The sequence below is a fragment of the Acidisoma sp. S159 genome, assembly GCF_009766125.1.
Lineage (GTDB): Bacteria > Pseudomonadota > Alphaproteobacteria > Acetobacterales > Acetobacteraceae > Acidisoma.
Map to the genome: position 1 here is coordinate 306574 of NZ_LMUG01000045.1, position 55261 is coordinate 361834.

General features: G+C 65.6%; 56 protein-coding genes and 1 tRNA gene (2 of these 57 running past the window's edge). 22 read left to right on the top strand and 35 right to left on the bottom strand.

All coding sequences use genetic code 11. The annotated features are described in order from the left end of the window. The 5 genes from GSQ92_RS14650 to GSQ92_RS14670 form a co-directional block, all read right to left on the bottom strand. Positions 1-124 carry the 5' end (the start) of an ABC transporter ATP-binding protein gene (locus GSQ92_RS14650; protein WP_158806249.1) on the bottom strand. It extends 689 nt beyond the left edge of the window, so only the first 124 of its 813 coding nucleotides appear in the window; the start codon lies at positions 122-124; its stop codon lies beyond the left edge, outside the window. Next, on the bottom strand, positions 121-984 hold the full coding sequence (locus tag GSQ92_RS14655; protein ID WP_158806251.1) for an ABC transporter permease: 864 nt from the start codon (positions 982-984) through the stop codon (positions 121-123). Before GSQ92_RS14655 ends, GSQ92_RS14650 begins: the two co-directional genes overlap by 4 nt. A 143-nt stretch (positions 985-1127) precedes the next feature. After that, positions 1128-1409: a hypothetical protein gene (locus GSQ92_RS14660; protein WP_158806252.1), complete on the bottom strand. Its 282-nt coding sequence runs from the start codon at positions 1407-1409 to the stop codon at positions 1128-1130. Between the two features lie 233 nt (positions 1410-1642). Continuing rightward, positions 1643-2863 carry an NADP-dependent isocitrate dehydrogenase gene (locus GSQ92_RS14665; protein ID WP_158806255.1) on the bottom strand — a complete coding sequence of 407 codons (1221 nt, stop codon included), beginning with the start codon at positions 2861-2863 and terminating at the stop codon, positions 1643-1645. A 103-nt stretch (positions 2864-2966) separates the two neighbouring features. Further along, positions 2967-3959 (bottom strand): SDR family oxidoreductase, encoded by a 993-nt coding sequence (locus GSQ92_RS14670; protein WP_158806256.1) that lies wholly within the window; start codon positions 3957-3959, stop codon positions 2967-2969. Between the two features lie 174 nt (positions 3960-4133). On the opposite strand from GSQ92_RS14670, the gene fdhA reads away from it, so the two are divergent. After that, positions 4134-5324: a formaldehyde dehydrogenase, glutathione-independent gene (fdhA, locus tag GSQ92_RS14675; protein ID WP_158806258.1), complete on the top strand. Its 1191-nt coding sequence runs from the start codon at positions 4134-4136 to the stop codon at positions 5322-5324. A 292-nt stretch (positions 5325-5616) separates the two neighbouring features. Here fdhA and GSQ92_RS14680 read toward each other — a convergent pair whose 3' ends face one another. Genes GSQ92_RS14680 through miaB form a run of 5 tightly spaced genes read right to left on the bottom strand, consistent with a single transcriptional unit; the run spans position 5617 to position 10352 of the window. Beyond that, positions 5617-6522 (bottom strand): DMT family transporter, encoded by a 906-nt coding sequence (locus tag GSQ92_RS14680; RefSeq protein WP_158806260.1) that lies wholly within the window; start codon positions 6520-6522, stop codon positions 5617-5619. A gap of 8 nt (positions 6523-6530) precedes the next feature. Further along, a complete protein-coding gene (locus GSQ92_RS14685; RefSeq protein WP_158806267.1) occupies positions 6531-7430 on the bottom strand; it encodes a hemolysin family protein in 900 nt (299 codons plus the stop codon). Continuing rightward, complete coding sequence (ybeY, locus tag GSQ92_RS14690; protein WP_158806270.1) at positions 7427-7891, bottom strand: rRNA maturation RNase YbeY; 465 nt, start codon at positions 7889-7891, stop codon at positions 7427-7429. The genes GSQ92_RS14685 and ybeY overlap by 4 nt, the downstream gene beginning before the upstream one ends. Then, positions 7891-8949, bottom strand: a complete 1059-nt coding sequence (locus GSQ92_RS14695; protein WP_371418091.1) for a PhoH family protein — start codon at positions 8947-8949, stop codon at positions 7891-7893. Before GSQ92_RS14695 ends, ybeY begins: the two co-directional genes overlap by 1 nt. Further along, complete coding sequence (miaB, locus tag GSQ92_RS14700; protein ID WP_158806271.1) at positions 8946-10352, bottom strand: tRNA (N6-isopentenyl adenosine(37)-C2)-methylthiotransferase MiaB; 1407 nt, start codon at positions 10350-10352, stop codon at positions 8946-8948. Before miaB ends, GSQ92_RS14695 begins: the two co-directional genes overlap by 4 nt. Positions 10353-10577: 225 nt before the next feature. On the opposite strand from miaB, the gene GSQ92_RS14705 reads away from it, so the two are divergent. The 5 genes from GSQ92_RS14705 to GSQ92_RS14725 all read left to right on the top strand — a co-directional run bounded on the left by GSQ92_RS14705 (position 10578) and on the right by GSQ92_RS14725 (position 13299). Next, positions 10578-10994, top strand: a complete 417-nt coding sequence (locus tag GSQ92_RS14705) for a DUF1489 family protein (RefSeq protein WP_158806272.1) — start codon at positions 10578-10580, stop codon at positions 10992-10994. A 185-nt stretch (positions 10995-11179) separates the two neighbouring features. Next, a complete protein-coding gene (locus GSQ92_RS14710; RefSeq protein ID WP_159013637.1) occupies positions 11180-11509 on the top strand; it encodes a hypothetical protein in 330 nt (109 codons plus the stop codon). A gap of 359 nt (positions 11510-11868) precedes the next feature. Then, positions 11869-12561 carry a GntR family transcriptional regulator gene (locus GSQ92_RS14715; RefSeq protein ID WP_158806276.1) on the top strand — a complete coding sequence of 231 codons (693 nt, stop codon included), beginning with the start codon at positions 11869-11871 and terminating at the stop codon, positions 12559-12561. Positions 12562-12678: 117 nt separating this feature from the next. Beyond that, entirely contained in the window at positions 12679-12879 is a 201-nt protein-coding gene (locus GSQ92_RS14720) for a hypothetical protein (protein WP_158806278.1), read from the top strand. Between the two features lie 186 nt (positions 12880-13065). After that, positions 13066-13299 (top strand): hypothetical protein, encoded by a 234-nt coding sequence (locus GSQ92_RS14725; RefSeq protein ID WP_158806280.1) that lies wholly within the window; start codon positions 13066-13068, stop codon positions 13297-13299. Positions 13300-13341: 42 nt separating this feature from the next. Here GSQ92_RS14725 and GSQ92_RS14730 read toward each other — a convergent pair whose 3' ends face one another. From GSQ92_RS14730 to fabI, 9 genes are all read right to left on the bottom strand, one after another. Beyond that, positions 13342-17406, bottom strand: coding sequence for a translocation/assembly module TamB domain-containing protein (locus GSQ92_RS14730; RefSeq protein ID WP_158806282.1), 4065 nt, complete (start codon positions 17404-17406; stop codon positions 13342-13344). Beyond that, on the bottom strand, positions 17406-19217 hold the full coding sequence (locus tag GSQ92_RS14735) for an autotransporter assembly complex family protein (protein WP_158806284.1): 1812 nt from the start codon (positions 19215-19217) through the stop codon (positions 17406-17408). The genes GSQ92_RS14730 and GSQ92_RS14735 overlap by 1 nt, the downstream gene beginning before the upstream one ends. Before the next feature lie 377 nt (positions 19218-19594). Then, a complete protein-coding gene (locus GSQ92_RS14740) occupies positions 19595-20068 on the bottom strand; it encodes an Hsp20 family protein (RefSeq protein ID WP_158806286.1) in 474 nt (157 codons plus the stop codon). Positions 20069-20244: 176 nt separating this feature from the next. After that, a complete protein-coding gene (rpmE, locus tag GSQ92_RS14745; RefSeq protein WP_158806288.1) occupies positions 20245-20472 on the bottom strand; it encodes a 50S ribosomal protein L31 in 228 nt (75 codons plus the stop codon). Between the two features lie 98 nt (positions 20473-20570). Then, a complete protein-coding gene (locus GSQ92_RS14750) occupies positions 20571-21146 on the bottom strand; it encodes a Spy/CpxP family protein refolding chaperone (protein ID WP_158806290.1) in 576 nt (191 codons plus the stop codon). Between the two features lie 106 nt (positions 21147-21252). Further along, positions 21253-22077 (bottom strand): tetratricopeptide repeat protein, encoded by an 825-nt coding sequence (locus tag GSQ92_RS14755; protein WP_159013638.1) that lies wholly within the window; start codon positions 22075-22077, stop codon positions 21253-21255. Between the two features lie 105 nt (positions 22078-22182). Then, positions 22183-23439, bottom strand: a complete 1257-nt coding sequence (locus tag GSQ92_RS14760; protein ID WP_159013639.1) for a hypothetical protein — start codon at positions 23437-23439, stop codon at positions 22183-22185. A gap of 68 nt (positions 23440-23507) precedes the next feature. After that, the gene (gene aroC / locus GSQ92_RS14765; RefSeq protein WP_158806295.1) at positions 23508-24596 is read right to left on the bottom strand and encodes a chorismate synthase; all 1089 of its coding nucleotides are present in this window, start codon (positions 24594-24596) and stop codon (positions 23508-23510) included. A 10-nt stretch (positions 24597-24606) separates the two neighbouring features. Continuing rightward, entirely contained in the window at positions 24607-25449 is an 843-nt protein-coding gene (fabI, locus tag GSQ92_RS14770; RefSeq protein WP_158806297.1) for an enoyl-ACP reductase FabI, read from the bottom strand. A 54-nt stretch (positions 25450-25503) separates the two neighbouring features. Between fabI and pdxH the strand changes: the two genes are divergently transcribed. Both pdxH and GSQ92_RS14780 read left to right on the top strand, forming a co-directional pair. After that, positions 25504-26226 (top strand): pyridoxamine 5'-phosphate oxidase, encoded by a 723-nt coding sequence (gene pdxH / locus GSQ92_RS14775; protein WP_256367106.1) that lies wholly within the window; start codon positions 25504-25506, stop codon positions 26224-26226. 49 nt (positions 26227-26275) lie between these two features. Further along, positions 26276-27142: a universal stress protein gene (locus GSQ92_RS14780; RefSeq protein ID WP_158806300.1), complete on the top strand. Its 867-nt coding sequence runs from the start codon at positions 26276-26278 to the stop codon at positions 27140-27142. Positions 27143-27348: 206 nt separating this feature from the next. Here the strand turns inward: GSQ92_RS14780 and GSQ92_RS14785 are convergent, their stop codons facing one another. Next, entirely contained in the window at positions 27349-28008 is a 660-nt protein-coding gene (locus GSQ92_RS14785; protein ID WP_371418092.1) for a methyltransferase, read from the bottom strand. Continuing rightward, positions 28005-28904 carry a 4-hydroxybenzoate octaprenyltransferase gene (ubiA, locus tag GSQ92_RS14790; RefSeq protein ID WP_159013641.1) on the bottom strand — a complete coding sequence of 300 codons (900 nt, stop codon included), beginning with the start codon at positions 28902-28904 and terminating at the stop codon, positions 28005-28007. Before ubiA ends, GSQ92_RS14785 begins: the two co-directional genes overlap by 4 nt. Here ubiA and GSQ92_RS14795 point away from each other — a divergent pair. The 3 genes from GSQ92_RS14795 to GSQ92_RS14805 all read left to right on the top strand — a co-directional run bounded on the left by GSQ92_RS14795 (position 28903) and on the right by GSQ92_RS14805 (position 31705). Then, positions 28903-29637, top strand: a complete 735-nt coding sequence (locus GSQ92_RS14795; protein ID WP_159013642.1) for a 16S rRNA (uracil(1498)-N(3))-methyltransferase — start codon at positions 28903-28905, stop codon at positions 29635-29637. The two genes, ubiA and GSQ92_RS14795, sit on opposite strands and share 2 nt — an antisense overlap. A 44-nt stretch (positions 29638-29681) precedes the next feature. Next, positions 29682-31043, top strand: coding sequence for a glutamate--cysteine ligase (locus GSQ92_RS14800; RefSeq protein ID WP_158806305.1), 1362 nt, complete (start codon positions 29682-29684; stop codon positions 31041-31043). Positions 31044-31195: 152 nt separating this feature from the next. Beyond that, positions 31196-31705, top strand: a complete 510-nt coding sequence (locus GSQ92_RS14805; protein ID WP_159013643.1) for a hypothetical protein — start codon at positions 31196-31198, stop codon at positions 31703-31705. 34 nt (positions 31706-31739) lie between these two features. On the opposite strand, the gene GSQ92_RS14810 is transcribed toward GSQ92_RS14805, so the two are convergent. Further along, positions 31740-32663 carry an AEC family transporter gene (locus GSQ92_RS14810; RefSeq protein WP_158806310.1) on the bottom strand — a complete coding sequence of 308 codons (924 nt, stop codon included), beginning with the start codon at positions 32661-32663 and terminating at the stop codon, positions 31740-31742. Positions 32664-32962: 299 nt separating this feature from the next. Then, the gene (gene ahcY / locus GSQ92_RS14815; protein WP_159013644.1) at positions 32963-34282 is read right to left on the bottom strand and encodes an adenosylhomocysteinase; all 1320 of its coding nucleotides are present in this window, start codon (positions 34280-34282) and stop codon (positions 32963-32965) included. Positions 34283-34464: 182 nt separating this feature from the next. On the opposite strand from ahcY, the gene GSQ92_RS14820 reads away from it, so the two are divergent. Both GSQ92_RS14820 and GSQ92_RS14825 read left to right on the top strand, forming a co-directional pair. Further along, a complete protein-coding gene (locus GSQ92_RS14820; RefSeq protein ID WP_158806341.1) occupies positions 34465-37938 on the top strand; it encodes an acyl-[ACP]--phospholipid O-acyltransferase in 3474 nt (1157 codons plus the stop codon). Between the two features lie 75 nt (positions 37939-38013). Further along, a complete protein-coding gene (locus tag GSQ92_RS14825) occupies positions 38014-38985 on the top strand; it encodes a UDP-glucuronic acid decarboxylase family protein (RefSeq protein WP_158806343.1) in 972 nt (323 codons plus the stop codon). Positions 38986-39114: 129 nt separating this feature from the next. Here the strand turns inward: GSQ92_RS14825 and GSQ92_RS14830 are convergent, their stop codons facing one another. The 9 genes from GSQ92_RS14830 to ppa form a co-directional block, all read right to left on the bottom strand. Further along, positions 39115-39654: a hypothetical protein gene (locus GSQ92_RS14830; RefSeq protein ID WP_158806345.1), complete on the bottom strand. Its 540-nt coding sequence runs from the start codon at positions 39652-39654 to the stop codon at positions 39115-39117. 129 nt (positions 39655-39783) lie between these two features. Beyond that, entirely contained in the window at positions 39784-40377 is a 594-nt protein-coding gene (locus tag GSQ92_RS14835) for a nucleoside triphosphate pyrophosphatase (RefSeq protein WP_158806347.1), read from the bottom strand. A gap of 6 nt (positions 40378-40383) precedes the next feature. Continuing rightward, on the bottom strand, positions 40384-40602 hold the full coding sequence (infA, locus tag GSQ92_RS14840; protein ID WP_158806349.1) for a translation initiation factor IF-1: 219 nt from the start codon (positions 40600-40602) through the stop codon (positions 40384-40386). A gap of 96 nt (positions 40603-40698) precedes the next feature. Further along, on the bottom strand, positions 40699-41214 hold the full coding sequence (gene infC, locus GSQ92_RS14845) for a translation initiation factor IF-3 (RefSeq protein ID WP_216850633.1): 516 nt from the start codon (positions 41212-41214) through the stop codon (positions 40699-40701). Positions 41215-41477: 263 nt separating this feature from the next. After that, the gene (thrS, locus tag GSQ92_RS14850) at positions 41478-43403 is read right to left on the bottom strand and encodes a threonine--tRNA ligase (RefSeq protein ID WP_158806350.1); all 1926 of its coding nucleotides are present in this window, start codon (positions 43401-43403) and stop codon (positions 41478-41480) included. Between the two features lie 520 nt (positions 43404-43923). Next, complete coding sequence (locus tag GSQ92_RS14855) at positions 43924-45696, bottom strand: ABC transporter ATP-binding protein/permease (RefSeq protein ID WP_254065968.1); 1773 nt, start codon at positions 45694-45696, stop codon at positions 43924-43926. 40 nt (positions 45697-45736) lie between these two features. Next, positions 45737-45985, bottom strand: coding sequence for a DUF3253 domain-containing protein (locus GSQ92_RS14860; protein WP_158806352.1), 249 nt, complete (start codon positions 45983-45985; stop codon positions 45737-45739). Between the two features lie 138 nt (positions 45986-46123). Then, positions 46124-47002, bottom strand: coding sequence for an EAL domain-containing protein (locus GSQ92_RS14865; RefSeq protein ID WP_158806354.1), 879 nt, complete (start codon positions 47000-47002; stop codon positions 46124-46126). A gap of 117 nt (positions 47003-47119) precedes the next feature. After that, entirely contained in the window at positions 47120-47653 is a 534-nt protein-coding gene (ppa, locus tag GSQ92_RS14870) for an inorganic diphosphatase (protein ID WP_158806356.1), read from the bottom strand. A gap of 118 nt (positions 47654-47771) precedes the next feature. Here ppa and GSQ92_RS14875 point away from each other — a divergent pair. The 3 genes from GSQ92_RS14875 (at position 47772) to GSQ92_RS14885 (ending at position 50310) form a co-directional block, all read left to right on the top strand. Continuing rightward, positions 47772-47844: transfer RNA gene (locus GSQ92_RS14875), tRNA-Ile, on the top strand. An 80-nt stretch (positions 47845-47924) separates the two neighbouring features. Beyond that, positions 47925-49604: an energy-dependent translational throttle protein EttA gene (gene ettA, locus GSQ92_RS14880; protein WP_158806357.1), complete on the top strand. Its 1680-nt coding sequence runs from the start codon at positions 47925-47927 to the stop codon at positions 49602-49604. Next, positions 49525-50310: a GNAT family N-acetyltransferase gene (locus GSQ92_RS14885; RefSeq protein ID WP_371418095.1), complete on the top strand. Its 786-nt coding sequence runs from the start codon at positions 49525-49527 to the stop codon at positions 50308-50310. Before ettA ends, GSQ92_RS14885 begins: the two co-directional genes overlap by 80 nt. Here the strand turns inward: GSQ92_RS14885 and GSQ92_RS14890 are convergent. After that, positions 50294-50485 carry a DUF1192 family protein gene (locus GSQ92_RS14890; RefSeq protein WP_158806359.1) on the bottom strand — a complete coding sequence of 64 codons (192 nt, stop codon included), beginning with the start codon at positions 50483-50485 and terminating at the stop codon, positions 50294-50296. The two genes, GSQ92_RS14885 and GSQ92_RS14890, sit on opposite strands and share 17 nt — an antisense overlap. Positions 50486-50619: 134 nt before the next feature. Between GSQ92_RS14890 and GSQ92_RS14895 the strand changes: the two genes are divergently transcribed. Beyond that, entirely contained in the window at positions 50620-51195 is a 576-nt protein-coding gene (locus GSQ92_RS14895; protein WP_158806361.1) for a DUF1013 domain-containing protein, read from the top strand. Between the two features lie 27 nt (positions 51196-51222). Here GSQ92_RS14895 and GSQ92_RS14900 read toward each other — a convergent pair whose 3' ends face one another. After that, a complete protein-coding gene (locus GSQ92_RS14900) occupies positions 51223-51417 on the bottom strand; it encodes a YdcH family protein (protein ID WP_158806363.1) in 195 nt (64 codons plus the stop codon). Between the two features lie 165 nt (positions 51418-51582). On the opposite strand from GSQ92_RS14900, the gene GSQ92_RS14905 reads away from it, so the two are divergent. From GSQ92_RS14905 to GSQ92_RS14920, 4 genes are all read left to right on the top strand, one after another. Beyond that, positions 51583-51786 carry a YdcH family protein gene (locus GSQ92_RS14905; RefSeq protein ID WP_158806365.1) on the top strand — a complete coding sequence of 68 codons (204 nt, stop codon included), beginning with the start codon at positions 51583-51585 and terminating at the stop codon, positions 51784-51786. A 3-nt stretch (positions 51787-51789) separates the two neighbouring features. Then, the gene (purE, locus tag GSQ92_RS14910; RefSeq protein ID WP_158806367.1) at positions 51790-52326 is read left to right on the top strand and encodes a 5-(carboxyamino)imidazole ribonucleotide mutase; all 537 of its coding nucleotides are present in this window, start codon (positions 51790-51792) and stop codon (positions 52324-52326) included. Further along, positions 52323-53477, top strand: a complete 1155-nt coding sequence (locus tag GSQ92_RS14915) for a 5-(carboxyamino)imidazole ribonucleotide synthase (protein WP_158806369.1) — start codon at positions 52323-52325, stop codon at positions 53475-53477. The genes purE and GSQ92_RS14915 overlap by 4 nt, the downstream gene beginning before the upstream one ends. Positions 53478-53589: 112 nt before the next feature. Next, positions 53590-54084, top strand: coding sequence for a hypothetical protein (locus tag GSQ92_RS14920; protein ID WP_158806371.1), 495 nt, complete (start codon positions 53590-53592; stop codon positions 54082-54084). Here the strand turns inward: GSQ92_RS14920 and rsmI are convergent. After that, entirely contained in the window at positions 54054-54902 is an 849-nt protein-coding gene (gene rsmI, locus GSQ92_RS14925) for a 16S rRNA (cytidine(1402)-2'-O)-methyltransferase (protein ID WP_254065986.1), read from the bottom strand. The two genes, GSQ92_RS14920 and rsmI, sit on opposite strands and share 31 nt — an antisense overlap. Before the next feature lie 44 nt (positions 54903-54946). Between rsmI and GSQ92_RS14930 the strand changes: the two genes are divergently transcribed. Then, positions 54947-55261, top strand: the beginning of a protein-coding gene (locus tag GSQ92_RS14930; protein ID WP_158806374.1) for a penicillin-binding protein activator. The gene runs 939 nt beyond the window's last position; the window shows 315 of its 1254 coding nt (coding positions 1-315); it begins with the start codon at positions 54947-54949; its stop codon lies beyond the right edge, outside the window.

Sequence of the window (55261 nt, forward strand, 5' to 3'; positions counted from 1 at the left end):
AGGAAACCCCGTCGAGTGCGAGCGTCGTCTGCTTGCCGGTGACGTAGCTGAGCTCGACATGCCGCGCCTGCAACCGACCGGTACCTGCGGTCTGGCGAGGTTCTGACGTCAGAACAGCGCTCATTGCGCCCAGCCCGCGAAGCGCAGGCGCAACAGGCGGAAGAAGGAATCCGTGATGAGGCCGAGCAAACCGATGATGCCGATCGCCATGAAGATCACATCGACCTCGAAGCCGCGCATCGCCTGCATGCTCATATAGCCGAGACCGCTGCTGGCGGCGACGAGTTCCGCGACGACGAGGTAGGTCCAGGCCCAGCCCATGGTGATGCGCAGCGTGTCGATGATGCCCGGCCGCGCCGCCGGCAGCAGCACATGCAGCAGCACGTCCTTGCGGGAAGCGCCGAGGGTATAGGAGGCGTTGAGCATATCCTCGGGCACCGTGCGGACCACGTCCATGATCATGACGATCTGCTGGAAGAAGGTGCCGAAGATGATGATCGCCACGCGCTGGCTTAGGCCCAAGCCGATCCACAGGATGAACAGCGGCACGAAAGCCGTGACTGGCAGATAGCGGATGAAATTGACGATCGGCTCCAGCGCCGACTGCACAAGGCGGAAGGTGCCCATCAGCATGCCGAGCGGGACGGCGACGATCGACGAGATGAAGAAACCGAGCAGGATGACCTGCACGCTCGCCCAGATATTCGGCCAGATGCTGCCGTCCTGAATGACCGAGATGGTGCGCATGACCACAGCGCTCGGGGTCGGCAGGAAGATATCCGGCATCACCCCGCCATAAGTGAGGATCGACCAGACCAGCAGTACGACGAGCCAGACGGAGACGCCGGCGATCAGGGCGACGGTGCGGGAGACGGGCGCGCGGGGCGTCAGGGCACGGCTGGCGAAGGATCGGCGCCGTCGCGTTGCCACGGGCGCATCACGAAGGGGCGGGGGCGCGGCGGCTTCGGTCACAACGCTGCTCATGCAACAGTCACAGCAAGAACCGTGCCATTTGTCCATGAGGCTGGGAAGGTATGGCCTGTCATGGCAAAGGCCGGAACGGGGTCCGGCCTTTGCGTGATCTTGTTCTGTTCAGTCCGCAGTTGGCGAATAATGCGGCGGGAGACTCAGCTTTTCTTGAGACGCCGCTTATTGGCGGCGACGCGGGTCCGGTAGAGGCGGGTCACGGCGGCCGCGCCCTTATCGGGTTTGCCGGTGACGGCGGCTTGCCAGAGCAGGATCTGCGCCTCGGCCGCTGCCTGGACTTTCTCGGTCACCATGCGCCGCGATTCCGTGTGGCTGGCAGCACCGCCCCGTCCGATTTTGGCGAGGCGCATTGCCATCACCTGGGGCACATCCAGGGCGAGGCGGAAGGCGTCCGACATTCCGTAGCCCTTGCGTCGCGTCATCGATGGTCTCCCGTGGACTTACTCAGACCTCAGATGGGCTATGTGGGCAGCCTGCCAATGCGGCCAATCCAAAGATCCGTCATGGCACGCGAAGGCGTGCCATCCACGCCATGCCTTCGTGGAGTAAGCAAGGCGTGGATGCTCGGCCTTCGCCGAGCATGACGCGAGGGAATGACCAAGGTTCAAGCCAAAGACATCCGGCTCCAGACCGCGCCCATCCTAAGCTTGGCCTCTCAGGATTTCGCCATCGCGGCGCGGAGGTTGTCGTCGAGCTTGGCGAGGAAGTCCTGCGTTGTCAGGAAGGGCTGCTCGCGGGAGATCAGGCTGGAGAGATCCTTCGTCATGAACCCGGCCTCGACCGTTTCGACGCAAACGCGCTCCAGCGTTTCGGCGAAGGCGGTGACATCGGGCGTATTGTCGAAGCGGCCGCGATAGATCAGGCCGCGCGTCCAGGCGAAGATGCTGGCGATCGGGTTGGTGCTGGTTGGCCGGCCCTTCTGGTGCTCGCGATAGTGGCGCGTGACGGTGCCATGGGCCGCCTCGCTCTCGATCACCGTGCCATCCGGATTGAGCAGCACGCTGGTCATGAGGCCGAGCGAACCGAAGCCCTGCGCCACGATGTCGCTTTCCACGTCACCGTCGTAATTCTTACAGGCCCAGACATAGCCGCCGTTCCACTTCAGCGCGCTGGCGACCATGTCATCGATCAGGCGGTGCTCATAGGTGATGCCGAGCGCGTCGAACTGCGTCTTGAACTCGGCGTTGAAGATTTCCTCGAAGGTGTCCTTGAACATGCCGTCATAGGCTTTGAGGATGGTGTTCTTCGTCGAGAGATACACGGGATACTTGCGCGACAACCCGTAGTTGAAGCTTGCGCGGGCAAAGCCCTGGATCGAGGCGAGGGTGTTGTGGATGCCAAGTGCGACGCCGGGGCCTTTGAAGTCATGGACTTCGAGTTCCAGCGGAGCGCTGCCATCCGCCGGCACATAGTTCAGAGTGACGCGGCCTGGGCCGGGGATTTTGGTTTCGGCGGCACGGTAGATGTCGCCATAGGCGTGGCGGCCGATGACGATCGGCTCATTCCAATGCGGCACTAGGCGCGGCACGTTGCTGCAGATGATGGGCTCGCGGAAAATCGTGCCGTCGAGGATGTTGCGGATCGTGCCGTTGGGGCTGCGCCACATCTTCTTGAGGCCGAACTCGGTAACACGCGCCTCATCCGGCGTGATGGTCGCGCATTTTACGCCGACGCCATATTGCTTGATGGCGTTGGCGGCATCGACCGTCACCTGGTCGTCCGTCTGGTCCCGATACTCGATGCCGAGGTCGTAATATTTGAGGTCGATGTCCAGATAGGGGACGATGAGCTTGTCCTTGATGAAGCCCCAGATAATCCGGGTCATCTCGTCGCCGTCGAGCTCGACGACGGGGGTCTTCACCTTGATTTTGGCCATAGGGCAGCATTCCTTGCGTGTCTCGGAGGGCATCGGACTGTAGCGCTACGGCAAAATCGCACCTCACCCGAGCCTGAGCAACCCCAGGCGGCGCGCCGCAGCCTCAGCCTGAGCGGCGGCGCAACAGGCGGGCGAGGCTGAGAAGGCCGAGGCCGATCACCCCCGCAGCAATGGCGTTGCGGTGCCGGCTGGTCGCCATCTCCAGGCTTTGCGGCCGGGCTTGACTGTCGAAGCGGCCATGCGAGGTCGCGTGGCCCGGCACGCTCTCGAACAGGTTCGACGGCGGGTTCATCGGCAGCCGTTCCTCGGCCATTTGGGAGCTGTAGCCGAAATGGGCGAGGTAGTGGTCGAGCAGGCCGGGCGCGATCATGTTGCCGACGATCGCCTTGATCGAGGAAAAGCCGACCCAGACCTCTCGCCGGCGGCAGGTGGCGGCGAAAGCGATGGCGCGGGCGGCGACCTCCGGCTGGAAGATCGGCGGCACCGGCTGGGCGCGGTGGCCGGTCTTGTTCATTGCCCAGTCGAATTGCGGCGTGTTGACCGCCGGCAAGTGCACCATCGTGAGGTGGATCCTGGAGCGGTCGTGCAGCAACTCCGACCGTAGGGAGTCCGTGAAGCCGCGCACCGCGAATTTCGCGCCGCAATAGGCGGATTGCAGCGGCACCGAGCGATAGGCCAGCGCTGAGCCGACATTGATGATCGTGCCGCGGTCACGCGTTTTCATGCGTTCCAGTGCGACGACGGTGCCGTAAACCTGGCCGAGATAGGTGACCTCCGTCGCGCGGCGGAACTCGGCGGCGCTGATGGTGCCGACGGCGCCGAAGATCGTTGCCATGGCGGCGTTGATCCAGACATCGATGGGGCCGAGTTCGTTCTCCACCCGGTCGGCGGCCTGCTTGACCGCTTCGGAATCCGCGACATCGGTTGGAATGGCGAGAGCGCGCACGCCCATGGCACGCAGCTTGGCGGCGAGATCCTCCAACCGCTCCGCATTGCGGGCGAGGAGGGCCACGTCATCGCCGCGCCGGGCGAATTCGAAAGCGGTGGCGCGGCCGACGCCGGCGCTCGATCCGGTGATCACGACAATCCGCCCCATGCTCGTCTTCCCGTTGCCTTTTCCGGAAGCTTGGGCCGAGGCGGCAGGCTTCAACCGGTGCGTCGGGTCGGGGCATTGAAGTGATTGGCGGAAAGTCCCAGGCTAGGGGCGAAGGCCCGCGGCCGGAGGGTGCTCCGGCGGGTGAGATGGGCCGAGAGCACAGGGAGCATTCGCATGAGCGGCAATCGCGGCGTCGTCTATCTCGGACCCAAGCACGTCGAAGTGCAGGATATCCCCGACCCCAAGCTGCAGGCGCCCGACGGCCGCAAGATCGAACACGCGGCCATCCTTAAGATCGTCGCGACGAATATCTGCGGATCCGATCAACATATGGTGCGCGGACGGACGACGGCCGAGGCCGGGCTGGTGCTGGGCCATGAGATCACCGGCGAGATCATCGAGGTGGGGCGTGACGTCGAGATGGTCGCGAAAGGCGATCTGGTCTCCGTGCCGTTCAATGTCGCCTGCGGGCGCTGCCGCACCTGTCGCGCGCAGGATTCGGGCGTGTGCCTGACGGTGAACCCGGGGCGGCCGGGCGGCGCCTATGGGTATGTCGATATGGGCGGCTGGATCGGCGGGCAGGCGCGCTACGTCATGGTGCCCTATGCCGACTTCAACCTCATGAAATTCCCGGACAAGGCTCAGGCGATGGCCAAGATCCGCGATCTCACGATGCTGACCGATATCTTCCCGACCGGCTTTCATGGCGCGGTGAACGCCAAGGTCGGCGTCGGTTCCACGGTTTATGTGGCGGGCGCGGGACCAGTGGGGATGGCGGCTGCCGCCTCGGCTCGGCTCTTGGGCGCGGCGGTGACGATGGTGGGCGATTTCAACAAGGACCGGCTGGCCCACGCCAAGAAGATGGGTTTCGAACCGATCGACCTCGGGAAGCATGACCGCCTCGGCGAGATGATCGCCCAGGTGGTCGGCGTGCCGGAGGTCGATTCCGCGATCGACGCGGTGGGCTTCGAGGCGCGCGGCCATTCCGGTGGGGAGCAGCCGGCGGTGGTGTTGAACCAGATGATGGAGATCACCCGCGCGGCCGGCGCCATCGGCATTCCGGGCCTGTACGTGACGGCCGACCCGGGCGCCGTGGACGATGCCGCCAAGAAGGGCAGCCTGTCGCTGCGTTTCGGCGAGGGCTGGTCGAAGGCGCATAGCTTCCACACGGGCCAGACGCCGGTGCTGCGCTACAACCGCAACCTGATGCAGGCGATCCTCCATGGGCGCGTTAACATCGCCGAAATCGTTAATGCCCAGGTGATCTCGCTGGAGGAAGCACCGAAGGGCTACGAGACCTTCGATGCCGGCGCGGCGGTGAAGTATGTGATCGATCCGCATGGGCTGATCGCGAAGGCGGCATAGGCAGAGCGACGGCGCTTCGCCATCGTCAAGTCCGCGCCTTCGCGCTCACGCTACGAGCTCGGAAGGCGTGGACACTTGGCCCCTGCCGGGGTGGCCGTAGCGGCGCATGACGGAAGGGTGTTTGTTCGCAGACATCGAGACGGCCGCTGAGCTTTTGTGATCCTGGGGTGCGATGATCTATTGATTGAACCGCGCCGGGAGATCCGTCATGGCATGCGAAGGCGTGGATGCTCGGCCTGCGCCGCGCATGACGTGGTGGAGTGAGGACGGTTCAAACCAAAGACGCCCCGCTCTAGCTGGCGGCTTTGCCCGATCGTGCCATCAAGCCGCCAGCGATGATCAGGGCGATGCCGGCGAGTGCGAGGCCGTGCGGTAGATGACCGAAGAGAGTCGCGTCTAGCAGCACGGACCATAGGATGCCGCTGTACTGCCAAGGCGCGAGCTGAGAGACCTGGCCTTGCCGGATGGCCGCCGCGATGGTGGCGAGGCCCGCCGTTTGGCCGAGGGTGGCGGCCAGGATCAGCAAGGCGGCGAGCGGGCCGATTGGCCGCCACAGCAGCAGCATCGGCACGCCGAGAAGCACGATGCCGACCAGCGCCGCTTGCGCTACGGCATCGGCGGTGGTCGCCGCGTCCTTCAGCCGGCGGATCAGGATCTGGTAGATCGCATAGGTCAGCGCCGCGCCGAGTGATGCGGCGATGCCGAGCCAATGCAGATGCGCGCCGCCCCTGGGCCGCACGATCAGCAGCATGCCGAGGAAGCCGATCGCGACCGCGACCCAGCGCAGGGCGGGCACGCGCTCGCGCAGGACCAGCCCGCCGAGACCCGTCACCAGCAGCGGCGCCGTGAAGCCGAAAGCGCTGGCGATGGTCATCGGCAGCAGGCCATAGGCGAGAAACGCCAGGACACTGGACAGCACCAAAGCCGCCGCCGCAAATCGCTGCGCCCAGGCTTGCGGTGGGCGGAGAAGACGGCTCGGCGAGACGCGTAGGTTTCGGCGGGCCATGCCGATCCCCATCACCAGCGCCAGGCTGATGACCGAGCGCAGCACGAAAAGCTGCACGGCACCGTAGTGCCATGTGTCGATCAGCGTCTTGGTGATGGCGTAGCCGACGGCATAGAGCAGCGTCGAGGCCAGGACGAGGAGGATGGCGCGCGCGGCGCCCGGCCGAGCGAGACGGTCAAACAGGGCGCGCATGTTTCAGGTCAGGCGGCGGCCGCGGCCCCTTCGGTCTCGCCCTTGGGCGGGGGCGGCCAGACGCGCACCTTCAGGATGTGACGCGGATCGGCGTCCAATACCTGGAACTCCATGCCCGAATGCGGGTGGGTGATGATCTCGTTGCGTGCCGGCACGCGGCCCGCCAGCGTGAAGACAAGTCCGCCGACCGTATCGATTGACGAAGCGCGCTCCTCCGGCGTCAGCACCGGACCCAGCCGCTCCTCGAAATCCTCGATCGAACAGCGTGCCGCGACGTCCAGCGTGCCGTCCTGACGCTCGGTCACGAGCGGTCCCTCGACCTCGTCATGCTCGTCGGCGATGTCACCGACGATGGTCTCCACCAGATCCTCAATGGTGACGAGACCGTCGATGCCGCCATATTCATCGACCACCAAGGCGAGATGCACCCGCGCCTGGCGCATCTGGACCAGAAGGTCGAGGACCGGGGCCTGGGGCGCCACCATGAGCGGGCGGCGCAGCAGTTTCTCGAGCGAGAATTCCTCCGGCCGGCCGATATAGGCGAAGACGTCCTTGATGTGGACCATGCCGATAATGTCGTCGAGCTGGTCGCGGTAGATCGGCAGCCTTGAGTGCTGCTCCTCCCGCAGCCGGTGCAGCGTCTCGTCCAAAGTGAGATCCGCGCGCAACGCGACGATATCGGCGCGGGGGATCATCACGTCATTCGCCATTGTACCGCGCAGCCGCAGGATATTGGCGATCAGCAGGCGTTCCTGGCGGTCGAGTTCAGGCGCCTCGTCCGAGCCTTCCGGCGATACGGCCGCCTCTTCCACCAGTTCGGCGATCGATTGGCGCAGGGTCTGTTCGGTTCCGCGGCGTCCCAGCACATGCAGGAGGCGCGCGAAAAGAGATTGGTCAGGGGTACTCATCGTCCTTTCCAGGGGTTCGGAACGCCAATGCGGCGCAGGATGCGGGCCTCGCTCATCTCCATGTGCATCGCTTCGCCCGGGTGGTGGTGGTCCTCGCCATCGAGGTGAAGCACGCCATGGACCAGGAGGTGAGCCAGATGATGAGCCAGGGGGCGGCCCTCGGCGGCGGCTTCCCGCCGGATGACGCCGAGAGCCAGAATGATATTGCCGCCGGCGCCGGGATTGGCTGGCTCATAGGTTAGCACATTGGTCGGCTTATTGCGTCCCCTGTCGCGCGTATTCAGGATCTGCACGATGCGATCGCTGGTTAGCACAACACTGCTCACGGCGGCTCCGGGCGCCGCGGCACGCGCCGCGGCGACGGCGCGCAGAACTAAACGCTCAAGGTTCGGGACCAGGCGCCGCCACCCGCGCTCCTCGATGAAGATGCGCGGGGCGGCGGGGGGACTTGGAGGTTCCACTATCCGCGCTCGCGGGGGACCGGGGTAGGCCGCGAGTCCCGCTTCGCATCCCGTGCCGCCGTCGCGCGCTGGTCATAGGCCTCGACAATGCGGCCGACGAGCGGATGGCGCACCACGTCCTGCCGTCCGAAACGGGCGACGCCGATGCCCTGCACGCCCTCGACGGTCGCCAAAGCGTCGGCAAGGCCCGAGGTCACGCCCGTGGGGAGATCGACCTGGGTGGGGTCGCCAGTGATGACCATGCGCGTGCCCTCGCCCATGCGGGTGAGGAACATCTTCATCTGCATGGGCGTGGTGTTCTGCGCCTCGTCGAGGATCGCGAAGGCATGGGCGAGGGTGCGGCCGCGCATGAAGGCGAGCGGCGCGACCTCGATCTCGCCGGCGGCCATGCGGCGGATGACCTGATCGCCGGGCATCATGTCGTTCAGCGCGTCGTAAAGCGGGCGGAGATAGGGATCGACCTTCTCCTTCATGTCGCCCGGCAGGAAGCCAAGCCGCTCCCCGGCCTCGACGGCGGGGCGCGAGAGGATGATGCGGTCGACCTGGCCGGTCTGCAGCATCGCGACGGCCTGGGCCACGGCGAGGTAGGTCTTGCCAGTGCCGGCGGGGCCGACGCCGAAGACCATTTCGTGACGGCTCAGCATGTCCATGTAAGCGGTCTGGCCCGGGCTACGCGGCTGGATCGCGCCGCGCCGGGTGCGAATGGCGGGCAGATCGGCGAGCGGCAGACGGGGGTCGGAGCCGCGCGCACTCAGCCTGACGGCGGCATCGACGTCTCCGCCGGTGAGCTGCTGGCCGCGTTCGAGACGGCTGTAAAGCGTGTTGAGCGCCGCCTGCGCGGTCTCGACCTGCTCCGGATCGCCACTGATGGCGATGCGGTTGCCGCGGCAGGCGAGACGTACCCCGAGCGCCTGCTCGATGCGCATCAGGTGCCGGTCGTGATCGCCCAGAAGCTGCGACAAGAGGGCGTTGTTTCCGAACTGCAGTGTGACCGCTCGACCAAGCCCTGTCGGGGGCGGTGTGGCGGGCGGCTGGTCAGCAGCGGAGATCTGGGTCAAGCGGGCGCGAGCTCCTGTTTGGACGGTGTGAAGATAAGGGCGGCGGAAAGAGAGTTGGTGCTGGTGTGGGTAATCTTCACGGGCACCACCTCCCCCAACAGAGTCATGGGGCCATCGAAATGAATCGCTTGTAAATAAGGCGAGCGACCGCCGAGCTGGCCCGGGCGCCGGCCGGCATGCGTCACCAGGACATCGATGACGCGGCCGGTACACTCGGCGTTGAAGGCGGTCTGCTGATCGCGCAGCAGCGCCTGGAGTTCGGCGAGTCGATTGTCCTTCTCGCCTTCCGGCACGACACCCGGAGCACCTGCGGCGGGCGTGCCGGGGCGAGCCGAATACTTGAAGCTATAGGCCTGGGCGAAACCGATATCCTCGATCAGCCGCATCGTTGCCGCGAAATCGACGGCCGTCTCGCCGGGATGGCCGATGATGAAGTCCGACGAGAGTGCGAGGTCGGGGCGATGCGCGCGGAGGCGATCGATCAGCCGGCGGTAATCATCGGCGGTGTGCTTGCGGTTCATGGCGGCGAGGATGCGGTCCGAGCCGGATTGCACGGGAAGATGCAGGAACGGCATCAGCGCCGGGACATCGCCGTGCGCGGCGATGAGATCATCCTCCATGTCGCGCGGATGGGAGGTGGTGTAGCGCAGCCGGACCAGGCCGGGGATTTCGGCGAGCGCGCGGATGAGGCGGGCGAGGCCCCAGTCGCGGCCATCCGTGCCCTCGCCATGATAGGCGTTGACGTTCTGGCCGAGCAGCGTGAGTTCCCGCGCGCCATTCGCGACCAGGCGGCGTGCCTCGGCCAGGACGGAGGCGGCGGGACGGCTGGCCTCGGCCCCGCGCGTATAGGGGACGACACAGAAGGAGCAGAATTTGTCGCAGCCTTCCTGGACGGTGAGGAAGGCCGTCAGCGCGCCGGGGGCGGCTTGTTGCTCGGGCAGGAAGTCGAATTTCTGCTCGACCGGGAAGTCGGTTTCGATGACCGGGCCGGCGGCGCGGTGGGCGCGGGCGACCATCTCGGGCAGGCGGTGATAGGTCTGCGGGCCGAGCACGATGTCGACATAGGGCGCGCGAGCGGTGATCTCGGCGCCCTCGGCCTGGGCGACGCAGCCGGCGACCGCGAGGATGGTGCTTTTGCCCGCCGCCGCGCGTTCTTCCTTGATCAGCCTCAGTCGGCCGAGTTCGGAGAAGACCTTCTCGGCGGCTTTCTCGCGGATATGGCAGGTATTGAGAATGACCATATCGGCATCGGCCGGGCCATCAGCGGCCGTATAACCAAGCGGTGCCAGGACATCGGCCATGCGGCCGCTGTCATAGACGTTCATCTGGCAGCCCCATGTGATGACATGCAGGCGGCGGCGCGGCGTGACGGGCGAAAGGCGCGGTTCCACGGGGAGCTTCATCGGGCGAAGGATCCTGATCTGGCCGCCGCACTAAGGCGGGGCGGGGGACCAATCGCGTTCCGCGTGCTGACGGTCAAGCGCAAGGGCGCCATTGAGCTCCTGAAGGACGAGCCGAGTGTCGCAGAGTGCGGGGTAGGCCTGTCAAGCTTGGTGTGATGACAAGGCGAAGTCTGGCCGAAATGGTTAGGGTTTGTTTGTCGGCGCGAGCGGGCTAGATCACGGCGAATGGTTAATCTCCTCAAAGTGGCGGTGGGAATCCGCGATTCGGCGCATCTGCGGCAGGTCCAGCAGGAGCGCGCGGCGGCCGAGTCGCCGCTGCGCCACCGCACCCGGCATAGTCCCAAGCGGGCCGAGGAGGTCACGGATGGCGGCTCGCTCTACTGGGTTATCGGCGGGGTCATCACGATACGGCAGCGTATCATCGATATCCGGCCGGATCACCGGTCCGATGGATCGAATTGCGCGGCGCTGATCCTCGATCCCGAACTCATCGAGCTGGATGGCCGGATCGCCAAGCCGTTCCAGGGCTGGCGCTATCTGGAAGCGGCTAACGCGCCGCCCGATCTGGTCGCGGGGGCGGAGTATGGGCAAAGCCTGCCGAGCGGGCTGAGGCGCGCGCTCAAGGAGCTTTGCCTGCTGTAGCCTCGCGGGCGCGTTCATTGGACTTTCAGTGACGAGCCACCAGCGAAAATGTGTAGGGCAATGGGGCGCAGCTCGGAAGTCGTGAAAACTTAAGGGGTTCCGCGGTCTTCTCCTCACTGAGCGTCATCTTATCTTCGGGCAGCGCGGCGCTCCCGCCCGTTAACGAAACACTTGAGGATTAAGTCATGCGGCATTTCCGCGCCCTTGCGATGGCGTCGGCATTCTTTCTCGCGCCCGCCGGTATCACGGCGACTCTGGCGGCATCGGGCTCCGATGTCCCGCCCGCCACGAACCGCGCCGCGTCTCCCGGAGCGGTTTCCAATGGCCAGCTCGGCACAGTAACCGGCAACAGCGTCTCGCCCACCAGTGGCACCGCAGGCGGGGGCTTGTCATCGGCGAACGGCCAGAAGGCCGGCGGCGCGGCGCATCGCCGCCGGCACCGGTATCACCACAAGAAGTCTACAAGCACGATGGCACCGGCGGGCACCATGGCGCCGGCGACGACTGCTCCGTAAGCTGCGCGCGCGGGGCCCCGGCAACGGGGTCTCTTCGCGAATTTGTTTCACGGCCGATGCCGAGCCGAAGATGCGCTGCAATGTTTGAGTCTCTATTGGCCACGACCAGCAACCGCTCTGTGTCGTGTAAGGCTAGCGCAGAAGTCTCCTCGGTCGGCCGATGACCGAGTCGTCAATTAATTTCTTGCACGCCGGGACTGGCATTTCACCGGATTCCTGTCTGCGGTAGACGGTTGTTCCGCAATGATTGTGGAAACCTGAGTCCGTCTCAAGAGTAATAGAAATTCCGTCGTGGAATGCTGGATACAATAGTCAGCAGGTAGTTTATCCACGGGGAACGCGCTTTGGAGAACAGAGTGGTGAGCGGCGCCGATGTTGCGACGAGCGACACGATACAGCGGTTGACCGTGGTGGATCAGGTGGCGGATGCGTTGCGTGCCCGCATCCTATCGGGAGGTTTGCCCGAGGGGAGGCAACTGCGTCAGGAGACTTTGGCCGCTGAGCTAGGTGTTAGCCGAATACCGCTGCGCGAGGCGTTTCGCCGCCTGGAGGCGGAGGGGCTTCTGACCATCGCACCTCATCGCGGGGCAGTCGTGTCGGTGCTATCGCTCGAAGAAATCGCGGAGCTATTCGATCTTCGCGCGATGATCGAGCCGGACCTTATCGCGCGAGCCTGCCGTGCTTTGACGGATCGAGAGATTGCGAACTCCGCCAAGATCCTCGCCGACTATGGCTGGGCCTTCGCACAACGTGACGTGGTCGCCTGGGGAACGTTGAATACGGCTTTTCATCTGTCGTTGTATCAGCCTGTCAACCGCCCGCGCTCGCTTGGACTTGCGCAGAGCCTCCTCGATCAGACGGACCGCTACACGCGCATGCAGCTTCTTCTGACCTCTGGCGAATCGCGCGCGGAGGATGAGCATGCCGCGTTGCTGCAAGCGTGCCGGGATCGCGATGAGGGGCGCGCCGCCAAGCTGCTCGCGCAACATATTCGCAATGCCGGAACGAGTTTGCTGGACTTTCTGCGAGCGCGCCGTGCGGATGGGGCTTAATCTGATCAGAGTGTTTGGCCGCGACAAGGAGGTTGGCGCGGCGCTTCCGTAGGCTATCTTGATCGCTGTGCATTTCGCATTTCGAGTCTGCCGCGATCGGGACGAGGAGACGGGGATATGACACCTGACGAGAACGCCACCAGCGCTCAACATCCGGAGGAGCTGAAAGCCACGGTGGAGCTTCGAATTACGGACCACGTCACCTTGAGGACGACGGCGCGCGCGACACCCGCCGGGCTGATCGGCATCGCGCTGATCTTGTCGGCGATCCTGATCCCGGTGATGTGGGGTGTGAGGTCGCGTCGCCTCGGGCGATAACCGCGCGCATTAAGCCTGGAGAGAATTCCGGCGTTTTCCAAAAAAATTTTGTTTGCTTCGAGTTCCGCCAATGGCCGATTGCTACCTGTGGTTGCGTCTCCATCGTGATCAACAACGCTGGGATGCTTGCGCCCGCTCAGCAAAAACCTCGATTAAGCGAGCAGAGTGATTGGAGAAAGTCGTCGAATGGCCTATTTCAAGGAGGCAAGCTTCCTCGAACTCGAATCCGGCCCCGAATACGACATGCTTTTTCCACCCGGCCAGGAAGCCCCTTACGCCGGCGTGTATCGATGCGAGGTCTGTGCGCTTTGCGTCGTCTCCGAGTTTTCCAACCGGCTGCCATCGGATGATCATCATCAACACCGGCGCCATAGCGAACATCCGATTCGTTGGCGCCTCGCGGTCAAGGCGCACTACTAATCGCGCATCCTTTGGCGCCTGCCGAGAGGCGTGCGCCCACCGTCAATAGTTGAATTGGTAGGTGACGCCGAGCCCGTTGCTGTCACTGCCGACCTGAGTCTGTAGCTTCAATCCTCTCGCGATATCGATCTGCACCTGAGCGCCGGTGTTGCCGCCGTTGGTGCCCTGGATCGCGCCGACATAGACGCCGGGCGCGACATAGCGGCCTGCCTGCAAAGTCGGCGCGCTTTGCTTCTTGGTATTCACGGCTCCGGTGGCAGAGCTGCTGTCGCCGACAGAAAGTTGGTCGAGTCCAAGGCCCTGGCGCACGGTATTGAGCATGCCGCCTACGCCGCCACCGCCGACGCCCGCGAAAGACGCGAGCGTGCTGGCGATCTCGGCGATCTGAAACGGGCTGAGCTGCGTCGAGCTGCGGTGAAAAAGGATATAGGCAAGCACTTCATCCTGCGGCAGCGTGGGGTTCGAACTCAGAACGATCTTCGGCGCGCTCGCATAGCCGGTGACGGCGAGCGTCGCGGTGACGGTGCCGGAGATGGAAGTCGCCTCGAAATCGATCGACGGGTCGCTGATCTTGCCGCCGTCGAAACCGACTTGCCCCTTGGTAAAGGTGAGCGTCGCGGTGACGAGCGAGACATTGCCGCGGATCATGTCGAAATGTCCGCTCGGCACGAGTTCGGCGAGGGTGCCGCCGACATGCATGCGGCCGCCGAGTTCCGCATTGAGACCATGGCCTCGTACGAAGATTCCGCGCGGCGCTTCCAGCGTGAGGTCCAGGGCGATGGCGAGGGGCGGCCCGGCGGGCGGTGCTGGCTTGTCGCCGGGCCTGTGAACTTTGAGCACGACGACGCTGGGAGGCAGGCTGTCGGGCACCTGAATATCCGCGCGGTCGATGCGGACGAGACCCTTCGCAGAGATGCCGTTGGCGACCGAGCCACCGACATGGACATTCGCATCCATCCGCGCGGTCAGCAGATCGCTTTGGATGGGCGCGGCATTGTGGGCGGTCACTGTAATGTCGAGCGGCAGCCCGGGCGCGGTGACGCCGACGCGTCCGCTGGCACCAATGGTTCCGGTGCCTGCCTGCGCGGTGAAGCTGTCGATGACGAGTTGGTCGCCGGCGGCGCGCAGCCGTGCCGTCATGCCCGCGAGGTGAATGCCTTGCGCGAAATCCTGAAAATCGCCGTGGTCGAGATTGGCGGTGCCCGAGATGCGCGGCGCCGTGGCGGTTCCGGCGATGGCGATATCCAGCGTCAGGATGCCGCGGGCGCGTCGCCCGGCTGCTTCCAGGATCGGATTGGCGAGCGCGAGATCGAGCCGGCCGGCCGTATGGAGCGCGAGTGAACCGGTGGCGGAAAGCGGCGCGGTTCCGTTGACGGTGACGTGGCCGCCGCTCCCTGCGTCGAGCCGCGCATCGACCGTTGCGGTTTTGCCGGCGAGGCGGACGGTGGCGTTGATATTCGCCGGCGGCAGGGACGCGGCGGTGCCGACAGTTTGCCGCAGGCCGGCGCCACGCACCGTGACGGTGCCAACCGGGGCGGCGAGGCTGCCGGTGAGCTTGGCCTCGACATCGATGCGGCCGGCGGCATGCAGGGTGGGGGCGAAGGGCTTGGCCAGCGCCGGGGTGATGTTCGCGATGGTCGCCTGGAGGTTGAGGTTGGGCTTGACGGTGCCTGAAGCGTCGAGCGTGGCGGTGCCGAGGCTGAGGCGCAGGTGATCGACGCCGGTCGTGGCGCCGAAGTCGACTCGCGCCGGGCTGAGGAGACGGAGCTGTTCGCCATGCCAGGCGGCGTTGAGCGCCGCGAGCGCGAGGCGTTTCGTCTTGGCATCCAGCGTGGCGCGCAGATCGGCGCTGGCGGGGGCGCCCTTGAGGTCGGGCAGATTGGCGTTGAGCGTCAGCGCAAGGGCGTCGAGCGGGCCATCGGCGGTGGCGCGCGCCGTGCCGTGAATGCCGGCGGCGGCGATGCCATCGGCTGTGATGCGCGCTGAGATGCTCGGGTTCTTGGCGGGATCGCGCACGTCGCCGACCACTGATAACGCGCCGAGCCTGTTCTGGGCGAAGACGAGGTTCTTCGCCTTGAGGTCGAGATGGGCGGCCTGGCCGGGCGGCGCATCGAGCTTCAGCGCTAGGCTGCCGCCGACCGGCTGGCCGATCAGAAAGCCGAAATCGGCGAGCCGCGTAATGGCGAGGGACAGCGTGCCGCTCGGCAGGGTGGCGCCTTTGGCCAGGGCGACTTTGCCCGCGCCGCTGAGGCTTTTCCAGGAGGCACGGTCGATGGTGGCGGCCATGGCGCCATCCGCGCCGCGCGCGACGTCGATCGCGATATCGGCCGGGGAACCGGCGGGCTTGCCGGTGAGCCGGATCTTCGCCTGTGGCGCCGAGGGCAGGCCCGTCGCCTCGATATGCAGCGCGATCGGGCCGCTGAGGGAGGCCACCGCGCGATTGGCCTGCGCCATGCCGACGGTGCCGGTCGTGTCGGTGGTGACGGAAAGGTCCGTCTGCGTGCCATGGGCTTCGCCTGTCATGGCGATGACGCCGGTCGCCTGGGGCGCGACATCGGCGAGGCGGCGGAGGGCGAGGGTCCAAGCCAAAACGAGCTGTTGCGACGCCGTCTGCCGGCTACCATGGGCGGTGAGGTCGATATCCTTGCCATGCACGGTGAGGCTGGAGAGCTGTAGGGCGGCCTGGGTCATGGCCGCTTCAAGCGCCAGGTGCACGTCGCCGCCGGTCAGGGCCATCACCTGCGGGATGGCCTGGGTAAGGTGGATATCGGCGGCGAGCTGGGCGGTGGTGGTGGAACCGTCCGCCGGGCGCGTCGCATGGGCGGTGATACGGGCGCTGCCGGCGATTGTCTGGTGAGCGATGGCGGCGAAGGGGGCGAGCGCGGGCAGGTCGAGCACCACATCGGCGGCGAGATCCGGCTTCGTCTTGCCGGTGACGGTGAGGGTCAGCAGCGGGTGAGTCACCGTCAGCTTCACCGGGCGATCGGGCGCGTCCAGCGTGGCTGCGGCGGCGATGGTGATGGGCGTGTCGCCAAGCAGATCGGGGGGCAGGCCGGGTGCCACGAGTCCCGCCAAAGTCGCGTGTAGCGAGACGGCGCCGGTCGAGCCTTGGATGTCGGCGTTCAGCGCCTTGAGGCTGACGCCCGCGGCCTTCAGGCCTTCCAGGGTGATATGGCCGGTGGCGGCCGGCTTAGTGAAGGGACCGTCCGTGTTGAGGGCGATATCGACCTTCTGCCAGCCCATTCCGGGCTTCGGCTCCATCGCCGGCGCATGGGCGTCGATCGCGAGCTTGGCGGCCTGTCCGGCGAGGTCGATGACGCCATGCGCCCCGGCCTTGAGGTCGCCCGCCGTCAAAGTGAGCGCAAGTGCCTCTGCCGTTTGCGGACCGGAGACGTCGGCGGCGAGATGTAGCGCGCCGAGATTCGGCATAGAGGCGAGGCGGGACAGCATTCCTTTAGGCGGTTCGTCCATCGCCAGATGCGCGGTAAGCGCGTTGCCGCTCAGGCTGCCATTGACGGTATACATTCCGCTGCCGTCGAGGTCGTGCAATGCGAGCTTGACCGACCCATCGTCGCGCCCCGTCACGCTGGCCGAGCCCTCGGCGCCGACATTGATCGCGGCAGTGTGGGTGACGGCTTGCGCCACGGAAATGCGATCCACCGCGAGACGGTTGAGGAAGATCTGCACCGGCAAGGAGGGGATGGAGATGGTGGTGGTCGGCTTTTCCGGGGCCGGTGGTGGTGTGGTGCTGGGCGGCGGCAGGCGGAGCATGGTGACGCTGGCGGCGTGCACTTCGTCGATCACCAGCCGCCGGTGCAGCAGCGGCGCTAGGGACAGCCGCAGGGTGAGGTCGTCGAGAGTGAGCCAGGCGCCGTCGTGGTCGAGCAGCTCGACATGGGCGAGGTGCAGGTCGGTCGGGATGCTGCCGGAGAGGCCGTCTATGCGGAAGATGCCGTTGGAGTGTTTGTTGGCGAGGGCGACGATCTCGCGCTGTCCGGCCGGCAGGTTGATGGCGATGATGACGCCGCCGATCAGCACGAGGACGAGCAGAAGCACCGCGCCGACCACGATGCCCAGCCATTTCGCGATGCGGCCGAGCAGGCGCATCAGAAGGCTTGCCCGATCCCGATATAGACTTCGAGCGCATCGCTATTCTGCTGTTTGATGAGCGGGACCGCGACATCGACGCGGATGGGTCCGATCGGGGTGTAGTAGCGCAGGCCGGCACCGGCACCGACCCGCAGCGGGCCGTTGAAAGGTGCGGAGGAGGCCGAAACCTGGCCCGCATCGGCGAAGACGGCGGCGCCGAAGCTTTTGCCGAAACGCTGACGGAACTCGACCGTGCCGGCATCGATGGCGGTGCCACCGACGGGATTGCCGTCTTTGAACTGCGGGCCGACGGATTGGTATTTGTAGCCCCGGATGGTGGCGCTGCCGCCGCCGTAGAAGCGCTGATCAGGCGGCAGTTCGAAGGTGGTGGCGCCCTGCACAGAACCGACAAGGCCTCGCAGCGCCACCACGCTGCGGCCGCCGCCACTCAGATCGATATAGGTCGAGCCATTAAGCTGGAGAATGGTGAAGGTCGCGCCGTTGCCGACGAAGGATTCGGTGGGCGTCACGGCGGCCGTGGCGCGCACCCCCTTGGTGGGGTCGAAGAGGGAATTTGTGGTGTCGTATTTCAGCGTCAGCGGAATTTGGAACAGCCCGTAATTCCGCGTGGTGCCTTCTTGCTCGACTTGCTCGCCGATGATCGTCGCACCGACACTGCCACTGAGATATTTCGAGAGCTTGCGGGTCAGTGTGGTGCCGGCGAGCAGCGCCGTGCGGTCATAGGCTTCCAGGTTCTCTTTCAACGCGCCGACATTGAAGCTGAGACTCTGGTCGCGTTGCAGAAAGGCGGGCAGCGTATAGACCGCGCCGACATTGTAGCCGAGCCCATCGCTGGCGGAGCCGCCGAGGCCGGTGACGGCGGCGCTGAGCGTCAGGTTCTCGCCATTGCCGAAGAAGTTGTGATGCGTCCAGCTCGCCCCGAAAGTGCCGCCGGTATCCGTCGCGAATCCGGCGGTGAGGCTGACGGTGCGGGGCGGCGCCTCGGTGACGGCGAAGGTGACGGGCAACCGGCCTTGCGAATCGAGCGCGGTGCCGGGAACCACGCGGACCGATGAGAAGACGCCGAGGCCCGCGAGATCCTGGCGGGCCGAATCGAGTCGCGTCGGGCTGAACTGCTCGCCGGGCGTCACGTCGAGTTCGCGGCGGACGAAGCCTTCATGCACAGACTTCAGACCAGCGATGGAGACGGCGCCGATATCGACGCGCGGACCCGTGGTGACTTTGTAGGTTACGTCGAGCGCATGGGCGGCCGGGATCTCATAGGCGTCCGGCGGGGCGACTTTGGCGAATGCATAGCCCTCATCGAGCAGAGCCGATTCCAGCCGGACGCCAGCCGCCACCACCTCGGCGGCCAAGGCCGGGTCGCCGGGCTTGAGGTTGAGCGCGGCTCGGGCAGCGGCGGGAACATCGCCCTTCAGCGTTACGTTGCGGAGGTGAAAGAGCGGGCCGCGGGTCAGCGTGACGGTGACGGGCACCGCGACAGCGGCGGAGTATTTCGTGAGCAGCGCCGGAAGGTCGGGGTCGTCGAGATCGTGGCCGTCGATCTTGATGACCACGGTGCCGTCGTAGAAACCTTCGCTCTCCAGCACGCTGAGCAGCCGGGCCTCGTCCGCGCGGGCGCGCAGAATGAGGGCGAAGGGGCCGACGGGCGCTTTGGTTCTCAGGGTGGCGAGCGTCGAGGTCGCGGCGGCGAGCTTGTCGAGCGCCTTGTCGCCGGTTGGCTCGAAGGTCACCGCATAGGGCTGTGGATCGGCCGCGCGCAAAGGAGGCGCCAGGATCAAGGCGGCCGTGGCGAGGGCGCCCGCCATGCGCAAGCCAGCAAGCAGCCGGAATCTTATCCTCCACCGACGCAGCGCCCTGTCCTCCCGGCTTATCTACCATGCTCTTATCTCTGGCCCGGACGCCAAGGTCGATCCCTGGCGGCTCATCGTGGCGGCCGGAAGCACTTAATCGGGTCAAGGTTCCGTGAATGAGACGGACGTTAAGGCGGTGGGACGTTGCACAACAGAAAGGGCCGGTTTCCCGGCCCTTTCCGATTTTGCGCAGGATCGCTTGGTCTGAACCGCCCCCTGTTACCCGTCATGCTTTGCGACGGCAGAGCATTCTCGGCTTTGCTTGCTTCACAAGGCAAGCCGTGGATGGCAGGCCTTCGCGTGCCATGACGAGTGCTAGGGTCGAGCTTCAGTTACGCCGCCTGAGCGGTGGGCTGGCTTTCGTTGGCGATGGTTTTCGCCTCGGGGTTGCTGCCGATCGCGATGCGGCGCGGCTTGAGCGCCTCGGGCACGACGCGCTTGAGGCCGACATGGAGCAAACCGTTGGTGAGATCCGCGCCCTCCACGACAATGTGGTCGGCCAGGGCGAAGCGGCGCTCGAAGGCGCGGCCGGCGATGCCGCGGTAGAGGGTCGCAACCTTCTCGCCTTCCGGCGCGCGGACGCGGCCGGAGACGAAGAGGGTGTTTTCCTTGACCGTCACATCGAGATCCTCGGGCGCGAAGCCCGCGACGGCGACGGTGAGGCGATAGGCGTCCTCGCCGGTCTTCTCGATGTTATAGGGCGGGTATGTGGTGGTGGAGCCGCCGTCCTGCAGACCGTCCAGGATATGGAGGAAGCGGTCGAAGCCGATGGCATTGGTCGAAAGTCGCGTGAAATCGCGGGTCATCTGAAACCTCCTGAAAAGCAAGGTCGCTGTGGACGGACCGCCCAATCGGGCCGGTCCTTGGATCATCCGGGGCCCGCAATGGGCGCCCCCGACACCCCGGAAATAGAAAAGGCCGCCCCCTGCTTCAAGGGGCGGCCTCCAAAAATCTCGCGCTTCCGTGTGGGCGCGTAACGGCGCTATTCTTTGCGGACGCCGATGCTGGCGAACTTCTTGTTGAACTTCGCGATCCGGCCGCCGGTATCGACGATGCGCTCCAGGCCAGTCCAGGCCGGATGCGACTTCGGGTCGATGTCGAGACGGATCGTATCCCCGGCCTTGCCCATGCAGGACCGCGTTTTGAACGCGGTGCCATCCGTCATGATGACGTTGATCTCGTGATAGTCGGGGTGGATGTCTTGCTTCATGGTTTCCGTTCCTGAGGCGCCACCGATACGACCGGTCGCGCGGAAGCGCCGCCTATAGCGTGCTCAGGGCTCGCGGTGCAACCGGCGTGCCGGGATGGCTACTTCCGCTTCGCATGAGGACCGCCCGGCAACTCGGCGCGGAAGACGGTGTCGGCAAGTTTTTTCTGTGCGGGCGGCATCGCGGCATAGAGGACCTCGAAGGCGGCGGCGCTTTGCTTGAGGGTGTCCAGCCTTTGCTGTTCGAGGGCGACGAAGTTGTTCATGTCCTCAATGGCGTTGAAGCTCGGCAGCTTGGCGCGACGGTCCCGGTAGCTTTGGCCGGTATCGGCGGCGCCGTCCCGCATGATGTCCGCGAAATTGTTCCAGAGCGGCGTCTGGTCCGGCGTGACCTTGATCTGGTCGTGCAGCCGCTGCAGGTAGCCGTTCATTGCGGCGCTGCCGTGGTGATGGCCGGTGGCTTTTGTGGGAGGCGCCGCTTTGGGCACCTCCGGCGGCACAGTTGCGCTGGCGGCTGACGGCACGACGAGACTGGCGGCGGGCGGCAGCTTGGGGACGGGAGGCGCCGCATCCGGCACTGCTAGCACGTTGGAGTCAGCAGAGGATTGAGCGAGGGCGGCCCCGGCCGAGCCGACCAGGATCGCGAAAGCCAGGAAGATGGTGGGATTGGGCTTCATCGCGGCGATCCTTACAGGTCAGCACCACCCAATACATAACGTATTCGAAATTAATTGCCAACGGATGTGGCGTATGCCGGTTCGATGTAAAAGAGCGGTGACGCTGTCAGGAGCCCTGGATCATGCCGAGCGCTCGCGCGCGACCGATGGCATCCGGCGCCCCGCGGGCGGATTCGGCCCGCGCGATCAGAATCTCGGTTTCAGCCGCGCCGACGGTGTCGCGGCCCCGTGCCTCGGCCTGCTGACGCTGCCCCGCAAGGGTGAGCACCATCACCGCGTTGGCAGCCTCCCGCGCATCCGGTTCGGGCGCGTCGATGGCGAGGGCCATCTCATGCAGGGCATCTGGCAGGTCGCCGACGAGGGCCAGGGATAACGAGAGGTTGCCATGGAGCCGCGCGTCCGCCGGAGCGATTTTAAGGGCGCGGCGATAGACCGCCTGCGCCTCCCGCGACCGTCCCGTCATATCCAGCGCCGTGCCTTCGGCCAGCAGGAGGTCGGCGTCAGGTGCTCGTCCGTCGAGGTGTTGCAGCAGCGGGAGCGCCTCGTTGACGCGACCTTCGCGGAGCAAAGCAATGGCGAGGCCACGTTCCGCCTCAGTGTTGTATGGCGCGAGGACCGCTGCGGCCCCAAAGGCCGCTTCGGCTTGGGGAGCGTCCCCGAGCATGTTGAAGGCCTCGCCCATATGGATTAGCGAGACAGCGTATCGGGGATCACGCCGGTTGGCCGTCCGATACAATGTGATGGCGCCCTGCGGGTCGCCGCTGTCGCGCATGGAATCGCCGATCCGCACCAGCATCGCGGCGGCGCCCTGGGTGGATCGTGGCACTTTGGTCAGTTGCGGCGATCGGGGCGTGGTGGTGCAGGCCGAGAGCAGAATAGTGGCGGCGGCGAGCGGGCCAGCCACCGCCACGCGAATGAGGCGGTCGCGCATTTCGAAGGTTCCGCGTGCAGGACTGAATTGCCCGCCTCACCTAGGCATGCGCTCCGCAAAGGTTCCGTAAATGCGCCGGGCGATCAGCGCCCCGACCAGAGTCTTTTAGTTGGAGGAAGCGATCGCCGCGGCGAGAGCCGGGTGCTTGGCGGCTGGGTGGCTCGGGTTGCGGAAACGGAGTTCGCCATCCGCCACGGCGTCTGAGCCTGTCAGGCCGAACATCTCCATCCGGCTATAGCAGGTGACGGCGGCCACCGCCGAAGCCCCGCCGCAGGTCATGAAGTGACGCGCTGCACCTTCGAGCTCCAGGCTCTCACGCAGGACACGCCATTCGTGGCGGTCGATATCCTCGAGAAACAGCGAGAGGATACCGGGCCGCGTGCCGGAGAGGCGGCTCGGCGCCAGCACGTCAAGGCGGCTATGGACGCTGCCGGCGATTTCGTTGCGTTTGCCGGCACGGGCCGCCATGGCCCAGACGCCGGCCGAGCAGCCGGCGACCGAGAGGTGTGCCTCCGGTCCGAATTCGTGACGCAGGCGGACGATGAGTCCTTCCTCGGTGGCCGTGGTGGCTGTCCCGGCGAGGGAAAGCGGTTCAAGGCGCAGCGTGGCATTGGGATCCTGATCCAGGCGATTGCCGCTTGCCAGCATGGTCTTGAGGCGGTCATGCAGCGAAGTGACCATCGCCGGCTCGGCATCCGTAAGGCCCCGCGTCAGGGTCATCTTGAGTAGGTAGCGGCCGGGGCGGCCTTCCAGCCAAGCCTTCAGATTGGCCTCGGCGAGGTCGCAGAAGCGCGCCCAGGCGACGCGGTGGATGTCTCGGCCGATTTCGGCGGAGACCGTGTCGCAGACGCATTCGGCTTCGACATCGTCGCGGCTCAGCAGCAGGTCGTAGGAGGCAAGCTCCTCGAGCTTCGCGTAGAACACCGAGAAGCCGCGTTCACGGTAGAGCGCGCCGGTTCGCAACAGGTGGAAGAGATCGATGAGGGTGTTGTCGTCTGACAGCGCCGCCTGAAGCCGTTCCCGCAGCCGCTCGCGACCTTCAGGCGTTAACTGTTTGGCGAGTGTGACGCATTCGGCGGCGATCAATGCGAGACGCGTCTCGGCCGCGGAGAGCGGCGGTTTGGTGCGCGACTCCGGACCGCGGTTTAGGAGGCGGTCAAGGGCGAGTTCCAGGGAATGCCGCTGGCGCAGCACGCTGCCCTGCCGGTTGGAGGCGGCGATGCGGGTTTGCAGCTCGGCCAGCCGTTCTCGCCACACCGGGGCGCCGACAATGCCCGCGAAGTCGCTAAGATGCGCGAGTTCGGGGAGCGGGAAGGCGATCTCCGCTTCCCTCAGGTTTTTCGCCGGCAAGGTGCGTGTCATGGGCTCACGGAAACGAGAGGGGCAGGATTGCACCACACGCGAGGCAAAACACAGAATTGTTACGGCGTCTAGAGTCCTGAGGAATCTCCCACCTGAGCGCGATGCCGCAACAAATGATCGGCGAGCACGCAGGCCATCATCGCTTCGCCGACAGGTACGGCGCGAATGCCGACGCAGGGGTCGTGCCTGCCGCGAGTCATGATCTCGGTTTCCGCGCCGGTTTCATCGATGGTGCGGCGGGGCGTCAGGATCGAGCTCGTCGGTTTGACGGCGAAGCGGGCGATGATGGTCTGGCCGGTCGAGATGCCGCCCAGGATGCCGCCTGCATGGTTGGAGAGAAAGCTTGGCTCGCCATGCTCTCCGGCCCGGATTTCGTCGGCATTCGCTTCGCCTCGCAGCGCGGCCGCGGCGAAGCCGTCGCCAATTTCGACGCCCTTCACGGCGTTGATGCTCATGAGGGCGGCAGCCAGATCGGCGTCTAGCTTGCCATAAAGCGGGGCGCCGACACCGGCGGGAACGCCGTCGGCACGAATTTCGAGGACGGCGCCGATCGAGGATCCCTGCTTGCGGATCTCGCTCAACTCCGTCGCCCAGGCTTCCGCCGTCAGCGCGTCGGGGCAGAAGAAGGGGTTGCGTGTGACTTCCTCCCAGTCCCAGCGCGCCGCGTCGATGCCGTGCGCGCCCATGCGGATCATCGCGCCGCGGATGACGATGCGCTCGCCCAGGACCCGCCGCGCGATAGCACCGGCGGCGACGCGCATTGCAGTTTCTCGAGCGGAGGAGCGACCGCCGCCGCGATAATCGCGGATGCCGTATTTCGTCTGGTAGGTGAGATCCGCATGGCCCGGCCGGTAGCTGCGGGCGATGTTTCCGTAATCCTTGGAGCGCTGATCGACGTTCTGGATTTGCAGGGCGATCGGCGTGCCGGTGGTGCGGCCCTCGAAGACGCCGGAGAGGATTTGCACCTCGTCCGGCTCCTGGCGCTGGGTCGTGAAGCTGGATTGGCCGGGGCGGCGGCGATCCAGATAAGGCTGGATATCGGCCTCGGTCAGCGGCAGCAGCGGCGGGCAGCCATCCACCACGCAGCCGATCGCCGGACCGTGGCTTTCGCCCCAGGTCGTGACGCGGAACAGATGGCCGAAGGTGTTGTGCGACATTCCGCCGGGATCAGGCGGAAACGATGGCGATGTCGGGCGCGCGCGGATTCTTCATGCCGACGATGTGGTAGCCGCAATCGACGTGATGCACCTCGCCGGTAACGCCGGAGGCGAGATCGGACAGCAGATAGAGGCCCGAACCACCGACCTCCTCCGTGCCGACATTGCGCTCCAGCGGAGCGTTGAGTTCGTTCCACTTCAGGATGTAGCGGAAATCGCCGATGCCACTGGCGGCCAGCGTCTTGATCGGACCGGCGCTGATGGCGTTGACGCGGATCTGGCGCTCGCCGAGATCGGCCGCGAGGTAGCGCACCGAGGCCTCCAAAGCTGCCTTGGCGACGCCCATCACGTTGTAATGGGGCATCACGCGCTCGGCCCCGAGATAGGTGAGGGTCAGCATGGAGCCGCCCGCCTCCATCATCCGGGCGGCCCGCTGCGCGACGGCGACGAAGGAGTAACAGGAGATGTCGAGCGCTTGCAGGAAGGCCTGGCGCGGCGTGTCGATATAGTGGCCGCGCAGATAGGCTTTGTCGGCCCAGCCGATGGCATGGACCAGGAAGTCGATCTTCGGCCAGCTCTGGGCGATCTCGGCGAAGGTCGCATCGATGCTCGCGTCATCTCCGACATCGCAGGGTAGAACGATGGACGAGCCGACACTTTCGGCGAGCGGCCGCACACGTTTCTCCAAAGCCTCGCCCTGGTAGGTAAAGGCGATCTCCGCACCCTGCGCCGCGCAGGCATTGGCAATGCCCCAGGCGATCGAGCGGTCGTTAGCGACGCCCATGACGACACCGCGCTTGCCGGCCATGAGAGTGCCCTTCGCGGGACCCGCGGCAGAGGAATCGTCCGACATGCTGGACCCCCGAAGAAAGCTGATACGCGCCGTGACTAACGCAATCTGCGGCGTCTGGCACAGCCTACCCCTTACCGACAAGAGCAGGCTGGCCATGCAGCGGCCGCGCCGAGGCTTGGACTCGGGCCTCGGCCGTCGGTATGTAACCGGAAAGCCCGTAGGAATACCGACCGCATGTCGCTTTCGCCCACTCCGTCGACCGATCCTTTCACGCTCTTCGCGGAATGGATGGCGGATGCGCGCCGTACCGAGCCTAACGACCCCAATGCGATGACTCTGGCGACGGTGGGGGCGGATGGTGCGCCTGATGCGCGCATTGTGCTGCTCAAGGGGCAGGATTCGCGCGGCCTCGTCTTCTACACCAATTTCGAGAGCCGCAAGGGCGGCGAACTCGCGGCCGATTCGCGTGCCGCTTTGGTGTTTCACTGGAAGTCGCTGCAGCGGCAGGTGCGGGTCGAGGGCAAGGTCGCGCCCGTCTCGGCGGATGAGGCCGATGCGTATTTCGTGTCTCGTCCCAGGCTGTCCAAGATCGGTGCCTGGGCCTCCGACCAGTCGCGGCCGCTGGCCGATCGGTCGGAGCTGGAGCGGCGGCTGGCGGAGGCGGAGGCGCGGTTTCCCGGCGACGATGTAGCGCGACCGCCGCATTGGTCCGGGTTCCGGCTGGTGCCGCAGCGTTTTGAGTTCTGGCGAGAGATGCCTTACCGCTTGCATGATCGCCTGGTTCTGACCCGGACCGGCGAAGCTGGGGACTGGGTGCCGAGCCGCCTTTTCCCGTAAGCCGGCGCTATACTGCCGCCTGCCCGCACCGACGGAACGGACAAACGCCATGCCCATTCGCAAGCTGATTCTGCTTCTCAACGAGACTTCCGCTGGCAAGGCGGCGCTGGATGCCGCGCTCGATACCGCGCGGATCTGGAACGCGCATCTGACGGTGCTGCATGTGCGGGTCGATGCGCGGGACGTGGCGCCCTTGGCGGGCGAGGGTCTCTCGGGCGCGATGATCGAGGATATGATGGTCGCGACCGAGAAGGAGAGCGCCACCCGCGCCCATGATGTGCGCGCGCTTTTCGAGCATTCGGTGGCACTCCACGGCGTGACGGTGGGTGAGCCTAGGCACGGACGGGAGCAGGCGACCGCGAGCTTTGTGTCCGTCGCCGGGCGGGAGGAGGAGATCATCGCGCAGCAGGCGCGGCTCTCCGATCTCGCGGTTATTCCGCATCCCGAGGCGGGGCAGGATGTTTCCTCCTCGGACGCGCTGCATGCGGTGCTGTTCGATTCGGGGCGGCCGGTACTGCTGTCTCCGGCGGTGCCGCCTAAGACTATTGGCACGCGGATTTGCGTGGGGTGGAACGGCACGGCGGAGTCTTCAGCGGCTGTGCAGGCGGCTTTGCCCTGGATGCACCGGGCTTCGGCCGTGCGGATTCTGACCTCAGAGGATTACCAGCGGCGCGGGCCGGAGGCGCCGGATCTGGCGGCTTACCTTGGGCTGCATGGGGTTGCGGCGGAGATCGCGACTTTCAGGCCGATCGATCGTTCGGTAGGTGCCGGGATGCTGGCGGCGGCGCGGGAGTTCGGCGCGGATCTGCTGTCGATGGGCGCCTATTCACATTCGCGGCTGCGCCAGCTCATCCTAGGCGGCGTTACCCGGCACATTCTGGAGAACGCGGATCTGCCGGTTTTGATGAGCCGGTAGGTCGGCGAGGCGGCTGCGCTGCCGCTGGGGCGGGATGTCTCTAGTCTGAACCGTCGCTATTTCCCCTCGTCATGCCCGGCGAAGGCCGAGCATCCACGTCTTTGCTTGCTTCACGAAGGCAAGACGTGGATGGCACGCCTTCGCGTGCCATGACGGATCTCTGGTTACGGTTCAACTCATCACGCCCGAGACCACCGAAGCTCGCGCTACACCAGCCGGTATACCGTCACCAATCGTTCGGTCCGGTCCTCCAATTCCATCGTAGTCGGCACGGCCATCTTGCAGACTGCCGCAACGCCCTCGCGCGGAAGGTAGGCGCGGCCGGGATCGGCGACCAGGACTTCGGCGCCATCGGCCGCCATCCGCCTCAGCCAGGGTAGGACATGGGCGGTCATCGGCCGCTCGTAACAGACGTCGCCACAGAGGATGACGTCCCAGCGGCAAAGGGCGCCCACCACGTCGCCGAGTTCCGCCGTTACCGTCACGCCGTTCGCCGCCGCGTTGAGACGGGTGGCGGCCACCGCCAAAGGGTCGATCTCGGCCGCTTCGACCGAGGCGGCGCCGGCCATGGCGCAGGCGATCGCCGCGAGGCCGCAGCCGGCGGCGAAATCGAGCACGCGGCGGCCTCGCACCATGGCGGGATCGTCCAGCACCATGCGCGCCAGCACCTGGCTGCCGGGCCAGGCGAAGGCCCAGAAGGGCGGTTCGATACCCTCGGCCTCGAGCCAGGCTTCGGTCGCTCGCCAGATCGGAGTGATTTCGGTCGCGAGGTGGAGCGCGACCTCGGGCACCAGCGGGGCGCGGTCCAAGACGGTGTGAGCGTGGAGGAAAGCCTCCGCGTCTCCGCTGAACGGCAGCTTCGTCACAAATACCCGAGGAGCAGGCAGGCGGCGACCGCGAGGCCGACGTCCCGGTTGCTCTTGAACAGAGCGAGGCAGAGTGCCGGGTCGTGCACGTCGAGCCGCATGATCTGCCGCGCGAGCAAGGCCGCCGGCAGAAGGAGGGCGGCATAGTAGAGGGGCGTGAGGGATGCGACGTATCCTGCCCCGGCCAGCAGCAAAATCACCGCCGCGTAGCAAACGCCAACGAAAGGGCGTGATTGCGTCGCGAAGAGCCGGGCGGTGGAGCGCACGCCGACCAAAGCGTCGTCCTCGCGGTCCTGATGCGCGTAAATCGTGTCATAGCCGAGGATCCAGAAGAAGGCGGCGCCATAAAGGGCGAGGGCCGCTTCGTTGAAATGGCCGGTGGCGGCGACGAAGCCGAGGGGCGCGCCGAAGCCGAAGGTGATGCCGAGCATCGCCTGTGGCCACCAAGTTACCCGCTTCGCCGCCGGATAGAGCGCCACCAGGATGAGCGAGGCGGCGCCCAGTTCCTGCGCCGAACGGTTCAGGCTGAGCAGGACGCCGAGGCCCAGCAGCAGCAGCAGCGCGAGGAAAATGCCGGCTTGCCGCATCGACAGCGCGCCCGAGGCGAGCGGTCGCCCAGCCGTGCGGGCGACTTGCCGGTCGATGTCCCGGTCCCACATGTCGTTGACGACGCAGCCTGCACTCCGCATCACTACGGACCCCAGCGCGAAGAGCAGGATGAGACGGATGGTCTCCCCCGTAGAAGCGCGACCGAGCAGAATGCTCCAGAGGCCAGGGAGGAACAGCAGCCAGGCGCCGATGGGACGATCCAGCCGGGCGAGCACCGCATAGGGTGCGAGCCCCGCCGGCATTCGCGCGATCCAGCCGCCTCGGTCGATATCCGTATGCGCCGCCATGACCTCTAGTGACGCGACCGCCGACCTGCGGTCAATCCGGCTCTTCACCGACGCCGCCACGCTTTTCGAGGGGAGCGAGGTTGCGCTGGGCGAGCGGCATGCGCGCTACCTCGGCGCCGTGATGCGCCGTGCGCCGGGCGATACTCTGCGCGTGTTCGACGGGCGGCACGGCGAGTGGTCGGCGCGGATTAAGGCGATCGACAAGCGATCGGTGCGGCTGAGGGTGGTGGCGCTGTTGCGGGCGCAGGCGCCGGAACCGGACCTCTGGCTGCTGCTCTCCATCATCAAGCGCGATGCCTTCGAACTGGCCCTGGAGAAGGCGACCGAGCTTGGCGTTTCCGCGATCTTGCCGGTGATCACCGTGCGCAGCCAGCCCGGCCGCGCCAATCCCGAGAGGCTGCGGGCCATTGCCCTGGAAGCGGCTGAACAATGCGAGCGGCTGACCGTGCCGGACATCCATGCGCCGCTCCCGCTTGCGGAGGTGCTCGCGGGCTGGCAAAGCGAGCGTGTGCTGGTCGCGGCCATCGAGCGCAGCGATGCGCCGGCGCCGCCCCGGCTGGCCGGTCCCGCCGCTTTGCTGGTGGGTCCGGAAGGTGGCTTTGACCAACGGGAGCTTGACGCATTGCGCCGGCTTCCGTTTCTTCTTCCGGCTTCCCTCGGCCCGCGCATTCTGCGTGCAGAGACGGCCGCCATCGTGGGGCTCGCGCTGCTCCAGGCCGCCGACCGCGCATGATGCCGACGCCTTACCCGATCCACGACGCTTGAGCGGAACAGCCGATGTCCAACCCCGGCGAGGGCAACCTCACCCCGATCACCTCGACCCGGCAGCTGGCGGAGTATCTCGCCACCGGCTGCAAGCCGCGCGAGAAATTCAGCATCGGCACGGAGCACGAGAAATTCGGCTTCCGGCTGAGCGACCTCATGCCGCCGCCCTATGAGCCGCAGGGCATTCGCGCCACGCTGGAAGGCATCGCCGGGAATGGCTGGGAGCCGATCATCGACCAGGGCAAGCCGATCGGGCTGACCCGCAACGGCGCCTCCATCTCGCTGGAGCCGGCGGGCCAGTTCGAGCTGTCGGGCGGGCTTTGCCAGAACCTGCACCAAACCCATGCCGAACTCGACGCGCATCTGACGGAGCTGCGGCCGGTCGCCAAGGGACTTGGCCTCGGCTTCGCGCCCCTCGGGTTTCATCCGCTGGCGCGGCGCGAGGATATGCCGTGGATGCCGAAGGGCCGCTACGGGATCATGGAACGCTACATGCCCAAGGTCGGGACGCGCGGCCTCGACATGATGACGCGCACCTGCACGGTGCAGGTCAATCTCGATTTCAGCAGCGAGAGCGACATGGTGCGCAAGCTGCGCGTGGGCCTGGCGCTGCAGCCTTTCGCGACCGCGCTCTTCGCCAATTCGCCCTTCTACGAGGGCAAGCCGAACGGGATGATGAGCAACCGCGCGGCGGCCTGGCTGGATACGGATAACGCGCGGTCCGGCATTCCGGCGGTGGTCTTCGAGGATGGTTTTGGCTTCGAGCGCTTCGCCGAATTCGCGCTCGATGTGCCGATGTATTTTGTCTATCGCGAGGGGCGGTACATCGACGTTGCCGGCGCCTCGTTCCGCGAGTTCATGGCCGGGCGTCTGCCGGAGCTGGAAGGCGAGCGGCCGGTGCTTGGCGATTTCGCCGATCACCTCACGACGATTTTCACGGATGTCCGGCTGAAGCGCTTCATCGAGATGCGTGGCGCGGATGCCGGCACGCCGGAGATGATGGTGGCGCTGTCCGCCTTCTGGGTCGGGCTGCTTTACGATGACGCGGCCCTGACGGCGGCGGAAACGCTGGTCGCGGGACTGGACGCGGCGCAGCTCAATGCGGTGCGGGCCGAGGTGCCGGCTGCGGGGTTGTCCGCGGCGTGGCGGGAGGGGGCGTTGCGCGACATCGCAAAGCCGCTGATGGAGATCGCGCGGGATGGGTTGCGGGCGCGTGGTGCGGCCGATGCCAAGGGGCATGACGAGCGGCGGTATCTGGCGCCGTTGGAGGCGATCGCCGCCGGCGAGCCGACGCAGGCGGAGCATTGGCTGGCGCAATGGAGCGAGGCTTGGGGCAGCGATACGGCGCAGATTTTTGGCGAGGCGGCGGTTTAGGGCTCACAAATTCAAAGCACCAGGCTTTGCGGCGGCCGCGCTGAACTCGCGTATTCGACCCATCGATCTATTGGCAATGATGTGAGCTCACCTTGTGCTAGCGCGCAGGCGACAAAGCCGTCTATGTCCAGCATGAACCGAGGGAGCCGGTCATGGCCGAGATTCGACCCTCATACCCCATGGTCCGGGCTGGGTGGGCCTCGTCCATAGCCCTCGCGATGGTTTTCGCGGCGGTCGTCGGCGGGCCATCCGTCGCGCGTGCCGACTGGGGATTCACCCATTGGGGCATGACACCGGAGCAGGTCGTCAGTGCGTCGGGAGGCTCGGCGCATCTGATCGCGCCAGCGAACCGCCAGCGGGATGACGCGGATCACTGGGAGGTCGCCGCGGTGGGCGATGTCCATGACGGGGGGCTGACGCTGGACGGCGGCTACATGTTCGATACGCGTGGCAGCGGGCTCACATGCGTGATGTATAACGCGACTGGCGACGACGTGGCCAAGCTTCGCGACGGGCTGATTGCGCGCTATGGGCAACCCCGCAAGGACAGCGCGTTCGGTCCGCTCCGGACTTTGACCTGGCAGACCCCGGACGCGATCGAACTCGCGATCAACCAGACGCCCCTGGCGGCGGTCGTCACTCACTGCGCCCCAGGACGGTAATGGCCGAAAGCCATCCTTCCGCTATCCAGCACGCTTATTGCAGCACATAGAGCCAGGCCAATAGCGTGACGACTGACAAGAGCGTCGTCACCGAAACGGTGGAGGCCACCAGGTCATGCTCCACACCGAATTCGCCGGCGAGGACGTAGGCCGTCTTTGCCGTCGGCACTCCGGCGCAGATCACCGCTGCAAGCGTCTGAAACGGGCTTAGTCCGCAGAGGCCGGCGACGATCCATGCCACCCCGGGCACTACGGCGAGCTTCACGAAACTCAGCGTCAGCGTAGCCCGCCAGTCGTGCCGGAGCCCTGACAGCGAGAAACCAAGCCCGATCGAGAACAGTGCGCAGCCTGTCAGGGTGTCCCCGAATATACGGGCGAAGTCGCCGAGCGGCGCGGGGAGGGGCAGGCCCGAAATGGACCAGCCGAGCCCAAGCACGGTGGAGACGATCAGTGGGTTGACCAGGGTCATGCGAATCAAGGCGCCGAAGCCGCGCCGGCCGCTGGCCATGTCGCGGTCTCGCTCCAACAACCAGATGAGCGGCGGAAACATCAACACCGCGACAAGCACGGTCGCCACTGCTGCCGCCAGGACGCCGCGCGCACCGTAGAGTGCGTACAGCACGGGAAGCGCGACAAAGCCCGTATTCGTCATTGCCGCGCTCGCCCCGATGAGCGCGCTTGCTCCTGCGCCGCGATGCCACCAGATCCGTGCCGCCGCATAGACCAGCCCAAAGCAGAGCAGCGAGCCACCGCCGAATGCAGCGATAAAACCCCATTCCAGCAACGCCTCGAGCCTCTCCTCGGCAATGGTGACGAAGACGAGCGCCGGCATCGCAACATTGTAAGCGAATTGTATGAGAGGTCCTGAGAGCGAGCGCGGCAGGTAACCACTGGCCCCGGCGATCCATCCGCTCAGAATTACGGCAAACACCGGAAGAACGAGGGCGGCAACAGTCATGGGACCGGCAGCTTCCACGAGATCTGGGTTCGGCGCTGGTCGCCGAATGGCCGCGACATGCTATTGATGATCGCGCTCGGGGTAAATCGTGGCACGCGTTATGGTCGCCGGCTAGCAAGTCTTATGGCCGCGCTGACATTCTTAAGTCAGCGCGGCCTCGCAATTCCAAGCGAAGGGCGCAAAGCAGACTTTAGCTTCTGACGTCATGCTCGGAGTTCGCCGAGCATGACCTGGTTGCGGCGACTTGGGCTCGCTTGCCTCAAGCTTCCTCAGCCTAGTGCGGAACTCTCCGCCCGCTCTCAATACCGGTAGAGGTCGTGCTTGAATGGCCCGTTAACCCCGGCCGCGCCGATGTATTCCGCCTGCTTCGGCGTCAGCCTCGTCAGCGCCGCGCCGACCTTGGCGAGGTGCAAGGCCGCAACCTTTTCGTCGAGCAGCTTCGGCAATGTGTAGACTTTGTTTTCGTATTTGCCTGCCGGGGCCTGCCACAGTTCCAACTGGGCGAGAACCTGGTTGGTGAATGAGGCGCTCATGACGAAACTGGGATGGCCCGTGCCGTTGCCGAGGTTCACCAAGCGACCCTCGCTGAGCAGGATCAGGCGCTTGTGGTCGGGGAAGATCACCTCATCGACCTGCGGCTTGACGTTCTCCCAGACGTAGTTGCGGAGCGCGTCGATCTGAATTTCGCTGTCGAAATGGCCGATGTTGCAGACGATGGCACGGTTCTTCATCGCGCGCATATGCTCGATGGTGATGACATCGACATTGCCTGTGGCTGTCACGAAGATGTCGCCGCGCGGGGCCGCATCCTCCATCGTCACAACCTCGTAGCCTTCCATCGCCGCCTGCAGGGCGCAGATCGGATCAGCCTCGGTCACCAGCACGCGGCAGCCGCCGTTCTTGAGGCTGGCGGCCGAGCCCTTGCCGACATCGCCGAAGCCGGCGACCACGGCGACCTTGCCGGCCATCATGACATCGGTGCCGCGACGGATCGCATCCACCAGGCTCTCCCGGCAACCATAGAGGTTGTCGAACTTCGACTTAGTGACGCTGTCATTGACGTTGATCGCCGGGGTCAGCAGCTTGCCGGCCTTGGCCATCTCCCACAGGCGATGCACGCCGGTCGTGGTCTCCTCGGAAATGCCGCGAACATCGGCGAGCATCTCGGGGTATTTGTCGTGCATCAGAACGGTGAGGTCCCCGCCGTCATCGAGGATCATGTTCGGGGTCCAGCCGTCCGGGCCGCGCACCGTCTGCTCGATACACCACCAGAACTCCTCCTCGTTCATGCCCTTCCAGGCGAAGACGGGGATGCCGGCGGCGGCGACGCCCGCTGCGGCGTGGTCCTGGGTCGAGAAGATATTGCAGGAGGACCAGCGCACGGTGGCGCCGAGCGCGGTCAGCGTCTCGATCAGCACGGCGGTCTGGATGGTCATGTGGAGGCAGCCGGCGATGCGGGCGCCGGCCAGGGGCTTCTCCTTGCCGTATTCCGCGCGGAGCGCCATCAGGCCGGGCATTTCGTCCTCGGCCATGAGGATCTCCTTGCGGCCCCAGCCGGCGAGGCTGATGTCGCGGACCTTGAAGTCTTCGGCCGTCGTGCGCGCTGCGGTGTCGGGCATGGGTCTGTCTTTCGTGCGGATCGTTGAGCGGCGGAATAGCGGAGAGGCGGGCTTAGGGGAACCGCAAAGCGGATGCGCCTAGCTGAGCCGCGATTTAAGCCGCCGGGTGGTCGTCTGAGGGGGCGGCCTTTCCCGGCCTTGGCCAACCACGTAGCCTCGCTTGCGAGAACCAAGGAGCGCGCATGAAGCCCGAGAGCTTGGGGGCGGCGGACGGCATATCGGGCGGTGCGGCAGGCGGGAGGCGGCCGCTGCTAGCGGAGCGCCGATTCGCGCCGCTCTTCTGGTGCCAGTTCTTCTCGGCCTTCAACGACAATTTCCTCAAGAACGCCCTGCTGTTCCTCATCCTGTGGGGCACGACGGGGGCTGGCGGCGCGGGCCAGTCAGGCAGCGCCTTGGTGACTTTGGCCGGGGCTTTCTTCATCGCGCCCTTCTTCCTGCTCTCGGCGCTGGGTGGAGAACTCGCGGACCGGCTGGACAAGGCGCTGCTGGCCCAGAGGCTGAAGCTCGCGGAGATGGCGGCATCCGCGCTCGCGGTTCTGGGTTTCCTGATGGCGAGCGTGCCGGTCCTGTTCGCGGCACTCTTCGTCTTCGGCACGATCTCGGCGCTTTTCGGGCCGGTGAAATATGGGATTCTGCCGGATCACCTGCCGCGCGACCGGCTGACCGCCGCCAATGCCCTGGTCGAATTCGCGACTTTCCTCGCGATCCTCGGCGGCACCGTGGCGGGCGGGCTCGCAGTCGCGATACCGGGCGGCCGGGTGGTGCTGGCGGTAACGGTCGTCGTCTTCGCGGTGCTGTCCTGGCTGGCGGCGCGGCTTATTCCGCCGACGGGCGAGGCAGCGCCGGAACTTCGGGTCCGGCGCAACGTCTTCGCCTCGACCTGGGGGTTGGCGCGCGACCTTCGGCAGGATAGCCGCATCTGGCGCGCGAGCCTCGCCACGAGCTGGTTTTGGATGGTGGGCGCCATCGCGCTGGCTCTGTTGCCGGCGATGGTGCGGAACGTGCTGGGCGGCGAGACCGGCACGGCGACGATCGCGCTGGTGGCCTTTTCGGTCGGCATCGGCATCGGCTCGGGCCTTGCCGCCTGGCTGGCGGGCGGCCGGATCGTGCTGCTGCCGGCGGTGATCGGCATGGCGCTGATGGGCGTGTTCCTGATCGATCTGTGGTGGGTCACGCATGATCTGCCGAGGCAGGCAGGCGCCCTGCGTCTGTTCCCCGCTCATCTTGGGCATGTGCTGGCCGATCTGGTCGGGTTGAGCGCCGCCGGTGGCCTGCTGGTGGTGCCGACCTTCGCGGCGGTACAGGCCTGGGCGGGGCCGGAGCGGCGGGCGCGCGTGGTCGGCGGCGTCAATGTCATTTCGGCGGCGGCGATGGCGGCGGGCGCACTGGTGGTGGCCTTCGCCCAGAAGCTCGGGGCCGGGGAGTCGGTGCTGCTCGGCGCCATGGGGCTGGCGAGTCTGATCGCCTCGGGCGTCATGCTGGCGCGGCTGCCGACCGAGCCGGCGCGCGATCTGCTGTGGATGCTGCTGCGGCTGCTGTATCGCATCGAGGTGACGGGGGCGGAGAATATCGCCAAGGCCGGTCCGCGCAGCCTGATCGCGCTGAACCATGTGAGCTGGCTCGATGCCGGGGTCGCGCTGGCGCTGGTGGAAACCTCTCCGGTGTTTGCGATCGATGCGGAGGTCGCGCGGCGATGGTGGGTGCGGCCTTTGCTGCGCCTCGGCCAGGCTCTGCCGCTCGATCCGGCGCGGCCCTTCGCGACGCGGGTGCTGATCCATGCGGTGGCGGCGGGCTCGCCGGTGGTGATCTTCCCGGAGGGGCGCATCACCGTCACCGGCAGCCTGATGAAGGTCTATGACGGCGCGGCGATGGTGGCCGACAAGAGCGGTGCCATGATCGTGCCAGTGCGGATCGACGGGCTGGAGAACAGCCTGTTTTCGCGGCTGGCGCCGGAACAGGTGCGGCGCCGCTTGTTTCCGCGCCTGCGGGTGACGGTATTGCCGCCGCAGCCTCTGGTGATCGGTCCCGAGCTGCGCGGCCGGCCGCGACGGGTCGCCGGAGGGGCGGCACTGTACCGCATCCTCTCCGAGCTGGTTTTCGCCACTTCGCCTATCGACCGGACGCTGTTCCAGGCCGTCGCCGCTGCCGCGCGGGAGCATGGGCGCAAGCGGATCGCGGTGCAGGACCCGACCTCCGGCACGATGACCTACGGGCGGCTGCTGACGGGCGCCGCGGTGCTCGGGCGGGCGCTGGCGCCGCTGGCACCGGTAGGCGAGGCGGTGGGCGTGCTGATGCCGAACGCCAATGCGACGGCGGCTCTGATCATCGGCCTGGTCTCGGCGGGGCGGGTGCCGGCGATGCTGAACTTCACGGCCGGGCCGGCGAATATCCTGGCGGCGTGCCGGGCGGCGCGGATCGGCACCATCGTGACCTCGCGCGCCTTCGTCGAAAAAGGCCAGCTCGACCGTGTAGTGGCGGCGATCGAGGCGGGGGCGGAGGGGGTGCATCCCAAGCTGCTGTATCTGGAGGATCTGCGGAAAAGCCTCGGGACCGCCGCCAAGCTGCGGGGGTTGCTGCAAGGCGGGCGGCCGTTGGCCCGTCGCCTGCCGGATGATGCGGCGGTGATCCTGTTCACCTCGGGGTCGGAGGGGATGCCGAAGGGCGTGGTGCTCAGCCATCGGAACATCCTGGCCAATATCGCCCAGGCGGCGGCGCGGATCGATTTCGGCCGTGGCGACAGGCTGTTCAATGTGCTGCCGGTTTTCCATTCCTTCGGGCTGAGCTGCGGCTTGATGCTGCCGCTGGCCTATGGCGTGCCGGTTTATCTGTATCCGTCGCCGCTGCATTACCGGCTGATTCCGGAGCTGGTCTATGGCTGCAACGCGACCATCATGTTCGGCACGGATACCTTCCTCGCCGGCTATGCGCGCACCGCCAATCCGTACGATTTCCGCTCGCTGCGTTACGTGGTCGCGGGCGCGGAGCCGGTGCGGCCGGTAACGCGCGCGGTCTATCTGGAGAAATTCGGGCTGCGGCTGCTGGAAGGCTATGGGGTGACGGAGACCTCGCCGGTGCTCGCGCTCAATACGCCGATGTTCAACCGTTTCGGCACCGTAGGACAGCTATTGCCGGGGATCGAGGCGCGGCTCGCGCCAGTTCCCGGCATCGAGGGTGCCGGGCGACTGCAGGTACGCGGGCCGAATGTGATGCTTGGCTATCTGCGCTTCGAGACACCGGGCGTCATCGAGCCGCCGCAGGATGGCTGGTACGATACCGGCGATATCGTTTCGATCGATAGCGACGGTTACATCACCATTCGCGGCCGGGCGCGGCGTTTCGCCAAGATTGGCGGGGAGATGATCTCGCTCGCGGCCGTCGAGATCCTGGCGGGCGAGTTGTGGCCTGAGGCGATCGTCGCGGTGGCGGCGATTCCGGATGCCAAGAAGGGCGAGCGCCTCATCCTGTTCACCAATCAGGAAGGTGCCACGCGCGGGGAACTGACCGCTCATGCTCGCGCACATGGCGCTACCGAACTCATGGTGCCCGCCGAAGTGCGCGTGGTGGAGGCGGTGCCGCTGCTGGGTTCGGGCAAGGTCGATGGCCCGGCGGTGCAGCGGTTGGCCGACGAGGTGGCGGCGGGTGACAAGGCTGCTTGAAGTTGGGGCTTGAACGGTCGCGTTCGTTGCTAGAGTGTTCCGAGTGTCTGCGGTTCGCGAACTCGGGATATCGCCATGAAGGATTTAGTGCGCAAGCGTGTGCTGGTTACGGGCGGCGCCGGGTTTCTAGGTTCTCATCTTTGCGACAGCTTGGTCCGGTCTGGTCACGATGTGTTGTGTGTCGATAATTTCTTCACCGGTCGCAAAGACAATGTAGCGCATCTGCTGAATCAGTCGAATTTCGAAATCTTGCGACACGACATCAGTTTTCCGCTTTATGTCGAGGTTGACGAGATCTTCAATCTGGCCTGCCCGGCCTCGCCGGTGCATTACCAATTCGATCCGGTGCAGACGACGAAGACGAGTGTGATGGGTGCCATCAATATGCTTGGTCTCGCCAAGCGTACGGGGGCAACGGTGTTTCAAGCCTCGACCAGCGAGGTTTACGGGGATCCGACGATTCATCCGCAGACCGAGGACTACCGAGGCAACGTCAATCCGCTCGGTCCCCGCGCTTGCTACGACGAAGGCAAGCGGGCGGCGGAGACATTGTTCTTCGACTATCGGCGGCAGCACGGCGTGAAGATCAAGGTGGCGCGGATCTTCAACACCTATGGGCCAAGGATGCACCCGAATGACGGGCGCGTGGTTTCCAACTTCATCACCCAGGCATTGCGTGGCGACGACATCACCTTGTTCGGTGCGGGCACTCAGACGCGCGCCTTCTGCTATGTTTCGGATCTGATCGACGGTATTCGCCGGATGATGGCGAGCGGCGCCGATGTGGTGGGCCCGATCAATCTGGGCAATCCGCATGAGATTTCGGTACGGGCCTTGGCCGAGACCGTGCTGAGGCTCACACGTTCAGCAAGCCGGATCGTGTTCCGGCCGCTGCCTCAGGACGACCCGATGCAGCGTTGCCCGGATATTTCGCGGGCCCGGGCAATGCTGGACTGGGCGCCAAGCGTGGCGTTGGAGGAGGGGTTGGGGCAGACGATCGACTATTTCAGCGACCTGATGGCAACGAACATGCGGGAGATTGCTTGAGCGCCGCGCCTTTCCGTCGAACCCACAGGTGTCGCTTTCACGGATGAGATCGAACGCCGGCTTGATTCGGCCGGTGTTCGCCGTCGACCGTTATTGGAGCGGGTCTTTACAAAATGCGGCGAAGTGCGGTCAGCCAGCGGGCGCCGGATCGAATGGAATCGGGAGTTGGAGCCTCCTTTGCACTGGGCCAAGAATGTCGAGGATCTTTTTCTGGTAACCCGAGTCGCTCGCCTGATTTACTGCGATTGAGACATCCTTAAAGAGTTGGTTGTCCGCTTCCACGTTTCGTGTGGAGAGGTCGCGTTGTCGTTTGGCTTGCTCCAATTTGTTGGTGGAGGCTGGAAGCTTGTTGTTTGCGATGTCGCGGCGCCGGCAACCGGCGCCATAATCCTTGAGCAGAACTGCGATCTGTTCGAGGAGGCGCGATTGATGTCCGGAGTTCACCAGGTTGCGCAGGTTCCCGATGTCCTCATTGTTGCGGTTGTGCTTGCTTCGCAAGGTCTGAATTTGGCCTTTAACCTCGCTAAGCTCAGGGTCTTCGTTCGCGATCCGGCCCGTCGGCTTGTGACTGCACTGATCCAGCTCGGCCCAAAAAATACCTTCGTTGTGGGGGGAAAACGCGGCCGCCTTTGTCGATTCACTCGGGTAAATTCTTATGCTTTTGGTCATCCTGCCCTCTCGTTAGGTCGCAGCGCAGGATAAGAAGAAGGTCCTTTACAAATCTCCGCGTTTTCGATTTGAAATCAGAACAGTGCACCAAGTTGCGAGAGAGTGACACGCCATTTCGCCGCCAATCTCCTAGACCTTCGGCAGGACCGTGAGCTGCGCGATGCGGGCGTCACCGCCTAGAGCGTTGAGAAGCTGCGCCGTCTCGAACAGCGGCAGGCCGACGACGTTCGAGTGGCTGCCTGACAGGAAACGGATGAAGCGAGCGGCCTGGCCCTGGATGGCGTAGCCGCCTGCCTTTCCGCGCCACTCGCCGGACGCGAGATAGACGTCGATCTCGGCGCGCGTCAGCCGGCTGAAGGTCACGATGCTGTCGACGACGCGGTGGCGGCTTCGGCCGCTCTCCTCGAGGAGGACGACGGCGGTGTGGACGCGGTGGCGACGGCCGGAGAGCAGATCGAGGCAGCGACGGGCCTCGTCCTCGGTCTCGGTTTTCGGGAGAATGCGGCGCCCGACGGCGACAACGGTGTCGGCGCCCAGCACGAAGGGGGCCGCTACGGAGGCCGCCTTGTCCCGCGCAAGCCGCAGCGCGTAGTCGCGCGGCAGTTCGCCGGGGTGGGGTGTCTCGTCGATGTCGGGAGAGGTCACGCGATCGGGCGTAATGCCGATCTGGGCCAGCAAGGCGCGGCGGCGCGGGCTGGCGGAGGCCAGGACCAGGCCGTGCACGAAAGACTACTTGAAGCGGAAGGTGATCCGCCCTTTGCTCAGGTCATACGGTGTCATCTCCACATTGACCCGGTCGCCAGCCAGCACGCGGATGCGGTTCTTGCGCATCTTGCCGCTGGTATGGGCCAGGATCGTATGATCGTTGTCTAGCTTCACCCGGAACATCGCATTGGGCAGAAGTTCGGCAACCATTCCGCTGAATTCGATCATGTCTTCTTTGGACATCGACCGTGGGTATCCTTGTCATTGAGGCGTCACGCCCGGGTCGCGGCAGCTTGCCGCGGCGCCCGGTTGTGGCCGATTTCTGTGGACGCGCCGGAGCTACCGAGGCGTAAGCACCATCACCATCTGGCGATTTTCCATGCGCGGCATCTGCTCGACCTTGGTCTGCACATCCATGTCCGCACGGATTCGTTCCAGCACACGCACGCCGATATCCTGGTGAGCCATTTCGCGGCCACGAAAACGTAGCGTGACCTTCACCTTATCGCCCTCGTCGATGAAGCTTTTCATCGCGCGAAGCTTAACCTGGTAGTCGTTTTCGTCGATGTTCGGGCGCACCTTGATCTCTTTGATCTCGATGACCTTCTGCTTCTTCTTGGCCTCGTTCTTCTTTTTTTGCTGCTCGTATTTGAACTTGCCGAAATCGAGAATCTTGACGACCGGCGGATCAGCGTTCGGGCTGATTTCCAGAAGATCGAGCCCAACCTGGAAGGCTCGCTGGAGTGCTTCGCGGCCAGTCATCACGCCCGCCATCTCGCCGTCCTGATCGATCAGGCGGACATTGGCGGAGCGGATCTCCTCGTTCACGCGGGGGCCGTCGCCGCGCGATGGCAGAGCAGTTTGGGGTGGTCTAGGGATGGATCGCTCCTGTCAAAGTGTATGGCACAACGCTGGTTAGGGCGGCGCGACCCGCGTTTCAATAAAGAAACGCGGCCGCCACCACCCATTGCGGGACAATATCGTCTTCCTGGCGCCCAACTGCAAGTCACGGCTCGTCGTTGCAGGCTTGCTTTGAGCGTAAAGGAAAGGCTATCCGGCGAGGACTGAGCGCCCCGGCCGGACCCCTATCCGAAGTAGCTAGTGCAGCCGCGGCCGGGTCAGAGGAGGTCCGGCGCCCGAGCCTCGGAAGCGAGCAGCGTCACAGTTTCTTCCAGACCCAAAACCTCCTGGCGCTCGACGCCCAGACGGCGAAGGCTCACGCGCCGCTCCTCCGCCTCGCGCCGTCCGACCACCGCGATGACCGGCACATGGGCAAGGCTGTGCTCACGTACCTTGGCATTGATCTTCTCGTTGCGCAGGTCGGTGGTGACCGAGAGCCCGGCCGCGCGGAAGCGCTTCGCGACATCCTCCGCATAGTCGTTGGCATCGGAGACGATCGAGGCGACGACGACCTGCACCGGGGCGAGCCAGAGCGGGAAGCGTCCGGCATATTGTTCGATCAGGATGCCGAGGAAACGCTCGAAACTGCCGAGGATTGCGCGGTGGAGCATGACGGGACGGTGGCGCGCGCCATCCTCGCCGACATATTCCGCGTCCAGCCGCTCCGGCAGCACGTAGTCGACCTGCAGCGTGCCGCACTGCCAGTCGCGGCCGATGGCGTCGCGCAGCACGAATTCGAGTTTCGGGCCGTAGAAGGCGCCCTCGCCGGGATTCTCCGTGTATGCGACGCCTGCTGTGGCGCAGGCTTCGTGGAGCGCGCGTTCGGCGCGGTCCCAGTCAGCGTCCGAGCCAGCTCGCACATCCGGGCGGTCAGCGAATTTCACGCGGAAATCGGGGAAGCCGAGATCCTGGTAGATCGAGGACAGCAGCTTGACGAAACGCACGGTCTCCGGCCCGATCTGTTCCTCGGTGCAGAAGATATGAGCGTCATCCTGGGTGAAGGCGCGCACCCGCATGATGCCGTGCAGCGCGCCCGAAGGCTCGTAGCGGTGGCAGGAGCCGAATTCGGCCATCCGCAACGGTAGCTCGCGATAGCTCCGCATACCGTGGTTGAAGATCTGGACATGGCAGGGGCAGTTCATCGGCTTGAGGGCCAGGGTGACGTCCGGCTCCTCCTCCACCGTGGCGATGAACATGTGATGGCGGAACTTCTCCCAATGGCCGGAAGCTTCCCACAGCGAACGGTCCACGAGCTGCGGCGTGCGCACCTCGTCGTAACCGGCGGCGTTTTGCCGGCGGCGGATATAGTCCTCGACGGTGCGATAGAGGCGCCAGCCCTTGGGGTGCCAGAAGACCGAGCCTTGGGCTTCGGATTGCAGATGAAAGAGGTCCATCTCCCGGCCGATGCGGCGGTGATCGCGGCGCTCCGCCTCCTCCTGCTGATGGAGATAGGCGTCGAGTTCCTTCTGGTCACGCCAGGCGGTGCCGTAGATGCGGCTGAGCATGGCGTTGCGGTGGTCGCCGCGCCAATAGGCGCCGGCTACTTTGGTCAGTTTGAAGCCGGTGCCGACATCGGCGGTGCCGCGCATATGCGGGCCGCGACAGAGGTCGATCCAGTCACCCTGGCGATAGAGGGTGATGGTCTCGCTGACCGGCAGGTCCTGGATGAGCTCGGCCTTGTAGCGCTCGCCCCGCTCCTGGAAGAAGTGGATGGCGTCGTCACGGTCCCAGACTTCGCGGGAGAAGAGTTCGTTGGCGGCGACGATCTCGCGCATTTTGGCCTCGATCGTCGGGAGGTCCTCCAGCGTGAAGGGCTCGTTGCGCGCGAAGTCGTAATAGAAGCCGTTCTCGATGGACGGGCCGATGGTGACCTGGGTGCCGGGGAACAGCGCCTGCACCGCCTCGGCCAGGACATGGGCAGTGTCGTGGCGGATGAGCTCCAGCGCTTCCGGGTCCTTGCGGGTCACGAAGGTCACGGCGGCGTCGTGGTCGATATCCCGCGCGAGGTCGACCAATTTGCCGTCGAGCTTCATCGCCAAGGCAGCGCGGGCGAGGCCGGGGCCGATGGCGGCGGCCAACGCCGTGCCCGTCAGCGGTGCCGCGAAGTCTCGCACGGAACCGTCGGGCAGGGTGATGGCGGGCATGGCACTGGTCTCTCGATCGAAACGGTGAAAGGGGCCGCTTCTATGGCGGTTGAGGCGCGGACCCGCAACCTCAGTCGGAGCCGGGGAGGCCGGCGAAGGCTGGGAGGCCGCAGAGACCGCGAGGAATGCTGTCGGGTTTCAGTGCGATCGAAAGCCGGCCGAAGGGGGCGCTGTGTCATGCCTCGCTCTCGGCGAGCGGCGGGCTGGCTCGTCGCTGTATCGCAGGCGCCTCTATTAGGGCGTGATGAAGGCTGATTGAGCCGCGACCCACAGATCCGTCATGACACGCGAAGGCGCGTCATCCACGCCTTGCCTTCGTCGAGCCAAGGAAGGCGTGGATGCTCGGCCTTCGCCGAGCATGACGAGGTGGAATGAGCTCGGTTCAGACCAACGATATTCTCCGCTAGACCGTTCCCGACGGGTTCACCGTTTGCACAAGCGCACAATCGCGTTCACTGCGGCGTTCGGCGTGGTCCCGTCGCGGAGGTCGATCGCGCGATAGCTCTCCATCGTCACAAGTTCACTCGGCGGCGGTGGTGAGCGGGCCGCCGATGTCGCCGAGGCGGCCGCCCTTGAGGAGGATGCGGCGCTCGTGCAGGCGCGCGACGGACTCGCGATGGGCGATCGAGACGACGGTGGTCCGAGGCAGGCGGGTGCGCAGCAGGTCGTAAAGCTGCTGCTCGGCCTCAGGGTCGAGATTCGCGGTCGCTTCGTCGAGGAATAGCCAATCCGGCTTGAGAAGCAGAGCGCGGCCGATCGCCAACCGCTGCTGCTCGCCGCCCGAGAGGCTGAGAGCCCAGTTCCGGTGCTCCTCCAACTCGGGCAGGAAGTGGCCGAGGCCGATGGCCGTCAACACTTCCTCAACCTCGCCGTCTGGTAGTGTCGCGGCATCCGCCGGGTAGGTGATGGCGCGATGGAGCGTGCCGAGCGGCAGGTAGGTCCGCTGCGGGAGGAACATCGAGCTGCCGGCAGGCAGCGTGATGCGGCCGCGGCTATAGGGCCAGATGCCGGCCAATACCCGGAACAGGGTCGACTTGCCGGAGCCCGAGGCACCCGAAATCACGGTCGCCTCGCCGGGTGTGAGGCTGAGACGCGCGTGCTCCATCAAGGGTTTGCCATCGGGCAGGAAGAGGCCGACGTCGTCCAGCGTGACCGCCTCGCCGGCTTTGACCCGCTCGGCGCCGTCACCGCCATGCAACTTGGCCTCCTGGATCGCGCGCTCGAAGGAGCCGAGACGCTCGACGATGGCGGACCAGGAGGCGAGGCTGGCGTAACTGCTGACGAACCAGGACATGGCGCCCTGCACCTGGCCGAAGCCGCTGGCGATCCGCGTCAGGGTACCGAGCTGGATGGCGCCCGAGAAATAGCGCGGCGCGGCCACCACGATCGGGAAGATGGTCGCGATCTGCCCGTAGCCGGAGGTCAGGGCATTGAGCGCCTTGGTCCGTCGCATGATCGCCCACCAATTCTCGATCACACCGCCGAAGCGTTTTTCCAGCTCGCCATGCTCTTCGTCCTCACCGTGATAGAGGGCGATGCCTTCGGTATTCTCGCGCATGCGGGCCAGGGCGAAGCGGAAATCCGCCTCGCGGCGTTGTTGCACGAAGCTGAGGCGGGCGAGGGGGCGGCCGATGAGATGGGTCAGCCAAGTGCCGACCACGGCGTAGATCAGCGCGACCCAGACCATGTAGCCGGGGATATTGAAGCCGAAGATCTTCATCGCGCCCGAGAGCGACCACAGGATGCCGACGAAGCTGAACAGGGTCACGACGTTGGACAGCAGGTCGAGGCCGAGAGACAGCGTGTTGTCCACGAAGTCCCGGATATCCTCCGAGATACGCTGATCGGGGTTGTCGGTGCCCTCGCCACCGGGGCGGGCCACGAGGCTCATGCGGTAATAGACGCGGTCGCCCAACCAGTCGTCGAGATATCGCCGTGTCAGCCAGCGGCGCCAGCGGATTTGCAACCATTGGTTGAGGTAGGTCGAATAGACCGCGACGAGGATATAGACCGCCGCGATGCCGCAGAAGCCGGGCAGAAAGCCATGTGGTGTTTTTTTGTAGAGGAACAGCAAGCTGACGAAGCTGTTCCAGTCGCGGGTTTGCAGCGAATCGTAGAAGGCGCCGTTCCAGAAGTTCAGCACGACGTTCATGCCGACCATCGCGAGATTGAGCGCGATGATCGAGAAGAGCAGCGCGTTGGCGGCGAGTTTCTCTTCAGACTTGAAGTAGGGGAGTGACAGGCGCCAGGCGTCCTTCAGGACGGGCCCCAGTTGGCGCATCGAACGACGCATTAGCTCATCCCCTGGGCATCGGCGCGCGCCGTAATCTTCGTCATGCGGTCTTGAGACGTAGGCGGATGACGCCGCGCATGGCCTCGGGCGGAACCACCTTGCCGTGGCGCAGGATGTCGATCCTCTGCGCTTCCGACAGGCGTTGGGCGGAATTGCGCACGCGCGTCAGGAGTGGCCGCCAGTTCTCGGCCAAGGCGCGGGCTACGTCGGAGGGGCTGAAGGATGTTTCGCCGCCATATTCGGACGCGAGGCGCAGGATGGTCTCGGTGATCTCGTCGTTGGACGTCATGGCCGCTCCGCCGGCGAAGGCGCCGCGAGGCGCAGGACGTTTGACATTAGCATGGCGGTCAACTGCTAGCCCTGCGGCGGGATGTCAAATCCGTTAGCCGGCATCCCGGGCGCAGGCGACGCGGCGGAGCGCCGCGCTTCACACCATCGCTGAGAGCGCAAGGAGGCTTCCGCGTTGTAGATGCGCGGCCACTTCCACCGGCGAGAGTGCCGCACTGAAAAGGGTGCCCTGACCCTGCTCGCAGCCCAGATTTAGGAGGATCGCGCGCTGTCTTTCGTTCTCGATCCCGTCGGCGCAGACGGCGAGGCCGAAAGCGCTGGCCGTTTGCATCACTGCTCGCAGCACGGTCACAGCGTCCTCATCCTGCGAAAGATGGCGGATCATTGCGCGGTCGAGCTTGAGCGCGGTCACGGGAATGCGCTTCAGGGCGGAGAGGCTGGTGAGGTTTTGCCCGAATTCGTCAAGACAGAGATGGACCCCTAGGTCGCGCAGGGCCGCCACGGCGAAGAGCGCGTCGTCATCGACGGTGAGGAGCACGTCTTCCGGCAGACCGAGTTCCAGACGCTCCGGCGGCAAGCCTGAGAGCGCCAGCGCCTCCGCGACGTGGAGGCAGAGGAGGTCGCAGCGCAACTGCTCGGTCAAAACCTTGATTGAGAGGAGGTGATTCGAACCCGGCCACGCGGTCGCCTCAAGACAGGCGAGGCTGAGCGCCAGGCCGCCGATTTCTATGGCGGAGTCCACGCGATCGTTTTCCGGCGAGCCGCCGCCGGAACCGCCGCGGCCTGGCCGCCGGTGGGTCCACCGGAGCAAGGCTTCCGCACCGATAAAAGCTCCCGTCCGCATCGCATGGCGCGGCTGGTAGTCCACCGCGAAGGCGGCCCGGGCGACGGCACGCCGAAGATCGCCCTCGGAGGCGGGGTTTCGCGCGGATTCCGACGCCAGCGGAACCGAGATATCGCGCGCTACATCGGTTGCCGGGCGCTGGCGCCGGACCGTTGGACTTCTTGGAGATTTCAAGGAGGAACAACTCACCTTCTACACGCCGCACCGGAGCGGCGTGTAAGGCGTGGCATAGATGGCCCTCGGTTAATTCACGGTGATTCAGGCGCCAAGTAATGGCTTAACGAAAGCTGGTTAGGCTCCGTTCTTCGCATATGCCTTAAGGCCAGCGGAGATCGCTTCCTCCGCCTGCGCCCGGTCGCCCCAGCCGACGACCTTCACCCATTTGCCGGGCTCCAGATCCTTGTAGCGCGTGAAGAAGTGCTCGATGACCTTGCGAGTGATCTCGGGCAGGCTCGCAAGCTCGGTATTGTCCTTGTATTGCGGGTGCACCTTGTCGTGCGGCACGCAGATGATCTTCTCGTCCTTGCCGGACTCGTCTTCCATGAACAGCACGCCGATGGGCCGTGCCCGGATGACGGCGCCCGGCACGACCTGCGCCGGGACGAGAACGAGTGCATCCACCGGATCGCCATCCTCGGACAGTGTATTGGGAACGAAGCCATAGGCAGCGGGATAGGCCATGGGCGTAAACAGGAAGCGGTCGACGACGATCGCGCCGCTTTCCTTGTCAATCTCGTATTTCACCGCAGAGCCCTGCGGAATTTCGATCACGACGTTGATGTCATACGGTGGCTCGCGTCCGGCGGTCAGCTTGCTCAAATCCATAGGAAATGCCTCCAGGCGCGGTGAATGCTGTGTGGCGCGCACCCTCCCCTAATCTTCATCGCTTGCCAAGCGCGCGCTTGCCATTCGTCAAGGCCTGCGGGATATGCTGCGCCACTCTGCGCCTGTAGCTCAACGGTTAGAGCGGGCCGCTCATAACGGCTTGGTTGCGGGTTCGATTCCTGCCGGGCGCAGTTGCCCCGTACTACCCATTCCTTAGATCACGGCCGTCCGCGGGCTTCGAGCCTCCCGCAGGCCCTGTGGGAGCACTGCCATGGCCAGCTATCAATACGTCTACGTGATGAAAGACCTGACCAAGGTCTATCAGGGGGGTCGGGAAGTCTTCAAGGGAATCACCCTCTCCTTCCTCCCCGGGGTGAAGATCGGCGTGCTGGGGGTGAACGGGGCGGGTAAATCCACCCTGCTCAAGATCATGGCCGGGATCGAGACCGAGTTTGGTGGCGAGGCATGGGCCGCCGATGGCGTGAAGATCGGCTACCTCCAGCAGGAACCCGAGCTCGATGCCACCAAGACGGTAGGCGAGAACGTGGCCGAGGCTTTCGCCGAGGTGAAGGCGGCGCTCGACCGTTTCAACGCGATCTCGGAGCGCTTCGCCGAGCCGATGGAGGATGAGGAGATGAACACGCTCCTCGCCGAACAGGCGGCTCTGCAGGAAAAGATCGACGCCGGTGACGGCTGGGAGATGGATCGCAAGATCGAGATCGCGCTGGACGCTCTGCGCTGCCCGCCGCCGGAATCCGACGTGACGAAGCTTTCGGGCGGCGAGCGGCGCCGGGTCGCGCTTTGCCGGCTGCTGCTGGAGAAGCCCGACCTGTTGCTATTGGACGAGCCGACCAACCATCTGGACGCCGAGAGCGTGGCTTGGCTGGAGCATACGCTGCGGGAGTTTCAGGGCACGGTGATGATCATCACCCATGACCGCTACTTCCTGGACAATGTGACCAATTGGATCCTGGAGATCGAGCGCGGCCGCGGCTACCCCTTCGAGGGCAACTACTCCTCCTGGCTCGACCAGAAGCGCAAGCGCCTGCAGCAGGAGGAGAAGGAGGAAAGCGCCCGCCAGCGCGCCTTGACGGCCGAGGCCGAGTGGATCGCTTCCTCTCCCCGCGCGCGCCAGACCAAAAGCCAGGCGCGCATCAGCCGCTACGAGGAGATGCAGGCGAAGAGCCAGGAGATGCAGACGGGCGTCGCCGAAATCGTCATTCCGCCCGGCCCTCGCCTGGGTGGGTTGGTGATCGAGGCGGAGAAGTTGCGGAAAGCCTTCGGCAATCGGCTGCTGATCGACGATCTCGATTTCAAGCTGCCGCCGGGCGGCATCGTCGGCGTGGTCGGTGCCAATGGCGCCGGCAAGACGACACTGTTCCGCATGATCCTTGGGCAGGAGGAGCCGGATTCCGGCGCCTTGCGCATCGGCGATACCGTGAAGCTGGGTTACGTCGATCAGTCCCGCGACACGCTAGACCCCGACAAGAGCGTCTGGCAGGAGATTTCGGGCGGCACGGATGTGATCCATCTCGGCAAGCGGACGGTGCAGTCCCGCGCCTATGTGGGCGCCTTCAACTTCAAGGGGTCGGACCAGCAGAAGAAGGTCGGCATCCTCTCGGGCGGCGAGCGCAACCGGGTGCATCTGGCGAAGATGCTGCGGACGGAATCCAACGTCATCCTGCTCGACGAGCCGACCAACGACCTCGACGTGGATACGTTGCGGGCGCTGGAGGAGGCGCTGGCTGAGTTCCCAGGCTGCGCGGTGATCATCAGCCATGATCGCTGGTTCCTGGATCGGCTGGCGACCCATATCCTGGCCTTCGAGGGCGACAGCCATGTCGAATGGTTCCAGGGCAATTTCCAGGCCTATGAGGAAGACAAGCGCCGCCGCCTGGGCGCCGCAGCGACCGAGCCGCATCGCATCAAGTACCGGCCGTTGGCGCGGTAGCGCGTCGGGCACCGCGGCTTTCTTCGATTCTGGCGGCGGCGCGGGCCTGACCTGCGCCGCCGGTGGTTGGGGGTTTCGAGAGGCTCGCCATTATTGGCGCATGGGATGGGCGAGCGCTGATACTGGTGGCGGCAGGGTTATCCGGACGGGCCGGCTGACGATGCGGCCCGTCGCCTATCGGGATCTAGCCGATCTGACGGCGCTCAAGGCGGATCCGCGCGCTTACGCCATGATGCTGGGCGGGGTGCGGACGCCGCAGGAATGCGCGTTGGAGTTGGCGGCGGATATCCTGGCCTGGGGCGCTTGCGGCATCGGCCTCTGGGCTGTGCGGGAGGCGCCGAGCGACGCTTTCGTGGGCATGGCCGGTATCCGGGAGCGGGGCGACGGACGCGGCATGGCGCTGCGCTTCGCCTTCTGGCCCGAAGCACGCGGCCATGGGCTGGCACGTGAGGCCGCCGCGGCGGCGATTCGCTTCGGGCACGACCAGATCGGTCTGCCTCGCATCATCGCCGTCGCGCGGGAGGTCAACACTGCCTCCTGCATGGTGCTGTCGAGCATCGGCCTGCGCGAGGAACCGGACGAAAGTTTTCTCCGCGAGGGCTATCGCATGCTGGTCTTTGCCAGCGGGGATGCCCCAGCCGGCCGGCATTTGCCGTGCTGGAGCGCTGTTCCAGCCTATGCCTGCAGCCTTACGGCGCTGGCTTGAAAAAGGCCGCCGCCGCCGTGAGATGCGCTTGTTTGCGCTGTAGCTCCGCCTCGACCCGCGCGATCTCCTCCCGCAGGTCGTCGATATAGGCGCGAAGCTCCTCGGAAGCGGCGCCATCGAGCTTGAGTGGGGAGAAAAGACGGTGCTTTGGACGAGGCTCCTCCTCGATTTCCATGACGCTGACCCTCCACCGAAACAGCTATACTACCCTTGACCCGCTAGGGCCCCGCCGTCCATATCCCGTACCGATCCATATATGAACGGCTTGCTGCCCGCCGCCTTGTTGCGGCGATACCAGGTGCTCCAACGATGACATTGCCGCTAATGCCCAAAGCCACCGCGGTGTGGCTGATCGATAAGACCGCCCTGACATTCGAGCAGGTCGCTGATTTTTGCGGCATGCATCCGCTTGAGATCCAGGCCATCGCCGATGGCGAGGTGGCGCAAGGTATCATGGGCTATGATCCGGTCGCCAATGCTCAGGTGACGGCGGAGGATATCGCGCGCTGCGAGGCGGACCCCTCGGCGCGGCTGAAGCTTCTGCCGACCGCGAGCCCGGCGCAGAAGAAAGCGCGGGGCGGCCGCTATACGCCTGTGGCCAAGCGCAACGACCGGCCGGACGCCATCGCCTTCGTTATCCGCAATTTTCCACAGCTTTCGGAATTGCAGATCGGCAAGCTGCTCGGCACGACGAAAGAGACCATTCAGAAGGTGCGCGAGCGTAGCCACTGGAACAGCGCGAACATCAAGCCTCGCGATCCGGTCATTCTCGGGCTGTGTAAGCAGAGCGACCTCAACGCCGCTGTCGCCGAGGCTAATGAGAGACTGACCCGTGAGGGCCGTGCGGTGCCGCAGCCCCCGCCGCCGGAGGCCGACGCCGCCTGATCGTCCGGCGGCGCCGGCCCGCCTCACCTAGGCCGACATGCCCGGGCTGGCAGCGTCCTGCTTCTGCAGCCGGTCACATTCCTCTCGTAGAGCGAGCTTCTCGCGCTTGAGCCGTACCATCGTGTCGCTATCGGGCGCCGGGCGCTTATCTTCCTCCGCCAGCAGGTTCTCGAGCTTTGCGCGGCGCTCCTTGAGCGTCTGGATGCGGGCTTGAACGGTCAATGGCTTCTCCTGTCTTAGGGGCGCCGCTCCGGGTCTGGGTTGATCGTCCCGTCGCGGTGCGTGCCCACGCTAGCGTCACTAGAATGACATTTACTAGCGGCGAATGATCACGGCCGTGCGAACCTCCCTTTGGCAGGCGGCTGGCCGCCGTGATATGGACCGGCGATGCTCTCAGACCGCGATACTCTACTGCGCCGCTTGCATGAATTCCGCAGCGAGCATCGGGATCTTGATACGGTGATCGTACGTCTGAGCGATCAGGCGGGGCCGGATCAGCTTGCCGTTCAGCGGCTGAAGAAGCGTAAGCTTGTCCTGAAAGACGAGATCGCTCGGCTGGAAAGCTTGCTCATTCCCAATAGTATCGCCTGACCCATGACTGACGGCGCGCGACGCCCGATCGAGGCGAAGGCCAAGCCCCTGGTCGGCGTCATCATGGGCAGCCAGTCCGACTGGGCGACGATGCGGCATGCGACCGACACGCTGGCGGCGCTGCATATTCCCTACGAAACCCGGATCGTCTCGGCACATCGCACACCTGATCGCCTGGCCGATTACGCCCGGAATGCCGAGGCGCGCGGCCTGCGTGTGGTGATCGCCGGGGCGGGTGGTGCTGCCCATCTGCCGGGAATGTGCGCGGCCTGGACGCGGCTGCCGGTGATGGGCGTGCCGGTCGAGAGTCAGGCGCTCAAGGGGCTCGATAGCCTGCTGTCCATCGTGCAGATGCCGGGCGGTGTGCCGGTCGCGACCTTCGCGATCGGGCGCTCGGGTGCCATCAATGCGGCGCTCATGGCGGCCGCCATTCTCGCTCTGAGCGACGCGGATCTCGCCGAGCGGCTGGAAGCCTGGCGGGCCGCGCAGACGGAACGGGTGGCCGATCATCCGGTTGACGAAGCCGAGCGCCCGGCGTGAGCGGGGCTGAAGCGTCGGGTGCTTTGCCGCCCGGTGCCACCATCGGCATTGTCGGGGGCGGTCAGCTCGGGCGCATGTCGGCTATGGCGGCGGCCCGGCTCGGCTATCGCTGCCACGTGCTGACGCCGGAGGCCGACGGACCGGCGGCGCAGGTTGCTGCCGCCGTCACGATCGGCGGCTACGAGGATGCCGAGGCGCTGACGCGGTTCGCCGCGGCCGTCGATGTGGTGACTTTCGAGTTCGAGAATGTCAGCGCGGCCGGGCTCGATCTTCTGGCTGGGCTGCGGCCGGTTCATCCGTCGCCGCGCATCCTGGGGATTAGCCAGGACCGTATCACCGAGAAGTCCTTCATGGCCGGGATCGGCGTGCCGACGGCGCCTTGGGCGGCGGTGCACGATGTCGCGGGGCTGGAGGCCGCGCTGAGCCGCATCGGGCTGCCGGCGGTGCTGAAGACGACGCGGCTCGGTTATGATGGCCGAGGGCAGGCGCGTGTCGCGACGGCGGAGGAGGCCCGTGCCGCCTTCGCTATTCTGGCGCCGCATCCATTGGTGCTGGAGGGCTTTGTCGATTTCGCCTGCGAGCTCAGCGTCGTTGTCGCCCGTGGTCAGGACGGCAGTATCGCGGCTTTCGACACGGTGGAGAACCGGCATCGCGCGGGCATCCTGGACATGACTTTCGCCCCCGCGCGGGTTCCGGAGGAGGCTGCTGCGCGAGCGCAAGCTTTGGCGCGGCGTATCGCCGAGGCGCTGGGCCTTGTCGGGCTGCTGGCCGTCGAGATGTTCCTCGACCGTGACGGCGCGATCCGGGTCAACGAGACCGCGCCCCGGCCGCATAACTCCGGCCATTGGACGATCGACGCCTGTCCGGCGTCGCAGTTCGAGATGCATATCCGGGCGATCGCCGGTCTGCCGCTGCCGCCGGCGATCCGGCACTCCGATGCGGTGATGAAGAATCTCGTTGGGCCGGAGGAGATCGCGCTATGGCCGATGATCCTCGGCGCTCCCGGCCTCATTCCGCATCACTACGGCAAGGCGGAGGCGCGGGCTGGGCGGAAGATGGGGCATGTCACCCGGCTATTTCCCCGCGATGCGCTGCCGGGACAGTTCGGCATCGCCGCTGCTTTGGGCTGTCTCGCGCCCCGCGACGAATGACGGCATAACAATGATCTACCGGGCGGCGCCGCCTAGGTTTTTCCATTAAGACCGATTTCATCTCGCGGCTGTAGCTATCGAAGCGCGGTAACGGCGCATTCGAGAGGCGGCCATGCACATCATCCCAATAGAAATCCTAGCAAGGGAACTTGGTCTTGGCGGGTCTCGCCTTGAGGACGGGCAGGTCACGATGCCCGCCGTTCTGCTGCGCCACCTGCTGGAATGCGCGCTGCGTGCCGCGCCCTTCGATGAGAGCACCTATCTGCTGGCAAATCAGGATGTGCAGGCGGCGATCCGGCAGGGCCGATATCACTCGGCTCAGGAACAGTTCGTGACCGATGGATATTTCGAGGGGCGGCCGGGGACCGGGCCGGATTTCGACGAAGGCTGGTATCTGAGCCGCAATCCCGATGTCGCGGAGGCCGTCCAGGCTGGCGTCTGGTCGAGTGGACGGGCGCATTACAAGGCCGAGGGGAAGTTCGAATGGCGCAGCCCGAATGCCGATGTGGCCGACCAGATCGATCGCTGGCGGCGCTGCTTCCACGCCTCGGTCTCGAAATCGGATAACGGTGCCGCTCAGCGGTCCAGGGCGAGGGCGCGGGCGTAAACCTGACGGCGTGGCAGGCCGGTTTCTCCGGTCACCGTCGCCACTGCTTGCTTCAGGCTGCTGGTGGCGAGTGCGGCGCGCAGGCGAGCGTCAAGATCCTCGGGCTCGGCATCGGTCTCGGCGGGCGGGCCGAGTAGAACTGTGATTTCGCCGCGAGGCGGATCGGTTTCCACCCCGGCGAGGATCTCGGTCAAACTGCCGCGGCGCAGCTCCTCGAAGCGTTTGGTGAGTTCGCGTGCCAGGGCGGCTTGCCGGTCGCCGAATATCTTGCGCAGGTCCTCGAGCATTTCGGCGACCCGATGCGGCGCCTCATGCCAGATCAGGGTCGCGGCAAGACCCGCCGCCTCTGCGGCGCGGATGCGTGCGAAGGCGGCGCGGCGCGCGGCGCCGCGCGGGGGGGCAAAACCAACGAACAGGAACGGGTGCGGCGGCAGGCCGGAGAGGGTCAGCGCGGTGAGCGCGGCATTGGGGCCGGGCACTGCGGTAACGGCGATGCCCTCGGCAAGCAAAGCGCGTACTAGACGATAACCTGGATCCGAGAGCAGCGGCGTGCCCGCGTCGCTCACGAGGGCCATTCGCCGGCCGCCACGAAGCGCCGCGAGGAGCCGGGGCAGGCGCTCCTCCTCGTTATGATCATGGAGCGGATCGAGTTGGCCGCGAATGCCGAGCGCGGAGAGCAGCCGGGCGGTGACCCGGCTATCCTCACAGAGTATTGTTTCCGCTGCCCGCAAGGTCGCGATCGCTCGCATTGAAACATCGCCAAGGTTGCCGATCGGGGTAGAAACCAGCACAAGTCCGGCGGGCGATCCGGCCATCATTGGCCAAGGATCGACGGCATCCGTTTCCCCTAGGGAGTGATCGCGTGAAGCTGACCCGGACATTGACGCTCCTCACATCCCTTTTCGGACTGTCGGCCTGCGTCCAGCCGAACACCGGCAGCAATGCGACGGGCGGCGGGACCCCGCAAGCCCTCGGCGCGGGCGGCGCATCATCCTCGGCGCGCCGCATCGCGATACTCGTGCCGTTGAGCGGCGCGAATGGCGGGGTTGGCGCGAGCCTCGTCAATGCCGCGAAGCTCGGCCTCGGACTGACCCAGGGCAGTACGCTCGATGTCATCGATACCGGCAGCACGCCGCAGGGTGCGGCCATTGCCGTGAAGAAGGCGGTTGCGGACGGC

Coding starts and splice junctions, on each gene's coding strand:
- GSQ92_RS14655 (WP_158806251.1), bottom strand. CDS start 984: ATGAGCAGCGTTGTGACCGAAGCCGCCGCGCCCCCGCCCCTTCGTGAT.
- GSQ92_RS14660 (WP_158806252.1), bottom strand. CDS start 1,409: ATGACGCGACGCAAGGGCTACGGAATGTCGGACGCCTTCCGCCTCGCC.
- GSQ92_RS14665 (WP_158806255.1), bottom strand. CDS start 2,863: ATGGCCAAAATCAAGGTGAAGACCCCCGTCGTCGAGCTCGACGGCGAC.
- GSQ92_RS14670 (WP_158806256.1), bottom strand. CDS start 3,959: ATGGGGCGGATTGTCGTGATCACCGGATCGAGCGCCGGCGTCGGCCGC.
- fdhA (WP_158806258.1), top strand. CDS start 4,134: ATGAGCGGCAATCGCGGCGTCGTCTATCTCGGACCCAAGCACGTCGAA.
- GSQ92_RS14680 (WP_158806260.1), bottom strand. CDS start 6,522: ATGCGCGCCCTGTTTGACCGTCTCGCTCGGCCGGGCGCCGCGCGCGCC.
- GSQ92_RS14685 (WP_158806267.1), bottom strand. CDS start 7,430: ATGAGTACCCCTGACCAATCTCTTTTCGCGCGCCTCCTGCATGTGCTG.
- miaB (WP_158806271.1), bottom strand. CDS start 10,352: ATGAAGCTCCCCGTGGAACCGCGCCTTTCGCCCGTCACGCCGCGCCGC.
- GSQ92_RS14705 (WP_158806272.1), top strand. CDS start 10,578: ATGGTTAATCTCCTCAAAGTGGCGGTGGGAATCCGCGATTCGGCGCAT.
- GSQ92_RS14710 (WP_159013637.1), top strand. CDS start 11,180: ATGCGGCATTTCCGCGCCCTTGCGATGGCGTCGGCATTCTTTCTCGCG.
- GSQ92_RS14720 (WP_158806278.1), top strand. CDS start 12,679: ATGACACCTGACGAGAACGCCACCAGCGCTCAACATCCGGAGGAGCTG.
- GSQ92_RS14725 (WP_158806280.1), top strand. CDS start 13,066: ATGGCCTATTTCAAGGAGGCAAGCTTCCTCGAACTCGAATCCGGCCCC.
- GSQ92_RS14730 (WP_158806282.1), bottom strand. CDS start 17,406: ATGCGCCTGCTCGGCCGCATCGCGAAATGGCTGGGCATCGTGGTCGGC.
- GSQ92_RS14735 (WP_158806284.1), bottom strand. CDS start 19,217: ATGGCGGGCGCCCTCGCCACGGCCGCCTTGATCCTGGCGCCTCCTTTG.
- GSQ92_RS14740 (WP_158806286.1), bottom strand. CDS start 20,068: ATGACCCGCGATTTCACGCGACTTTCGACCAATGCCATCGGCTTCGAC.
- rpmE (WP_158806288.1), bottom strand. CDS start 20,472: ATGAAGCAAGACATCCACCCCGACTATCACGAGATCAACGTCATCATG.
- GSQ92_RS14750 (WP_158806290.1), bottom strand. CDS start 21,146: ATGAAGCCCAATCCCACCATCTTCCTGGCTTTCGCGATCCTGGTCGGC.
- GSQ92_RS14755 (WP_159013638.1), bottom strand. CDS start 22,077: ATGCGCGACCGCCTCATTCGCGTGGCGGTGGCTGGCCCGCTCGCCGCC.
- GSQ92_RS14760 (WP_159013639.1), bottom strand. CDS start 23,439: ATGACACGCACCTTGCCGGCGAAAAACCTGAGGGAAGCGGAGATCGCC.
- aroC (WP_158806295.1), bottom strand. CDS start 24,596: ATGTCGCACAACACCTTCGGCCATCTGTTCCGCGTCACGACCTGGGGC.
- fabI (WP_158806297.1), bottom strand. CDS start 25,449: ATGTCGGACGATTCCTCTGCCGCGGGTCCCGCGAAGGGCACTCTCATG.
- GSQ92_RS14780 (WP_158806300.1), top strand. CDS start 26,276: ATGCCCATTCGCAAGCTGATTCTGCTTCTCAACGAGACTTCCGCTGGC.
- GSQ92_RS14795 (WP_159013642.1), top strand. CDS start 28,903: ATGACCTCTAGTGACGCGACCGCCGACCTGCGGTCAATCCGGCTCTTC.
- ubiA (WP_159013641.1), bottom strand. CDS start 28,904: ATGGCGGCGCATACGGATATCGACCGAGGCGGCTGGATCGCGCGAATG.
- GSQ92_RS14800 (WP_158806305.1), top strand. CDS start 29,682: ATGTCCAACCCCGGCGAGGGCAACCTCACCCCGATCACCTCGACCCGG.
- GSQ92_RS14805 (WP_159013643.1), top strand. CDS start 31,196: ATGGCCGAGATTCGACCCTCATACCCCATGGTCCGGGCTGGGTGGGCC.
- GSQ92_RS14810 (WP_158806310.1), bottom strand. CDS start 32,663: ATGACTGTTGCCGCCCTCGTTCTTCCGGTGTTTGCCGTAATTCTGAGC.
- ahcY (WP_159013644.1), bottom strand. CDS start 34,282: ATGCCCGACACCGCAGCGCGCACGACGGCCGAAGACTTCAAGGTCCGC.
- GSQ92_RS14820 (WP_158806341.1), top strand. CDS start 34,465: ATGAAGCCCGAGAGCTTGGGGGCGGCGGACGGCATATCGGGCGGTGCG.
- GSQ92_RS14825 (WP_158806343.1), top strand. CDS start 38,014: ATGAAGGATTTAGTGCGCAAGCGTGTGCTGGTTACGGGCGGCGCCGGG.
- GSQ92_RS14830 (WP_158806345.1), bottom strand. CDS start 39,654: ATGACCAAAAGCATAAGAATTTACCCGAGTGAATCGACAAAGGCGGCC.
- infA (WP_158806349.1), bottom strand. CDS start 40,602: ATGTCCAAAGAAGACATGATCGAATTCAGCGGAATGGTTGCCGAACTT.
- thrS (WP_158806350.1), bottom strand. CDS start 43,403: ATGCCCGCCATCACCCTGCCCGACGGTTCCGTGCGAGACTTCGCGGCA.
- GSQ92_RS14855 (WP_254065968.1), bottom strand. CDS start 45,696: ATGCGTCGTTCGATGCGCCAACTGGGGCCCGTCCTGAAGGACGCCTGG.
- GSQ92_RS14860 (WP_158806352.1), bottom strand. CDS start 45,985: ATGACGTCCAACGACGAGATCACCGAGACCATCCTGCGCCTCGCGTCC.
- ppa (WP_158806356.1), bottom strand. CDS start 47,653: ATGGATTTGAGCAAGCTGACCGCCGGACGCGAGCCACCGTATGACATC.
- ettA (WP_158806357.1), top strand. CDS start 47,925: ATGGCCAGCTATCAATACGTCTACGTGATGAAAGACCTGACCAAGGTC.
- GSQ92_RS14885 (WP_371418095.1), top strand. CDS start 49,525: ATGAGGAAGACAAGCGCCGCCGCCTGGGCGCCGCAGCGACCGAGCCGC.
- GSQ92_RS14890 (WP_158806359.1), bottom strand. CDS start 50,485: ATGGAAATCGAGGAGGAGCCTCGTCCAAAGCACCGTCTTTTCTCCCCA.
- GSQ92_RS14895 (WP_158806361.1), top strand. CDS start 50,620: ATGACATTGCCGCTAATGCCCAAAGCCACCGCGGTGTGGCTGATCGAT.
- GSQ92_RS14905 (WP_158806365.1), top strand. CDS start 51,583: ATGCTCTCAGACCGCGATACTCTACTGCGCCGCTTGCATGAATTCCGC.
- purE (WP_158806367.1), top strand. CDS start 51,790: ATGACTGACGGCGCGCGACGCCCGATCGAGGCGAAGGCCAAGCCCCTG.
- GSQ92_RS14920 (WP_158806371.1), top strand. CDS start 53,590: ATGCACATCATCCCAATAGAAATCCTAGCAAGGGAACTTGGTCTTGGC.
- rsmI (WP_254065986.1), bottom strand. CDS start 54,902: ATGATGGCCGGATCGCCCGCCGGACTTGTGCTGGTTTCTACCCCGATC.